The 57,671-nt window shown below is 31.8% G+C and carries 58 protein-coding genes and 1 tRNA gene (1 of these 59 running past the window's edge); 30 read left to right on the forward strand and 29 right to left on the reverse strand.

Features of this window, described 5'->3' with window-relative positions; all coding sequences use genetic code 11:
- A partial coding sequence (locus tag ACEW8E_RS08920) for a transposase (protein WP_373479990.1) occupies positions 1 to 331 on the forward strand: 331 nt, incomplete at its 5' end.
- 77 nt (positions 332 to 408) lie between these two features.
- Here the strand turns inward: ACEW8E_RS08920 and feoB are convergent.
- The 4 genes from feoB to ACEW8E_RS08940 all read right to left on the reverse strand — a co-directional run bounded on the left by feoB (position 409) and on the right by ACEW8E_RS08940 (position 5,381).
- Complete coding sequence (gene feoB / locus ACEW8E_RS08925; RefSeq protein ID WP_373479991.1) at positions 409 to 2,244, reverse strand: ferrous iron transport protein B; 1,836 nt, start codon at positions 2,242 to 2,244, stop codon at positions 409 to 411.
- Between the two features lie 35 nt (positions 2,245 to 2,279).
- The gene (locus ACEW8E_RS08930; RefSeq protein WP_373479992.1) at positions 2,280 to 2,519 is read right to left on the reverse strand and encodes a ferrous iron transport protein A; all 240 of its coding nucleotides are present in this window, start codon (positions 2,517 to 2,519) and stop codon (positions 2,280 to 2,282) included.
- A gap of 267 nt (positions 2,520 to 2,786) precedes the next feature.
- Positions 2,787 to 3,500, reverse strand: coding sequence for a heterocyst differentiation pentapeptide repeat protein HetL (gene hetL, locus ACEW8E_RS08935; protein WP_373479993.1), 714 nt, complete (start codon positions 3,498 to 3,500; stop codon positions 2,787 to 2,789).
- A gap of 177 nt (positions 3,501 to 3,677) precedes the next feature.
- Complete coding sequence (locus ACEW8E_RS08940) at positions 3,678 to 5,381, reverse strand: NFACT family protein (RefSeq protein WP_373479994.1); 1,704 nt, start codon at positions 5,379 to 5,381, stop codon at positions 3,678 to 3,680.
- 102 nt (positions 5,382 to 5,483) lie between these two features.
- Between ACEW8E_RS08940 and ACEW8E_RS08945 the strand changes: the two genes are divergently transcribed.
- Complete coding sequence (locus ACEW8E_RS08945; RefSeq protein WP_373480094.1) at positions 5,484 to 6,452, forward strand: bifunctional riboflavin kinase/FAD synthetase; 969 nt, start codon at positions 5,484 to 5,486, stop codon at positions 6,450 to 6,452.
- A gap of 177 nt (positions 6,453 to 6,629) precedes the next feature.
- On the opposite strand, the gene ACEW8E_RS08950 is transcribed toward ACEW8E_RS08945, so the two are convergent.
- The 3 genes from ACEW8E_RS08950 to ACEW8E_RS08960 all read right to left on the reverse strand — a co-directional run bounded on the left by ACEW8E_RS08950 (position 6,630) and on the right by ACEW8E_RS08960 (position 9,898).
- Positions 6,630 to 8,375, reverse strand: coding sequence for an ABC transporter ATP-binding protein (locus ACEW8E_RS08950; protein WP_373479995.1), 1,746 nt, complete (start codon positions 8,373 to 8,375; stop codon positions 6,630 to 6,632).
- 26 nt (positions 8,376 to 8,401) lie between these two features.
- Entirely contained in the window at positions 8,402 to 9,124 is a 723-nt protein-coding gene (locus tag ACEW8E_RS08955; RefSeq protein ID WP_373479996.1) for a sugar transferase, read from the reverse strand.
- 411 nt (positions 9,125 to 9,535) lie between these two features.
- Positions 9,536 to 9,898, reverse strand: coding sequence for a single-stranded DNA-binding protein (locus ACEW8E_RS08960; RefSeq protein ID WP_373479997.1), 363 nt, complete (start codon positions 9,896 to 9,898; stop codon positions 9,536 to 9,538).
- A gap of 175 nt (positions 9,899 to 10,073) precedes the next feature.
- Between ACEW8E_RS08960 and ACEW8E_RS08965 the strand changes: the two genes are divergently transcribed.
- Entirely contained in the window at positions 10,074 to 10,610 is a 537-nt protein-coding gene (locus tag ACEW8E_RS08965) for a DUF2808 domain-containing protein (RefSeq protein WP_373480095.1), read from the forward strand.
- 42 nt (positions 10,611 to 10,652) lie between these two features.
- On the opposite strand, the gene aroQ is transcribed toward ACEW8E_RS08965, so the two are convergent.
- Positions 10,653 to 11,108, reverse strand: a complete 456-nt coding sequence (gene aroQ / locus ACEW8E_RS08970; protein WP_373479998.1) for a type II 3-dehydroquinate dehydratase — start codon at positions 11,106 to 11,108, stop codon at positions 10,653 to 10,655.
- 39 nt (positions 11,109 to 11,147) lie between these two features.
- Positions 11,148 to 11,282: a hypothetical protein gene (locus ACEW8E_RS08975; protein ID WP_308256670.1), complete on the reverse strand. Its 135-nt coding sequence runs from the start codon at positions 11,280 to 11,282 to the stop codon at positions 11,148 to 11,150.
- A gap of 193 nt (positions 11,283 to 11,475) precedes the next feature.
- On the opposite strand from ACEW8E_RS08975, the gene pipX reads away from it, so the two are divergent.
- The 4 genes from pipX (at position 11,476) to ACEW8E_RS08995 (ending at position 14,628) form a co-directional block, all read left to right on the forward strand.
- Entirely contained in the window at positions 11,476 to 11,745 is a 270-nt protein-coding gene (pipX, locus tag ACEW8E_RS08980) for a transcriptional coactivator PipX (RefSeq protein ID WP_373479999.1), read from the forward strand.
- Positions 11,746 to 11,802: 57 nt separating this feature from the next.
- Positions 11,803 to 12,492, forward strand: coding sequence for a YggS family pyridoxal phosphate-dependent enzyme (locus ACEW8E_RS08985; protein ID WP_373480000.1), 690 nt, complete (start codon positions 11,803 to 11,805; stop codon positions 12,490 to 12,492).
- A 263-nt stretch (positions 12,493 to 12,755) separates the two neighbouring features.
- Positions 12,756 to 13,352, forward strand: coding sequence for a DDE-type integrase/transposase/recombinase (locus tag ACEW8E_RS08990; protein ID WP_373480001.1), 597 nt, complete (start codon positions 12,756 to 12,758; stop codon positions 13,350 to 13,352).
- A gap of 19 nt (positions 13,353 to 13,371) precedes the next feature.
- Entirely contained in the window at positions 13,372 to 14,628 is a 1,257-nt protein-coding gene (locus ACEW8E_RS08995; protein WP_373480002.1) for an O-antigen ligase family protein, read from the forward strand.
- A gap of 71 nt (positions 14,629 to 14,699) precedes the next feature.
- On the opposite strand, the gene prfB is transcribed toward ACEW8E_RS08995, so the two are convergent.
- Positions 14,700 to 15,798 (reverse strand): peptide chain release factor 2 gene (gene prfB / locus ACEW8E_RS09000; RefSeq protein ID WP_373480003.1). Its coding sequence is split into 2 segments (ribosomal slippage): positions 14,700 to 15,725 and positions 15,727 to 15,798, totalling 1,098 coding nucleotides; the frame shifts between segments, so codons are not numbered across the junction.
- Positions 15,799 to 15,890: 92 nt separating this feature from the next.
- Here prfB and ACEW8E_RS09005 point away from each other — a divergent pair.
- Together ACEW8E_RS09005 and ACEW8E_RS09010 are read left to right on the forward strand one after the other, a co-directional pair.
- Positions 15,891 to 17,351, forward strand: a complete 1,461-nt coding sequence (locus ACEW8E_RS09005; RefSeq protein ID WP_373480004.1) for a DNA phosphorothioation system restriction enzyme — start codon at positions 15,891 to 15,893, stop codon at positions 17,349 to 17,351.
- A gap of 79 nt (positions 17,352 to 17,430) precedes the next feature.
- Positions 17,431 to 18,234, forward strand: coding sequence for an A24 family peptidase (locus ACEW8E_RS09010; protein WP_373480005.1), 804 nt, complete (start codon positions 17,431 to 17,433; stop codon positions 18,232 to 18,234).
- 231 nt (positions 18,235 to 18,465) lie between these two features.
- On the opposite strand, the gene lhgO is transcribed toward ACEW8E_RS09010, so the two are convergent.
- The 7 genes from lhgO to remA all read right to left on the reverse strand — a co-directional run bounded on the left by lhgO (position 18,466) and on the right by remA (position 24,114).
- Positions 18,466 to 19,653 carry an L-2-hydroxyglutarate oxidase gene (lhgO, locus tag ACEW8E_RS09015; RefSeq protein WP_373480096.1) on the reverse strand — a complete coding sequence of 396 codons (1,188 nt, stop codon included), beginning with the start codon at positions 19,651 to 19,653 and terminating at the stop codon, positions 18,466 to 18,468.
- A 113-nt stretch (positions 19,654 to 19,766) separates the two neighbouring features.
- On the reverse strand, positions 19,767 to 20,810 hold the full coding sequence (ldpA, locus tag ACEW8E_RS09020) for a circadian clock protein LdpA (protein ID WP_373480097.1): 1,044 nt from the start codon (positions 20,808 to 20,810) through the stop codon (positions 19,767 to 19,769).
- Positions 20,811 to 20,928: 118 nt separating this feature from the next.
- Positions 20,929 to 21,504: a glyoxalase-like domain protein gene (locus ACEW8E_RS09025; protein WP_373480006.1), complete on the reverse strand. Its 576-nt coding sequence runs from the start codon at positions 21,502 to 21,504 to the stop codon at positions 20,929 to 20,931.
- Between the two features lie 219 nt (positions 21,505 to 21,723).
- Positions 21,724 to 22,215 (reverse strand): photosystem II cytochrome c-550, encoded by a 492-nt coding sequence (psbV, locus tag ACEW8E_RS09030; protein ID WP_373480007.1) that lies wholly within the window; start codon positions 22,213 to 22,215, stop codon positions 21,724 to 21,726.
- A gap of 119 nt (positions 22,216 to 22,334) precedes the next feature.
- Entirely contained in the window at positions 22,335 to 23,168 is an 834-nt protein-coding gene (locus ACEW8E_RS09035) for a copper resistance protein NlpE N-terminal domain-containing protein (RefSeq protein WP_373480008.1), read from the reverse strand.
- Positions 23,169 to 23,245: 77 nt separating this feature from the next.
- Positions 23,246 to 23,806 carry a guanylate kinase gene (gene gmk / locus ACEW8E_RS09040; protein ID WP_373480009.1) on the reverse strand — a complete coding sequence of 187 codons (561 nt, stop codon included), beginning with the start codon at positions 23,804 to 23,806 and terminating at the stop codon, positions 23,246 to 23,248.
- Positions 23,807 to 23,853: 47 nt separating this feature from the next.
- On the reverse strand, positions 23,854 to 24,114 hold the full coding sequence (remA, locus tag ACEW8E_RS09045) for an extracellular matrix/biofilm regulator RemA (protein ID WP_373480010.1): 261 nt from the start codon (positions 24,112 to 24,114) through the stop codon (positions 23,854 to 23,856).
- Positions 24,115 to 24,391: 277 nt separating this feature from the next.
- Between remA and ACEW8E_RS09050 the strand changes: the two genes are divergently transcribed.
- Both ACEW8E_RS09050 and ACEW8E_RS09055 read left to right on the forward strand, forming a co-directional pair.
- Positions 24,392 to 24,598: a type II toxin-antitoxin system HicB family antitoxin gene (locus ACEW8E_RS09050; protein WP_373480011.1), complete on the forward strand. Its 207-nt coding sequence runs from the start codon at positions 24,392 to 24,394 to the stop codon at positions 24,596 to 24,598.
- Positions 24,595 to 24,807, forward strand: a complete 213-nt coding sequence (locus ACEW8E_RS09055) for a type II toxin-antitoxin system HicA family toxin (protein WP_373480012.1) — start codon at positions 24,595 to 24,597, stop codon at positions 24,805 to 24,807. Before ACEW8E_RS09050 ends, ACEW8E_RS09055 begins: the two co-directional genes overlap by 4 nt.
- Positions 24,808 to 24,903: 96 nt before the next feature.
- Here ACEW8E_RS09055 and ACEW8E_RS09060 read toward each other — a convergent pair whose 3' ends face one another.
- Positions 24,904 to 25,212, reverse strand: coding sequence for a DUF3067 family protein (locus tag ACEW8E_RS09060; RefSeq protein ID WP_373480013.1), 309 nt, complete (start codon positions 25,210 to 25,212; stop codon positions 24,904 to 24,906).
- Positions 25,213 to 25,432: 220 nt separating this feature from the next.
- Here ACEW8E_RS09060 and petC point away from each other — a divergent pair, with 220 nt between their 5' ends.
- The 7 genes from petC to ACEW8E_RS09095 all read left to right on the forward strand — a co-directional run bounded on the left by petC (position 25,433) and on the right by ACEW8E_RS09095 (position 31,766).
- Entirely contained in the window at positions 25,433 to 25,972 is a 540-nt protein-coding gene (gene petC / locus ACEW8E_RS09065) for a cytochrome b6-f complex iron-sulfur subunit (RefSeq protein WP_373480014.1), read from the forward strand.
- A 104-nt stretch (positions 25,973 to 26,076) separates the two neighbouring features.
- Entirely contained in the window at positions 26,077 to 27,057 is a 981-nt protein-coding gene (petA, locus tag ACEW8E_RS09070; protein WP_373480015.1) for a cytochrome f, read from the forward strand.
- A gap of 122 nt (positions 27,058 to 27,179) precedes the next feature.
- Positions 27,180 to 27,266: transfer RNA gene (locus ACEW8E_RS09075), tRNA-Ser, on the forward strand.
- Positions 27,267 to 27,660: 394 nt separating this feature from the next.
- Complete coding sequence (locus tag ACEW8E_RS09080) at positions 27,661 to 30,144, forward strand: beta strand repeat-containing protein (protein WP_373480016.1); 2,484 nt, start codon at positions 27,661 to 27,663, stop codon at positions 30,142 to 30,144.
- Between the two features lie 379 nt (positions 30,145 to 30,523).
- Positions 30,524 to 30,799, forward strand: coding sequence for a hypothetical protein (locus ACEW8E_RS09085; RefSeq protein ID WP_373480017.1), 276 nt, complete (start codon positions 30,524 to 30,526; stop codon positions 30,797 to 30,799).
- A 41-nt stretch (positions 30,800 to 30,840) separates the two neighbouring features.
- Entirely contained in the window at positions 30,841 to 31,023 is a 183-nt protein-coding gene (locus ACEW8E_RS09090; protein ID WP_373480018.1) for a type II toxin-antitoxin system HicB family antitoxin, read from the forward strand.
- An 83-nt stretch (positions 31,024 to 31,106) separates the two neighbouring features.
- Positions 31,107 to 31,766 carry a hypothetical protein gene (locus ACEW8E_RS09095; protein ID WP_373480019.1) on the forward strand — a complete coding sequence of 220 codons (660 nt, stop codon included), beginning with the start codon at positions 31,107 to 31,109 and terminating at the stop codon, positions 31,764 to 31,766.
- Between the two features lie 14 nt (positions 31,767 to 31,780).
- On the opposite strand, the gene ACEW8E_RS09100 is transcribed toward ACEW8E_RS09095, so the two are convergent.
- Genes ACEW8E_RS09100 through ACEW8E_RS09120 form a run of 5 tightly spaced genes read right to left on the reverse strand, consistent with a single transcriptional unit; the run spans position 31,781 to position 34,728 of the window.
- Positions 31,781 to 32,260 carry a nucleoside deaminase gene (locus ACEW8E_RS09100; protein WP_373480020.1) on the reverse strand — a complete coding sequence of 160 codons (480 nt, stop codon included), beginning with the start codon at positions 32,258 to 32,260 and terminating at the stop codon, positions 31,781 to 31,783.
- Positions 32,261 to 32,279: 19 nt separating this feature from the next.
- Positions 32,280 to 33,479, reverse strand: a complete 1,200-nt coding sequence (locus tag ACEW8E_RS09105; RefSeq protein WP_373480021.1) for a site-specific DNA-methyltransferase — start codon at positions 33,477 to 33,479, stop codon at positions 32,280 to 32,282.
- 3 nt (positions 33,480 to 33,482) lie between these two features.
- Positions 33,483 to 34,271, reverse strand: coding sequence for an ApaLI family restriction endonuclease (locus ACEW8E_RS09110; protein ID WP_373480022.1), 789 nt, complete (start codon positions 34,269 to 34,271; stop codon positions 33,483 to 33,485).
- Positions 34,272 to 34,288: 17 nt separating this feature from the next.
- A complete protein-coding gene (locus ACEW8E_RS09115) occupies positions 34,289 to 34,510 on the reverse strand; it encodes a type II toxin-antitoxin system HicB family antitoxin (RefSeq protein ID WP_373480023.1) in 222 nt (73 codons plus the stop codon).
- 2 nt (positions 34,511 to 34,512) lie between these two features.
- Positions 34,513 to 34,728, reverse strand: coding sequence for a type II toxin-antitoxin system HicA family toxin (locus tag ACEW8E_RS09120; RefSeq protein WP_373480024.1), 216 nt, complete (start codon positions 34,726 to 34,728; stop codon positions 34,513 to 34,515).
- 96 nt (positions 34,729 to 34,824) lie between these two features.
- Here ACEW8E_RS09120 and alaS point away from each other — a divergent pair, with 96 nt between their 5' ends.
- Positions 34,825 to 37,509, forward strand: coding sequence for an alanine--tRNA ligase (gene alaS, locus ACEW8E_RS09125; protein ID WP_373480025.1), 2,685 nt, complete (start codon positions 34,825 to 34,827; stop codon positions 37,507 to 37,509).
- Between the two features lie 38 nt (positions 37,510 to 37,547).
- On the opposite strand, the gene ACEW8E_RS09130 is transcribed toward alaS, so the two are convergent.
- Positions 37,548 to 37,844 carry an addiction module antidote protein gene (locus ACEW8E_RS09130; protein ID WP_373480026.1) on the reverse strand — a complete coding sequence of 99 codons (297 nt, stop codon included), beginning with the start codon at positions 37,842 to 37,844 and terminating at the stop codon, positions 37,548 to 37,550.
- A gap of 770 nt (positions 37,845 to 38,614) precedes the next feature.
- Here ACEW8E_RS09130 and ACEW8E_RS09135 point away from each other — a divergent pair.
- From ACEW8E_RS09135 to ACEW8E_RS09155, 5 genes are all read left to right on the forward strand, one after another.
- Entirely contained in the window at positions 38,615 to 40,861 is a 2,247-nt protein-coding gene (locus ACEW8E_RS09135) for an Hsp70 family protein (protein WP_373480027.1), read from the forward strand.
- Positions 40,862 to 40,968: 107 nt separating this feature from the next.
- Positions 40,969 to 41,511 (forward strand): LysM peptidoglycan-binding domain-containing protein, encoded by a 543-nt coding sequence (locus tag ACEW8E_RS09140; protein ID WP_373480028.1) that lies wholly within the window; start codon positions 40,969 to 40,971, stop codon positions 41,509 to 41,511.
- A 27-nt stretch (positions 41,512 to 41,538) separates the two neighbouring features.
- Complete coding sequence (locus tag ACEW8E_RS09145) at positions 41,539 to 43,986, forward strand: peptidase M, neutral zinc metallopeptidase, zinc-binding site (RefSeq protein ID WP_373480029.1); 2,448 nt, start codon at positions 41,539 to 41,541, stop codon at positions 43,984 to 43,986.
- A gap of 15 nt (positions 43,987 to 44,001) precedes the next feature.
- Positions 44,002 to 44,364 (forward strand): molecular chaperone DnaJ, encoded by a 363-nt coding sequence (locus tag ACEW8E_RS09150; protein WP_373480030.1) that lies wholly within the window; start codon positions 44,002 to 44,004, stop codon positions 44,362 to 44,364.
- Between the two features lie 77 nt (positions 44,365 to 44,441).
- Positions 44,442 to 45,011, forward strand: a complete 570-nt coding sequence (locus ACEW8E_RS09155) for a nucleotide exchange factor GrpE (protein ID WP_373480031.1) — start codon at positions 44,442 to 44,444, stop codon at positions 45,009 to 45,011.
- Between the two features lie 102 nt (positions 45,012 to 45,113).
- Here the strand turns inward: ACEW8E_RS09155 and pgk are convergent, their stop codons facing one another.
- Positions 45,114 to 46,313: a phosphoglycerate kinase gene (gene pgk, locus ACEW8E_RS09160; protein WP_373480032.1), complete on the reverse strand. Its 1,200-nt coding sequence runs from the start codon at positions 46,311 to 46,313 to the stop codon at positions 45,114 to 45,116.
- Positions 46,314 to 46,553: 240 nt separating this feature from the next.
- On the opposite strand from pgk, the gene ACEW8E_RS09165 reads away from it, so the two are divergent.
- Complete coding sequence (locus ACEW8E_RS09165) at positions 46,554 to 46,952, forward strand: universal stress protein (RefSeq protein WP_373480033.1); 399 nt, start codon at positions 46,554 to 46,556, stop codon at positions 46,950 to 46,952.
- Between the two features lie 18 nt (positions 46,953 to 46,970).
- On the opposite strand, the gene ACEW8E_RS09170 is transcribed toward ACEW8E_RS09165, so the two are convergent.
- From ACEW8E_RS09170 to ACEW8E_RS09180, 3 genes are all read right to left on the reverse strand, one after another.
- A complete protein-coding gene (locus tag ACEW8E_RS09170) occupies positions 46,971 to 47,669 on the reverse strand; it encodes an MgtC/SapB family protein (RefSeq protein ID WP_373480034.1) in 699 nt (232 codons plus the stop codon).
- A gap of 92 nt (positions 47,670 to 47,761) precedes the next feature.
- Positions 47,762 to 49,642, reverse strand: coding sequence for an ATP-dependent zinc metalloprotease FtsH2 (gene ftsH2, locus ACEW8E_RS09175; RefSeq protein WP_373480035.1), 1,881 nt, complete (start codon positions 49,640 to 49,642; stop codon positions 47,762 to 47,764).
- A gap of 260 nt (positions 49,643 to 49,902) precedes the next feature.
- Positions 49,903 to 51,354 carry a BCD family MFS transporter gene (locus ACEW8E_RS09180; RefSeq protein WP_373480036.1) on the reverse strand — a complete coding sequence of 484 codons (1,452 nt, stop codon included), beginning with the start codon at positions 51,352 to 51,354 and terminating at the stop codon, positions 49,903 to 49,905.
- 99 nt (positions 51,355 to 51,453) lie between these two features.
- Between ACEW8E_RS09180 and ACEW8E_RS09185 the strand changes: the two genes are divergently transcribed.
- The 3 genes from ACEW8E_RS09185 to ACEW8E_RS09195 all read left to right on the forward strand — a co-directional run bounded on the left by ACEW8E_RS09185 (position 51,454) and on the right by ACEW8E_RS09195 (position 55,127).
- Positions 51,454 to 53,127 (forward strand): ABC1 kinase family protein, encoded by a 1,674-nt coding sequence (locus ACEW8E_RS09185; protein ID WP_373480037.1) that lies wholly within the window; start codon positions 51,454 to 51,456, stop codon positions 53,125 to 53,127.
- Positions 53,128 to 53,199: 72 nt separating this feature from the next.
- Positions 53,200 to 53,883 carry a GDSL-type esterase/lipase family protein gene (locus ACEW8E_RS09190; protein ID WP_373480038.1) on the forward strand — a complete coding sequence of 228 codons (684 nt, stop codon included), beginning with the start codon at positions 53,200 to 53,202 and terminating at the stop codon, positions 53,881 to 53,883.
- A gap of 167 nt (positions 53,884 to 54,050) precedes the next feature.
- Positions 54,051 to 55,127, forward strand: coding sequence for a Gfo/Idh/MocA family oxidoreductase (locus ACEW8E_RS09195; protein WP_373480039.1), 1,077 nt, complete (start codon positions 54,051 to 54,053; stop codon positions 55,125 to 55,127).
- Positions 55,128 to 55,233: 106 nt separating this feature from the next.
- Here ACEW8E_RS09195 and ACEW8E_RS09200 read toward each other — a convergent pair whose 3' ends face one another.
- Positions 55,234 to 56,100: an SHOCT domain-containing protein gene (locus tag ACEW8E_RS09200; RefSeq protein WP_373480040.1), complete on the reverse strand. Its 867-nt coding sequence runs from the start codon at positions 56,098 to 56,100 to the stop codon at positions 55,234 to 55,236.
- Positions 56,101 to 56,859: 759 nt separating this feature from the next.
- On the opposite strand from ACEW8E_RS09200, the gene ACEW8E_RS09205 reads away from it, so the two are divergent.
- Positions 56,860 to 57,195 (forward strand): NINE protein, encoded by a 336-nt coding sequence (locus ACEW8E_RS09205; RefSeq protein WP_373480041.1) that lies wholly within the window; start codon positions 56,860 to 56,862, stop codon positions 57,193 to 57,195.
- Between the two features lie 15 nt (positions 57,196 to 57,210).
- On the forward strand, positions 57,211 to 57,671 hold the 5' portion of the coding sequence (locus tag ACEW8E_RS09210) for a helix-hairpin-helix domain-containing protein (protein WP_373480042.1). 241 nt of this gene lie beyond the right edge of the window; the window shows 461 of its 702 coding nt (coding positions 1-461); its start codon is at positions 57,211 to 57,213; its stop codon lies beyond the right edge, outside the window.

Genomic DNA, 57,671 nt, shown 5'->3' on the forward strand with positions numbered 1-57,671 from the left:
TAAAGGAAATAAAGAAGAAAATTTTGAAAAAATAGGAGCAAAAATAATAATAATTTTAGATAATGCAAGTTTTCATAAAAAGAAAGAAATAATAGAAAAAATAGAGAAGGAACTACCAAATATTATATTGGAATATTTACCACCCTATAGTCCAGATTATAATTTAATAGAATTAGTATGGCATTCGGCAAAAGAATATATAGCTAATCGAGAATTTAAAAATGTAGAAGAGTTAGAAACAACAATCGGAATGCTATTAAATGAAAATCAATTAGAGATAAATTGGAGTAAAAAATTTAAGAATAAGGGAAATTTGATTAATGCAACTTAAATGCGTCTTAGCTTAGTAAATAGTCTTCCCAGTTATTTAGCCGAAAGTAAGTATTTTTTTCTACATCGTGAATAACGTTAACTAAATCCGAAAAATGATGCAGTTTGAAAGAAAATAAAACTAACTAACCATGCAAAAACAAAAGAGAAAATCACTGAAAATGATGTATATTTCCAAGATTTAGACTCATTAAACATTGTCGCTAAGGTTGTTAAACAAGGAGTATAAAGCAAACAAAATAAGCAAAAACTATAAGCCTGTACCCAAGTTACCGTTGAACCAATATAATTACTAAGATTAGTTGCATCCATACCATAAATTACTGGTAATGCTCCTACCACAACTTCTTTGGCAATAAAACCAAAAAGTAATGATAATGTTAGATAAGGATCAATACCGATGGGTTGCATTAATGGACTTAAAAAGTTTCCTAATTGTCCTCCAAATGTATCTAATCCTGTTGTGCCTAATGGTAAATTAGTTAAAAACCATACCGCTATACATCCTAAGATAATAAATCCTGATGCTCTTTGAAGGAAGTGCAAAACTTCTCCCCAACCTCGATTAATCACTTGTTTTAAGGTAGGAAAACGATAGGGTGGTAATTCTAGTACAAATGGTTCTTTATTTTTAAACTGTCCTTTTAATAAAAAAGCGGCTACTAAAGCAGCTACAAAACTTAAAATATATAAGGAAAATAAAACTGTTGCACCTTTTTGATTCGGAAATGTGGCTGCAATCAGAAAAATAAATACTTGTAATCTTGCTGAACAAAGAGAAAAAGTTATTACTAACATGGTTAATAACCTTAACCCTTGCGATCGCATAATTCTTGTACCCATTAAAGCAGGAACATTACAACCAAAACCCATCATTTGTAAAACAAAACTGCGTCCATCTAAACCTAATTTACTCATTAAAGCGTCCATTAAATAGGCAGATCTTGAAAGATAACCGCTATCTTCTAAAATAGCCATAACAATAAAAAATAAGACAATTAGGGGTATAAAAGAAGCCACCGTTGCCAATCCATTCCATATACCATTAATAATAAAATCTTGAATTAATAAAGGGAAAGGTTTTAAGAGGGGCTCAAGTAAATAAGTTTGCAAAAAATTGGTAAAATTTTCCATTAAATCCATACTAGGAAGTCCGATATTCCATACTATTTGAAAAACTAGAAACATTCCTAAAAAAAATAAAGGTAATCCAAAAATAGGATGTAGTAAAATACTATCTACTTTAAAGGTAAAAGTTTTAAGAAAATTAGAAGGCATAATAACTGTACCCGCTAATATATGATCTATTTTTTCAGGTAAAACTGCTCCTATTTTTAATAATTGATCCGTTAAATTATTAATTTGAAAACTATAATTATTTTCCTTTATTTTTTTGACTATTTGTTCATAAACTCTTTGATAGTTTTGACCATATTTTGCACTCATTAAAAAAGTAGGTATTTCTAAACGTTGAGATAATTCATCAACCTCAATTTTGACACCATAATGTTTAGCTTCATCAGCCATATTTAAAACTAAAATTGCAGGAAAACCTAACGCTTTTATTTGTAAAACTAAGCGAATTTGTCTATCAATTTGAGTAGCATTAACAACAATAATAACTAAATCTACTGCAAACTTTTCAAGGAAATTTTGGACAACTTTTTCATCTTCTGAAAAGCCATTAAGATCATAAATACCGGGTAAATCGACAAATTCCGTCATTTCATCTTCAATTTTGACTCTAGCTTGTAGTAAATCAACAGTAATTCCAGCCCAATTACCTACAAAAGCATTACCCCCTGTCAATCGATTAAAAAAGGTTGATTTACCAGTATTCGGCATTCCTAATAAAGCAACTCTTTTATGAGGATTAATATTTTTACCAACAGTTTTAGGTTGATGACAATTCATTTTTGATACTTTCGTGTAATTATTAATAATTCTTGTTATTCAATACTTTGAAGAAGAATAATTTTTGCCTCTTGATGACGAATAGCAATTTCTGTAGTTGATCCCACTCTAACGTGTAATGGGCCACCAAACCATGCTTGTCTTAAAACCATAATGGGCTTATTAGGAATAATTCCTATTGCTTCTAAACGGTTAATGAGATGATGATTATGACTTAATTTTTCAATTTCTTTGACAAAGGCTAATTTTCTGGGTTTTAGTTTAGATAAATTCATAGGAAGGTTATTAAATATTTTTCTCAATTATATTTTATTGCATATTATTCTCAAAAGCATCTTTAATTGTAACATTTTTTAATATTTTTTTCCTATGGAAAAAGTGACGTAATTGTCTGAGAATAGACAAGCAAACTCTGATACTCATGCAAATAGACGATTTTTCTATTAAAATTGATTTAATTTTTTTAGAGATGCTTTAATAAGTAATTAGATTAATTATTTTTTTTCTGGTTAAGATAATCCAGCTCTTTTTTTGTATTGTCATTACTGATTTTTACTACCATCTGGCATAATTGCACCTTGTAAATTAACATTTTTAAGAATTGTACCTGTAATATCTGCACCTTCTAAGTTAGCATTAACTAATATTGCCCCTGTTAAATCAGCATAGCTTAAATCAGTACCACATAAACTAGCGTTTGTCAAGTCTGTAGGTAAGTTTTTATATTTAATTCCCATACTTAAATTCGCGCGACAAAGCTTTGCACCATTGAGATTTGCCTGATAAAGTAAAGCATGAGAAAGATTTGCATAACTTAAATTAGCATTACTAAAATTTGCTTGTGTTAAATTGGTTTGTTGCTCTGAATTAGGGCGAAAATCTCCATCAATGATGATACTATTAGATAAATTGGCATTGGTTAAATTAGCACCACAGAAAATAGTTTTAATTAAATTGGCTTTTTCTAGGTTAGTTTTGATGAGTTTTGCACTACTTAAATCTGCATCTCGTAATAATACTTGAAACAACATCGCTTCACTTAAATCTGTACCCCATAATATAGCTTCACTCAAGTCTGCTTCAGTAAAATTACTATGGCGAAAATTTGTACGCCCTAATCTAGCTTGTCGTAAATCACTACGAGAAAAATCAGAGGAGGATAAATTCTCCTTGAGGATTTCCGCTTCTAGGAGTTTAACTTGTGCAAAATTTCTTTCTCCTTCCTGATATGCTTTTAATATTTCTGAGATTTCCATATTGATTTAAGTTTAAAATTGCGATGTACTTTTACAAATTATATAATTTTTCGTGATATTTTTTACCTAGAGAATAAGTTTACTTTACGTCAATTTTATTCATCAATTTTGCCATAAAAAAGATTAGATTTTTAGCTATTTTTTAGAGGAGAATTTAATAACATAGAAAATCTTAAATTACCTCAAAGAAGGTTTCCCCCAAATTACTGTTTCTCTCGTATAAATTACCATACCTGGTTTAGCACCTTTTGGTTTATACACATAGCTAGGTTTTGTGAAAATTACAGGTACTTGATCACTTTCTCTTCCTTGACTATAATAAGCAGTTAAATTAGCAGTAAATTGTAAATCTTGATCATCAGGAATATCACCAGCATTCAAGCGTAATAAAACATGAGCTCCTGAAATTTCTTGGGCATGAAACCATAAGTCATAATCAGTAGCTGTACGAGAAGTTAGTATGTCATTTTGACGATTATTACGCCCAATTAAAACTTCATAACCTGATGGAGTTTGATATTTTCTAGGGTGAGATTCTTCTACATTATTATTTCCTCGATATTGACTATCTTCGATATATTTTTGACTAATTAATTCGGCTTTTATTTCTTGCAAAGTTATTAAATCTTCTGTTTCTTGATAATCTAATTGACTTAAAATTGTACTTATTTGCTGTAAATAATTAACTTCAGATTTTACTTCTTCTAATAAAGGTTTTACAACTAATTTTGCTCGTTTTAATTTCTGATTTTGTTTATATAAATTTTGAGCATTTTGAATCATATTTTTATCTGGTGCAAGAGTAATTTTTATGGGTTTATTAGTGATAAAATCATTTAATATTATTTCTTTCATTCCCGCTTTCCATTTATGTAAATAAGCCATTAATAAATCAGCTTTATTACTATAAATTTCGCATTTATCCGAATCATTTAACTTATCTTGATATTTATCTCTTTTTATAATTAACTTAGTTAAAATATTTTTTATTTTTTGCTGTAATTGTTGCTTTAATTGATTAAAGTTTTCTTGATAAATTTGTTGATTATAATAATCATTTAAAATTTTATGTAAATCTTGATTATTATTCGTTTCAGCTAAAACCGTATAACCTTGAGTTGTTTTACTAAAATTAAAAGTTTTATTTTCAATAACTTGTAACCAAGATTGCCAATTTTTGTATAATTTTTCCCATTCTTCTTGAGTTAATTCTTGATTAGATTTTGTTGCTAAAATTGCTGATTGATTTAATAAATATTGAGCAATAATTGGGCTAACCCCTTGATAAGTTTTAATTAATTGTTTATCAATTCTTCCCGGAATTAAACTTACTTTTTCCCTCCATTTTTCCATAGATTCTAATAATTTGGGAATTTCCCCTGTTAAAGCCGGAGGTAATTGATAAAATTGGCTAGTTTCTACAGTGCGCAAACTAGATTTATTAGAGGTAATTTGTTTAGCAACGGTAATAATTTGATTGTCAGCAGAAGTAAGAATAACATTACTATATTTACCCATTATTTCTACATATAAATGATGTAAAGGTGCTTCATTTGGGCGTTTTGCCCATTGAAAATCAACCACCCTCTCCCAATCCGTGACAATTTTTACCCCTATTAAAGCATAACCGTTAATGAGATGTCGTAACTGCTCACTAAAAGTAAATGTATCCTTCCCACGAGGAGGAGGATTGCCGATGCAAATTCTAGCGGCTTGGGGATGCCATGAGATACTTAACCATGCTTTTTGATGAAGACTGCGTAAACAAAGACTGATAGTATAGCGATCAATTTGATATATTTGCTCTAACCTAGAAGGAATATAATTATTGTTTAATGAATCACAAATAGCGACAAGGGTTGTATAGTCAACAGGTTGCATAATAATTTAAAAGTTAGGGTTGAAAAAAATATCTAAGACACAGATGTATAAGTGTAAGGTATAATTTATTATTTATTATCCCGACATCATTTTAAATCATTAATTGTGCTGAAGATTATCACTACATCCTTAGAAAATATTTCACAAAACACAGAAAAGATACATAATAATTCTAGCATTGCATTAGGTAATTTTGATGGAATTCATAAAGGGCATCAACAAGTAATTAAACCAATTTTTAATTATAGTGAAACAGAAAAAATAATACCCTCTTTAGTAACCTTTATTCCTCATCCTCAAGAATTTTTTAGAGGAAAAAAAAAACAACTTCTTACACCTATTCCTGAAAAATGTCATATTTTAGAGAAGTTAGGAGTTAAACAACTAATATTATTACCTTTTAATCAAGAATTGGCTTCTCTAAGTGCAGAAAAATTTGTAGAAGATATTTTAATCAAAAAAATTAAAGCTAGTTTTATTAGTATAGGAGAAGATTTTTGTTTCGGTTACCAAAGACAAGGAAATGCCAAATATTTGCAAACTTTAGGGAGTAAATATAATATTAAAGTTAGTATAACAAAAGAACAAAATTTGACTATTGAAGGAGAATCTATTAAGATTAGTAGTTCATATATTAGGCAAAATTTAAGAGATGGAAAGCCTGAATTAGCGAATCAAATGTTAGGAAGAGAATATCAGATTATTGGGGAAGTAATTGAAGGGCAAAAATTAGGTAGAAAGATAGGTTTTCCTACAGCTAATTTAATGATTCCCGATGAAAAATTTTTACCTAAAAATGGCGTTTATGCTGTTAAAGTTGATGTAGAAAATGATTCTTTATTATCTAATTTACAAGGTGTAATGAATATTGGTACACGCCCAACTATTGACGGAAATCATCTTTCTATTGAAGTTCATTTATTAGATTACCATGAAAATTTATACCATAAAAATCTTATCGTAAAATTAGTTAAATTTTTGCGCCCTGAAAACAAATTTTCTTCTTTAGATGAGCTAAAATATCAAATAGAATTAGACTGTAAACAAACTCGACTTATTCTGAAAAATTAGTTAACTATTAGACTTTAATTAGGGTTTGCCCATAAGAATCAAAAGACTATTAAAATCAAAAATTTTTACTTTCTATAATATCTTGATAAAGGTGATTTTTATTCAATATTTTTTGTATTTATATTTTATACATAAAACCTAACACTTGATACTTAATAATTTTTCAGCAAAACGCAATTAATTTAAAATTTCTTGCAATTGATGTTGTTGCCATAAAGATTTATATAAACCTTCTTGATAAAACAACTCTTGATGAGTACCTGATTGAACTATTTTACCAGCTTCCATGACTAAAATACGATCCGCATTTTGCACCGCCGATAGTTGATGAGTAATGAAAATAACTGTTTTTCCTTTTTCTTGTTTCAGGTTTTCCAGAATTTGAGTAGCTGTTTTATTATCGACACTCGAAAGTGCATCATCTAAAATGAGAATAGGTGCATCTGCAAATAACGCTCTAGCTAAAGAACTACGTTGTCTTTGTCCACCAGAAAGAGATATACCTCGTTCTCCCACTAATGTATCATATTTTTGCGGAAAAGTCATAATTTCTGGATGAATTTGAGCTTGTTTCGCTGCATATTCAACTTCTATCATTTCTCCTACTCCATCGCTATAGGCAATATTCTTTTTAATGGTGGTGGAAAACAAAAAACTTTCCTGTGGCACATAAGCGATCGCCTTGCGCAAATCTGTTAAATTAATAGTAGTAATATCAATACCATCTAAAAATAATTGCCCTGATGAAATTTCTAATAAACGAGGAATAGCGTTAGCTAAAGTAGATTTTCCTGCACCAATTAAACCGACAATAGCTACGGTTTCACCACCATTAATAGTAAAATTGAGATTATTTAAAGCAATATCTTGGGTATTGGGATAACTATAATTAAGGTTAACGGCGGTAATTTCTCCTTTAATTTTTTCTACGGGAAAAGAAACAGAAGAGGAATTATTTTGAATTTTAGGCTCAACTTGCGTAATAGCTTCAATACGATCTATACTAACTTCACCTCGTTGATAAGTAGTAATGGTAAAACCAAGTAAAGCAGTAGGAAAAACTAACCTTTCAACATAGATAATTAAGGCAATAAAATCCCCTACAGTAATCACATTTTTTTCAATTTCCTTAGTGCCAAACCACAGTAAAACTAATAAACTAATATTAGCAATACCGCCGATTATAGGAAACAATAAATTTCTGGTTTGTGCTAGACTTAAATTAGCTTTTAATAACCCTTTATTTTTATTAGCAAAAGCTCTTTTTTCATTCTCTTCTTGAGCGTAAATTTTAATTAAAGAAATACCACTCATATCTTCTTGAATTAACTCACTAATATCAGATAGCTTTTCTTGTACTTCTAGTTGATCTTCCCTTAATTTATCGCTAAATAACTGTACTGTAAACAACATTAAAGGATAAATCGCTAAAGCCATTAAACTTAATTTAACATTAATAAATAGCATCGCAGGTAAAGTTAAACCATAGGCAAAAATAATATTAATTAAACTAAGAATAGCAAAGCCAACTAAACGACGAATATTATCAACATCACTGGTGGCACGGTTAATTAAATCTCCTGAATTGTTAACACTAAAATAAGAAGGCTCTAACTTTAATAATTGATCAAAAATTCTTTGTTTTAAATCTACTTCTACCTGTCGCCCAATGCCAAAAATTATGACACGAGAAAACATCCGAATAGCCCACATTATACAAGCTAAAATAAATAAAAGAATAACATATCCCATCAGAGTTTTATAAGCAAAATTTTCCTGTAAATCATCAAAAATATTGCGAATTAGCCAAGGAATATAAACCCCAATAATATTGACAACAAATAAAGCAGATGTTCCCCAATATAACTTATCAAGATGAGGTTTTAAGTAAGAAATTAATTTTTTAAATCGAGAATTTATCATACTTTATTTTAATTGACAATTACGAATTAATATGCTCCATTATTTTCAGGAAAAATTACAACTCCAATGGTTTTAAGAATAATCCAAATATCTAAAAACCAATTATGATGATTAACATAATAAACATCGATAAGTACTCTTTGAGGATAAGGAATATCATTTCTTCCCGAAACTTGCCATAAGCCAGTAATACCAGGCTTAATTGTCAAAACTCGATCCATTTTATTGCCATACTTATGTAATTCGTCAGGCACAAGAGGACGAGGGCCAATAACGCTCATATCACCCTTTAAAACATTTAAAAATTGGGGAAATTCATCTAAGCTGGTAATGCGTAAAAATTTACCAATCCAAGTAATACGAGGATCATTTTTGAGTTTAAAATTATCTTCAAATTCTTGACGTTTTTCGGGACATTTCGCCAACATATCTTCTAAAACTTGGTCTGCATTAACAATCATTGTCCTAAATTTCAAACACTTAAAATGTTTAAAGTTTTTCCCTACACGTTCTTGTTGATAAAAAATAGGGCCTGGAGAACTAATTGCTATTAATAGGGATAATATAACATACAATGGCGAAAAAAGTACTAACACAGAGGCAGAAAAAACAATATCAAAAGTACGTTTATAAAATTGTCTGGTGATTCTAATTTTTTGTTTGTTAGGCTGACGAGAAAAGCTAATTAAGCCTCGTCTTGCCAAACTTTCCATTACCTTTACAGATACAAGTTGGCTATTTGCAGTCATTTTTACTCCTTCACATCACACCATTTATAATTAACAGTCACTTTCTTGCTTTTTGCAAAATCATGATCTATTTAGTTAATCAACTTATTGTCTAGTATTATGACTAGAAATTTACACTTTTGAACTTTTATTTCTAAAAATTTTGATGATGACAAAAAGTGAAATAAGTTTTAAATAGTATTTATCTACTTAAATTTATCTAATACAGGATAATTTTTCTGCTTAAATTTCTTTTTGATTTAAGATCATGAATGTTGTTATTCACCTTAGACTATTTATCAAAACAGAAAACACTCTTATTATCTCATAATCGGTTAAGTTTAATTACTTAATAATAAGAGGGCGAAACATTTTTTTTGCAACTTGTGATTTTTGACTACAAATGCTTTAAAAACAATTTTGTCTTAACTTTTAAAAGTTTTCATCACTATTATTATTGTTATAATTTTCACCGTCCCGTTTTGAGCCTAATAAATCCAGTTTATCTACGTTTATCACTGGTTTTGAGCGTTTCTCACCACTATTGCGATCGCTCCAAGTATCAATTTTTAAAGAACCTTGAATGCCGATTAAAGTACCTTTTTTGGCATAATTAGCTGCAACTTCGGCGGTTTTACCCCAAATCTCTAATTCAAACCAGTCTGGCTTATCCTCTTTTTTATTAATTCGGTTAACAGCAAGAGTAAGACGACATTTTACCTTTCCTGAATCAAAATAACGAATTTCGGGATCTGTACCAGTTCGTCCTACTAAATGTACTATATTTAAAGTCATGATTTTATGTATGAATGTACTAATTTAAAATTATTCTATCACATCAGTTATAGATCTATCCCCATTATTGACAAGAAATAAGGGAACAAAACTAGCACTTTTTTCAGTCATAGGGTACAGTTTGCTACAGTAAAGAAAAACGAATTGCACACCATATTTAATCTTATAGTCAAATATCATGAATTTATTAAAAGTCATCCATAAACCTTTTTTGACAACTTTGTTATTAACAACATCTTTAATTACTGGTTTACCTCATTTAGTTTTTGCCCAAAGTAACCCCGGTTTAACTATTTTTAGTGGCGTGGATAATAAAGATATATTAAATTATCGTCTTGATTTTGGCGGTAAAGCTGGAGGATGGGATCGTTATCGTCTCAGAATACCGGGTAAAAAAATTAATCAAGGAGTAGCCAAGTTTTTCATCAGTTACCCCGAATATTTTAGCGGTAAATTTGATACAGAATCCATGGAAGTCCGAGTTAAAGATAAAAAATTACCCATTAGAGAAATCGTTTGGGATAAAGAAAGTCGTATTATTGAAATTGATTTACAAGATCCTTTACTCGAAAGTAACAAAGTTGAATTAGTTTTTTCTAACGTCAAAAATCCAGACCCAGGCGGTACTTTTTATTTTCAAGCACAAATTTTAACCCCCGGACAAATACCCTTAAGATTAAATGTCGGTACATGGATTTTAAGTATTAACTAATCACCATTAATGAAGGGTGAAAAACATTCACCCAAGCAAAAACTATTTTCTGAAAGTTGATTGTAAATGATTAACTAACCCATGTAATCCTAAACGATAACTTTCCGCTCCAAAACCGCTAATTTGACCAACGGCAATGTCAGCTATATAAGAATGATGTCGGAAATCTTCTCGGCGATAAATATTACTTAAATGAACTTCTACCACAGGAATAGCCACCCCAGATAAAGCATCTCGGATGGCCACACTTGTGTGAGTATAAGCACCAGCATTAATGAGAATTCCTTGATAATTATTGAATGATTGATGGATATAATCAACCAAGACACCCTCATGATTAGATTGGAAGCAAGATAACTTAACATTTAATTTGACAGCTTCTTGCTCTAACATTGTGTTAATATCATCAAGAGTTCGATGTCCATAAATAGTCGGTTCTCTTTGACCTAAAAGATTGAGATTAGGCCCGTTTAATACTAATATACTAAAATTTGACAAAGGAAAAACTCTGTATTAAAATCAACAATAAATTTAGATTTAATATCGACCACGATCCCTTACAGGAATAGGAATTAACTCAGGTTCAGGTTCAGATTGTGGTCCTAGTAAAGCCTCAATTAATTTTTGAGTCCACTCTTTTAGTTTTTCAATCACTTTCTCTATTTGATCCATTAATAAAGAAGACTCCCATAAAACTTTTTATTATTTCTAAAACCATCATAACCTTTAGTTTTTCTAAATGCAACCGTTAATTTACTGATTAGTTAGATAATTTCAGCTTAAAACATAGAATTATTGCAAAAGAAAGGATACAATCAAAGATTATCTTTGCTAAAACCAATATTAGCATCATTCCATAAGTTTAATGAGTACAGAAACATATATAAATCATCCGAATTTTGGCCTTCTTTATCGTTTGTGTATTATAGAAAAAAATGAGGAATTATTTACAACATTATACGCTCAACGTCTTTTCTTTAAAGTCGTAATTAAACCACAACAAGTTGTTTTTGAGCCTTTAAGTCGCACAGAAGCAAGGCTATTAATAGAAAGCAAATTGCGCTATCTTAGGGGAAATGGTGAATGGGATATTTATAGACAAGTTAATGAACTTTATCAAAGTACGTTTCATTAACACTCTTCTATTTATCAAATCATTCTGAAGTACGAGGTTTCAAATCTAAAAATTTTAATGAGCACTGATATTATCCATAAAATACAACAAATTAAAGAGACACTTCCTGCGTCTGTCAGTTTGATAGCGGTAACAAAAACTGTTTCTGTAGATGGGATGAGAGTTGCTTATGCTTGTGGTATTAGAGATTTTGCGGAGAATAAACTTCAAGAGGCTTTAAAGAAACAAGAAGAGTTACAAGATTTAGCAGATATTTGTTGGCATTTTATTGGACATTTACAAACCAATAAAGCTAAAAAAGCAGTAGAATCTTTTTCTTGGATTCATTCAGTGGATAGTCTTAAACTAGCTCAAAAGTTAGATTTTTTTGCTCAACAGGCTTTAGAGAATAATATTATTACTGTTTCCCCTCAAGTATGCTTACAAGTAAAAATTCTGCCCGATGACAATAAATATGGATGGAGTGTTAAACAATTATATCAAGATTTAGTAACCTTGCAACAACTTCGTTTTTTACATTTGCGAGGGTTAATGGCTATTTTACCTTTTGGTTTGAGTGATGATAATATTTTGTCTGGATTTCAAAAAGTAAGAGATTTACAAGTCTGTCTATCTGATAATAATTATTTTGGTAAAAATTTTAATCAATTATCTATGGGAATGTCGGGAGATTATTTGTTAGCTATTAAAGCTGGTGCAACAATGATTCGTTTAGGTACAATTATTTTTGGCAGTCGTAATCGTTAATTAATGTTTGCTATGTTTTTTCTTTATATTCAATGTCTTGATAATTTTCTTTTTTAAGCAGAGAATAAAGATATAATTAATAATTAAATTTGAACTTTTTTAGGTATTTTATATTCTTCAATATAATTGACTAATTATCATAATTAATGGTAAATAAATTTATCGATAACGGTTATGATAATAAAATTTGTAAATCTAAAATTATGGTATGATTAGAGGTTATATAATGAGCAAAAAAACCGCATCAATGAGGTAAATTGAACATGAGGAATGCTAGTCATGATCATTGGGAGCAAATTAAAGATGAGATCATTTTACTATGTATTCAATGGTATGTGACAGAGCGACTAAGTTATTCTCAATTAAAAATAATTATGCAACAAAGAGGTTTCAAGATTGATCCTCGCACAATCAATTTTTTAGTACAAGAATATTCAGCTAAAGCCCTCAAAAGATTTCGAGAAACAGAAAGAAAGAGTAGAAAAGGCTGGAGAATAGTGCAAATACCATTTAAGTTGCAAGGAAGAAAAAAATATTTATATCGGGCATTAGATGTTCAAGGAAACACTTTAGATTTTATCATTACTGGAGGAAGAAATAAGGAAAAAGCCAAAATTTTTTTTGAAACAACTATTTCTAAAAATCCTGAAATAACCCCTAGTAAAATCTTATCAAGAAGACAAAAAATAAGAGTTCAAAATAATAAAGTTTTTACAGGTTTAGTTAGTATTATTTTATTATCTATCATCGGAATGTTTGCATTTAATCAGTTAGCAAAACAGGCAGAAAAAAATAATCAAACGCCTAAATTTAATAATAATACTTCGTATATTCACATTAATTATTATTCTTTTACATGATAATATTATCATCAAATAAATGTTTTTAAAAAAGTATAACACCTCTGAGAATTTTGAGTTAAAACTATTATTTATTAGTCTTTTAATATTACCATTTCAAACATTTTTCGGTATTCTTATCTTATTATTTTTAACCTATAAAACATGGCGGAATAACTATCAAATAATTATTAATAACTATCTTAGTTATAGTCTAATTGCCGTCACTATTTTGATGATGATTTCCTCTATTTTTGCTCATAATTCTGGTGAAGCATGGTTAGGAATGATTCATTTTCTTCCTTTTTTTATCATGTTTTTAGGTATTAGAACTATTATTACTAATTATAATCAATTATTTTTTATAATTTTACCGATTATTTTTAACTCAGTTATTATTGTATTTTTAGGAATTGGAGAAGTTAAATTAGGTTGGCAAACTCCTGATTTATTTTTTAAACTTTCAGGATGGAGATTGATTGCTTATGGTATTCCAGAAGGTAGGATGTCATCAGTTTTTCCCCATGCTAATCCCTTGACTTTATATTTAACTACTGCCTTAATTTTTACCGTAGCTTTGTTAATTCATAGACATCATAAAACTAAATTTAATAAAATAGATTTAGGGTTAATTTTTACTGTTATTATAAACTTAATTGGCTTAATTTTAACAAGTTCTCGTAATGGTTGGATTATTACTTTTATTAGTTTTATTGGCTTTGCTATTTATCTAAGATGGTATCTAATTTTACAATTTTTAACTTTAGGAGGAGTAATAATTAATTGGGCTTCTTTTGGCAACTTACCCGCACAAAATTTATTTAGAAAAATTGTACCTTCTTTTATTTGGCTAAGATTATCAGATCAAATGTACACTGATCGTCCATTGCCAACCTTAAGAACAACTCAGTGGCATTTTTGTTTAGATTTGATTACACAACGCCCTTTTTTTGGTTGGGGATTAAGAAATTTTAGCATTTTATACGAAGAAAAAACAGTAACTTATTTAGGGCATCCTCACAACTTATTTTTAATGATTAGTGCCGAAACTGGTTTAATTAATTTATTGTTGATGATGTTTATTATTGGTAAAATTTCATGGCAAGGAATTATGACATTAATTAGTTTTAAATCTAGTCAAGATCAAGGTATTATTTTATTTAGTTATCTCATGGTTTTTCTAAGTTTTATTGTCTTTAATTTATTTGACGTTAGCATTTTTGATTTAAGATTAAATCTTTTAGGATGGATTATTTTAGCAGCTATTTCAGGAGTTAGAGAAAAAGATGTTATTTAACTAGACATTTTACTTTCTCTATCCTTTAATTTATGGAGTTATAACTTATCATAGAAAAGCCTAAATTTTTTTTAACTATGACGTAAATATGCCTCAATAAAGTTATTTAATTCACCATCTAAAACATCATTAACTGCCGTTGTTTCTACATTTGTGCGTAAATCTTTCACCAGTTGATAAGGATGAAAAACATAGTTTCTAATTTGATTTCCCCACGCTGCTTCGACAATATCTCCTCGAATTTCAGCGATTTCTTTGGCTTTTTGTTCTTCTAAGACGATTAATAGTTTACCTTTTAGTATAGCTAAGGCTTTCTCTTTATTTTGTAATTGCGATCTCTCTTGAGTACATCTTACAGCAATGCCCGTCGGAAGATGAACAATTCTCACGGCGGTTTCTACTTTATTGACATTTTGCCCTCCTTTTCCTCCAGCGCGAGTAGTGGAAATATCCAAATCTTTGTCAGGAATCTCTAACTTAATCGCTTCTTCCCCTAAACTTGGCATTATATCAACCCCTGCAAAGCTAGTTTGTCTTTTACCATTGGCATTGAAAGGAGAAATTCTGACTAATCGATGAGTGCCTTTTTCGCCTTTCAAGTAACCATAAGCGTATTTACCTTCAACCTCTAAAGTTACTGATTTAATTCCAGCCTCATCTCCGGGAGAAATTTCTGCTATGGTGACATGATAATTCTGTTTTTCTGCCCAACGAGTGTACATTCTCAATAGCATTTGTGTCCAATCTTGAGCATCTGTACCACCAGCACCAGCATTAATAGTTAGAATAGCACCTTTTTGATCATAAGTGGCACTAAGTAACTTTTGTAATTCCCATTTATCTAAATCACGAGTTAAATCAAGAATATTTTTTTGCGCTTCTTTAAATAATTCTTCGTCTGCTTCTAATTCTAACAATTCAATAATTGCTTTGGTATCCTCTTTGTTACTTTCCCAGTGATAAAATTGCTCTAAATTAGACTTAACATCGTTTAAATGTTGTAAAGTTTGTTGCGCTTTATCTCCCATATCCCAAAATTCTGGTTGCGAAGCCACTTGTTCTAAATCGGCGATTTGTGCCTTAAGATTAGGTAAGTCAAAGATATTCCTGAGTTTTACTCAGGCGATAAGTGATTATGCTAATATCTCTCTTTAAATCTGATAATTCCATTCTTACTATACTAATTTTGTCTCTACTTTTATAATTATATCTAATGAGTAATGAATAATCAGTAATTATTAACTATCAACTATTAACGATTAATGAATATTGAGATTAATAAAAGAATTAATTGGGATATTATCGCTCAAAATTATCAAGAAAAAAATAGTTATAAATTAGCTGAAAAAAAAGCAAATTACTACTATAAAAAATCTTCGGATAATGTACCTATTTTACCAGAAAATCTAATTTTAAGAGATTATCAAAAACAAGCCATAATTAACTGGTTTAAAAATAAAGGTAGAGGCATTTTAAAAATGGCCACAGGAAGCGGAAAAACCATCACCGCTTTGGGAATTACCACAGAATTATATCAACAAATAAATTTGGAAGTTTTATTAGTAATTTGTCCATTTCGTCATCTGGTTTTACAGTGGGCAGAAGAAATGATAAAATTTAATTTACAACCTATTTTAGCCTTTGAAAATATCAATAATTGGCAAAGTGAGCTTTCTTTACAACTATATAATATTCATAATCATCAACAAAAATTTATCTCTATTATTACTACTAATTCCACCTTTATTAGTGATGGTTTTCAATCTCAAATACCATTTTTCCCTGAAAAAACTTTAATCATTGGTGACGAAGCACATAATTTAGGTGCGCCCCGTTTATTATCCTCTTTACCTGTTACCATTGGTTTAAGGTTAGCCTTATCCGCAACTCCAGAAAGACATTTTGATGAAGAAGGCACAGATTTTTTAATTAATTATTTTGGCAAAGTTTTACAACCAGAATTTACCTTAGCTAATGCCATAAAAAAACAAGCCTTAGTTAAATATAATTATCATCCTATTTTAGTACAATTAACAGATATTGAAGCCTTATATTATGCTAAATTAACCAAAAAAATTGGTTGGAGTTTATCACAAAATAATAACCTTGAAGATAATCATAATCTTAGATCATTATTGATTCGTAGATCTCGTTTAATTGCCACGGCTAATAATAAATTAATCGCCTTAAAAGAATTAATGTCAGAGAGATTAGACATGAAGGCTACTTTATTTTACTGCGGCGATGGCTATACCAACAAAAATGAGCGACAGTTACAAGCAGTAACCAGAATTTTAGGCAAAGAATTAAATTATCGAGTTAATACATATACCGCAGAAACTCCTTTAGAAGAAAGAGAAAAAATAAAACAGCAATTAGTATCAGGAGAATTACAAGGTATTGTCGCTATTCGTTGCTTAGATGAAGGGATTGATATTCCTATGATTGAAAATGCGGTAATTTTAGCTAGTAGTAGTAATCCTCGACAATTTATTCAACGGCGAGGAAGAATTTTGCGCCCCCATGAAGGTAAAAAAGAAGCTACTTTATTTGATATGATTGTGATACCTCCAGTTTTAGAACGAGAAGTATGGGAAATTGAACGTAATTTAATTAAAAAAGAATTAAAAAGATTTATTGAATTTGCCAGTTTAGCCAATAACGCCGAAGAAGCCAAAAAAACTCTTAACACTCTACAACAATTAACAGTTAATTTTTTATAAAAACACAAACAAAATAACTATTCATTATTAACTATTTATTATTAACTATTTATTATTAACTATTCATTCTTTATTATCTATGGCTAACTTTTTAATCTATTTAATTATCTTTATTTGGGGTGCGGCTATCGGTAGTTTTCTCAACGTGGTAATATATAGGATACCAGAGAAAATATCTTTAATAAATCCCCCTTCTCGATGTCCAAAATGTTTACATCCCCTTGGTAAAACAGAAAATATCCCCGTTTTTGGTTGGTTATGGTTACAAGGTAAATGTCGTTGGTGTCATACTCCTATTTCTCCTCGTTATCCTCTGATTGAAGCAGCAACAGGATTATTATTTGTATCCGTATTTCATCAATTTGGTTTTACATGGTTAAGCGTTGGTTATGTTATCTTTCTCAGTTGGTTAGTTGCTTTAGGGATGATTGATTTTGATACCATGACTTTACCAAATTCTCTTACACAGTCAGGGTTAGTTGTGGGTTTACTGTGGCAATTTTGGTTAGGTTTTACCGTTATTGGTATTCAAGGTGCATTGCAATATCTTTTTATCAGTATTTTAAGTGCGGTTATTGGTATTTGGTTGTTTGACATTATTCGTATTATCGGTAGCGTAGTTTTTGGAAAAGTTGCCATGGGAGGAGGAGATCCTAAATTAGCTGCTATGATAGGATCATGGTTAGGGTGGCAAGGTATTTTAATGACAGGTTTTTTGGCTTGTCTTTATGGTAGTATTATCGGTATTAGTGCCATAACTTTTAAACTACTCAAAAAAGGGCAAGAAATTCCATTTGGGCCTTTTTTAGTGTTAGGGGCAGTTTCAACAATGTTTTTTGGTGATGTCTTACTATCTAACTATCTTGAATATATGGGACTTTGAAATAAATTGTACCCAAAAAAAAGAAGTTTGTTTTATGGGAATCTCTGCCAAATAAATATAATCTGCGGAAAAAGTATCCAGTTTTAAGTTTTAAATAATGAATTTATAGACTATTTAATATTCTTCCTAATTCTCTTAATATTCTTCCTAATTCTCCATTTCCTTTCTATCTACTGTTAACAGGGTGAAATCAATTAACTTCTAAAGTATTCCTAACTCCTCTTTCCTCTGTTATTCAATTAGCAACTGTTGACATATTGCTTTACCAATTTCCAGAGAAGCCGTAGCAGCAGGAGATGGTGCATTACATACATGAAGGGCGTTTTCTGTGGGTATAATTAAAAAATCCTCTACCATCTTACCATCACTTTTAAGCGCTTGCGCTCTAACTCCTGCAGGAGAAGTTATAATGTCATCGGCTTTTATTTCTGGTATCAATGTTTGCAAACTACTCACAAAAGCATTTTTACTAAAAGAGCGGATAATTTCTTCTATACCTTCAGCATAATACTTGCTGATTAATTTCCATAATCCTTCATAAGTGACAATTTCAGTAAATTCTTTCCAGTCAAAATCTGTTTTTTTATAACCTTCTCGTTTTAAACTTAATACAGCATTTGGCCCTGCGTGAATATTTCCATCAATTAAACGAGTAAAATGTACACCTAAAAAAGGAAAATCTGGATTGGGTACAGGATAGATTAAATGTTTGACTAAATGACATTTTTCGGGCTTTAATTCATAATATTCTCCTCGAAAAGGGATAATTTTCATTTTGGGATTAACTCCCCCCATTTGAGCTATTTTATCGCTATATAAACCACCACAATTAATCAAAAATTTGGTTTTTATTTCCCCATCATTACTGATTAAAATTTGTTGTTTTTTATCTGATTTAATGTCAATTATTTTAGTATTAAATTGAATCTCTCCACCATTTTTAGTAAAAATTTCTGCATATTTTTGAGCCACTTGTTTATAGTCAACAATTCCTGCTGTTGGCACTTTTATTGCTGCCAAACAACTTAAATAAGGCTCAATTTCTTGGGCTTCTTCTTTAGATATTTTACTAACTTTTATGCCGTTTTCTAATCCTCTTTGATAAAGGTTTTCTAGTAAAGGTAATTCTTTTTCTTTACAAGCCACAATTAACTTTCCACAAACATCATGATTGATATTATATTCTTGACAAAATTTGACTAATTCTTCATTGCCTTTTGTCGTTAATTTTGCTTTATAACTATCGGGTTTATAATAAATTCCTGAGTGAATAACTCCACTATTATGTCCTGTTTGATGCGCTGCACATTTACTTTCTTTTTCGATTAAAATTATTTTTCTATGGGGATACTTTTTTTGTAAGGCGATCGCAGTTGATAAACCTACAATACCACCGCCAATAATGGCAAAATCATAAATCATATAGTAATTTTTAAATCAATGATAAATAATAAAAGTTGAAAAAATTAATTTGTCAATCTTAACTATACCTAGAAGCTAAAAACTGACGGCTGAAAACTGAAAACTAAAACCTAATGATTAGTTATTTTTAAAGGAGAGATTAATTGAGAGGCTTTACTAACTCCTTGCCATAATAATTCTGGATAATCTTCTAGCTGATTATTAGTAGAAATTTCTTCTAATTGAGTTAGAATATCAGCAATTATTTTTCTGCCTTTACTACCATAAGCAACTCCAGAAATGGGAAAAGAAATTAAATTTAAAGATTTTAATTTTGCTATAGTATATTCATTTGTGCCTCCTGCTAATTGGATAAATCCTTTAATATTTGTAGTAATCATTTTTTGAGCATATTTTATGGTTAAATGAGTTGTACCAGTGCCAATATCACCGCTCATAGGGCGGCCATCGGTTTGCCAAATTAAAGGAATATTAACGGGTTTTATATAATTATATATTTGAGTTAAATATTCCGTTACATTTTCAGTAAAAGGACAACTAATAGATATTAATTTAAGTTTGAATAAATTTGGTTTTATAGTTTTCCAAACTTTGATAAATTCTTGAAAATGTCCTTCTTGAGTGTGAATTTCTATAGCATTTATTGGCAAAATATCTAACCATTGTAAAACTTCTTTTATACTGATAAATGTTGATTTAGTATCAATAATATTAATAGGGCAAATGGGCAAACATCTTCCACAACCATAACATAATTCGTCTATTATTCCTTGATGATGATTATTAAATTTTATCGCTTCTGCGGGGCAAATTTTTTCACAAGGGCGATGGCAATCAGACGGACATAAATTAGAATTAAAATAGGCTTTGCGAAAATGTGGATCTTCCCCGTCATTTATACTTATCATCAGTAATGGATGATGGTGGAAATTATAACCAAAAGCAATAGCTTGTTGACGATAATTTTGGGCGATATTAATACCTTCACAGGCGCTATGAATAACTGCTTTATCGGCTGCTACATCAAGACAATCTGCACCAGCTAGGGTATAAACTAAGGCAAGATTACGAATAGAGGGTAAATGTTGGTAACTTGCGCCGCAAATCAACTTAAACCAACTACCCTGTTGTAAAGATTCTAAAGGAGACAAAATAAGTAATTGATTGTTGATAATTGATTGTTGATAACTCCTAACTCCTAACTCCTAACTCCTAACTCCTAACTCCTAACTCCTAACTCCTAACTCCTAACTCCTATCTTCTATCTTCTAATTAATTGTTTACTTCCGCCATTTCAATAACACGATTATCATAATCTTTAACAAGGAAGTTGAGGGGATTTTCAGTGCGAATTTTATATCTTAAACGACGAGATTGTACTCTTAATAGTAAAGTATCTAAACATTGACGATCAAAACAAACATGACGCTGACAATCTTTATAACCTAAATTTGCACCGCCAATAATATGTAACTGGGTATTTTTCTTTAATTGATACCAAAGTCCATCATTGGGCTTAATCATTGTATCATTAAAACCTGAACCCATATAAATCGGATCAAAAGAAGTTGCTCCAAGACTTTGTTCATAGTTATAGTAATAATGTAGGGGAATATCTGCTATGGGTAAATCTAATAAACCCTCATAAAAATCTTTAGCAATATTCATATCCGATACCATCACAGTATAAACTTTTGGTGCACTGGTTAAAAACATCCACATCGCACCACCATAAGCCACTAATAACATTACCATGATTCCCTGAGTGGAAAACAAACTATCTGTTATTTCGGGAAGAAATGCACCAAAATAAAAATTAACTATAGTTAAACTGCCATTTATAATCATATCAGTCTAAGATATTAAACCTTTTTATCTATTATGAAATATTAATCGCCTTTTAGTCGGGTAAGTAGAGGGGATTACTCCCCTTTTCTCCCTTCAGAACTTTCGGGCTGTAACCCAGAAGATGACTCTCTGGCTTGAAAATTCAAGACTCTCAAATACAACTTATCAAGTCGCAACTTCCCCTTTGCTTTGCTATTATAATTGTTAATTAGTAATTGATTACGGTTCGATAAGTGAACGTTTACCCCATTTAGGATCAGCATTGGTTTGAATTAAGATATAACCAGCAACAGCTTTAATATCTTCATCAGTATAATTTCTGATTTCAGACCAAAGATCAGGACGTTCTGTGCTTAGATGATAAAGAGAAAGATCTTCTTCCCCATCATAAGAAGTAGGATGTTTAATATAATCTATCATGCCGAGTAAATTATCTCTGGCGGGGATAGCATTAGCCAAGGCTTCTTTACTTAAACCAACGTTAGGATTAGTTTTCGTTTTACCTTGAATATGACATTGAGCGCAATTGTCAACAAAAAGTCTTGAACCAACTTGGGCTTCTTGATTCGATAATGTAATTTTAGCACCATCTTCATTTAAAGGCACTGTGCGAATATCTTCATTTAAACTAAGGGCATTTGCGACACCAGCAAAAGACTGCCATGCAAAAATAATCCCTGCTAGTAACATTAAAAAAACTTTTTTGAACATAATTCTCAAATAAATATTTTTTATCGGTATTTTCCTTGAATTTCAGATTATACCGTAATTATTTTCTCTTAAAATTGCTTCATGTTAGAGGAATTATTGTAAAGTTTTATTAATAACTTTTAATTTACTCCTGAAACTTCTTTATCTACCGCCGTAAATTTTAGTAAAGGAGACATCTTTGCGCGATTAAGACTTAAAACATTGTCTTTCATAGCGTAATTATCAACTTGTTGTAAAGTTTGTAGAAAAGTCATTTCCATTTCCATATTTTCACAAGCCATCATGGTTGAAGCCATTTGCGTTAAAGTAATTCTATTTCCTTCTTTTGTCTCAAAACCCCCCATAAAATTATTACAGCCACTAAAACCATTAACTCTATTTTTTTCTGTGTCAAAAGTAATAAAAATTGCCTGTTTTTGAGTTTCACTTTTCGTTACGGGTTTACCCATTATTTCTACTAATTCCCAACGGATATTACCTATACTTACCTCTGGATTGTTAACTTTATTCAACATATATTTTTCCGCTAAATCTCCACTAATTCTATTACCTGACACATCCAATTGAATTAAAGTATTTTCCCCCACAAAAAATTGATTTGGTGCATCTTTTACACCATCTAAAGTAATAGTATTTCCTTCTTTATTCCATTTAAAAGTACCTTTAACTTCAAATACTTCCTCACTTTTACCTAAATATTGAGTAGATAATACATAAGAAAGATCTTCATTAAGAGTTAGAGTTGTCTTGATTCCTTCACAACTAGCACAAGGAATTATACCTTGATAAACACCATTCCAATCTAAAGAATTAGCGCTGGTATCTCCCATATTTTCTATCATTGTTGGTTTATCAGATTCCATTTTCATGTCAGCTTGAGACGGTTTAATATAGCTATAGAAAGAAAATGTAGTTAATAAGGCTAAAGAAATAATTAAGGATTTATTTTTCATGATTTTTATGTAATTTTACTAATACTATCCCTATGACGTTTTTCCTTGCCTAAAGTTTCATTATCTAAAACTTATCTTCAAATGACATTATTGATTTTTTCTTCAATTTCTGTGATAGCTAAATCCAAGTTATCGTTAATAATCTGATAATCAAACTCATCACTAACCGCTAATTCTTCCTTAGCTTTATTCAAACGCTTAATAATAACTTCTTCTGTATCTGTATTTCTTTCTCTTAAACGTTTTTCTAATTCTTCGATGGAAGGAGGTAGAATAAAAATTCTGGTAGCACTAGAAAAATTATTTTTAATTTGATTCGCCCCTAAAACCTCAATTTCTAAAATAATAATCTTACCCTGCTCAATTTTTTCTAATACTGGTTTAATGGGAGTACCATAATAGTTTCCCGCATATTGCGCCCACTCCAATAATTCACCCTTGTTAATCATTTCTTCAAATTGAAGACGAGACAAAAAATAATAGTCTTTACCCTCCATTTCTCCCGTGCGAGGAAGGCGAGTTGTAGCGGAAATGGATAGAAAAATTTGCGGATTTTTTGCGAGTAAAGATTTAACTATCGTACCTTTACCTACACCGCTAGGGCCAGTAATTATAACTAACTTACCTTTTTGATTCATAAAATTATTTAATCTGTGATTGATCAATAATTCTAATTAATGACTGATTATTTTTCTATACTACTAATATTACTAATAAAGCGATTACCCACAGTTTCAGGTTGAATAGCTGACAATAAAACATGACTAGAATCAGTTATAATTACAGATCGAGTTCTTCTACCGTAGGTTGCATCAATTAACAGTCCTTTTTCTCTAGCATCACTGATAATTCGTTTAATGGGTGCTGATTCTGGACTTACAATAGCAATAACTCGATTAGCCGTAACAATATTACCAAAACCGATGTTAATTAATTTAATATCCATAAATTTTGATGGTAATTGAGAGTTTTCTTCTTATTAATCATCATATCGCTAAATATCGAGATTTACAATCATTTTACCTCTTATTTCTACCAAAGCTAATTTATGTATCACTATCTTTAATCCTTGGGTTTGATGTTCTTTAAACTAACCTACATTCTACAGGAATCACAAATTTTAAATTATCCATTGGGATATGCGATCGCCTACAACTGAAAATATTTTCCAAAAAGTTTAAATTTCGTTATCCTAGAAACGTAATCAATTACTAATAATTATAATGAATTACACAATTGAAATAGAAGAAGAAGAAGACGGACGCTATATTGCAGAAATTATAGAACTTCATGGAGTCTTAGTTTATGGTAATACTCAAGACGAAGCAGTAGCTAAAGTTCAGGCCTTAGCCTTGCGTGTTTTAGCGGATCAACTTGAACAAAGAGAGATACCAGAATATCAACTCAATTTATCCTTTGTAGCTTCATGAGTAAATGGTCTGGAACTAAAGCTAAACAAGTTTTAAAAGCATTACAAAATAAAGGTTGGACAATCAAACGTCAGAGTGGATCTCATAAAATTCTGGAAAAATCAGGCTGGAATAATGTAGTTTTTGCCTTTCATGATGGTGAAGAAATTGGTCCAAAGATGTTAACTAGAATTGCCAAATTAACTGGATTAAGTCCAGACGAGCTATAACATATTACTCAAGACAAAAAAACCACACAAGATTGAGATCTCAAACTTGATGAACTATGATTACTTGAAAGTAATAATTGACTAGAAATTATATCATTAAATTATCCATTCGGATGTGCGATCGCCTAAATCTAAAGAAATACTAACAGCTTTACCCAAACGAGGACGGTTTTTGGCTTCTAAAATACCTGTTTCCACTTGCTCAATAACTCCCCAAGTCGTGAGATAATTTGCCACTTCTTCTAAATGATCAAAGTATTCAGTTTCGGTAAAATGAAAGGAGGCTTGTTCTAAATACTTCCACATTACTTGAAAATAAATTTTATCCTTAATGCGTAAGACTTGAGCATCATAAGAACATCCCCACTTATTGAAAATTAGTTCTTTTAACTCTTTTCCTGTCATAATTATTTTTATAAAAAAATGTGTGATAATAATGTAATCAATCTTCCCGTTTTGTTTAAATCTGTCTTTCTTCTCTTAAAGTGATGGAATGATTCTAAAAAAGGTTCATTTTTTGTAATAATTAGATAATGACTTTTATTAACCTTGTTTAGCATAAAGGTTTTTGAGTTTATTGTAAAACCATAACCATAATATTCAATCAAATAATTAACGTTTTGTTATGACACAATTTTCTGGAAACCCTGATGTTCCTGATATGGGACGTCGTCAGTTCATGAACTTACTGACTTTTGGAACTATCACTGGAGTAGCCGCAGGTGCTTTATATCCCGTAGTTAGCTACTTTATTCCTAAATCTAGCGGCAGTGCTGGTGGCGGTTTAACCGCTAAAGACAAACTCGGTAACGATATTGTTGCTAGTGCATTTTTAGCTACTCATCAACCTGGCGATCGCACTTTAGCTCAAGGATTAAAAGGAGATCCTACCTACTTAGTAGTAACAGAAGATAAAGCAATAGCATCTTATGGTATCAACGCCGTTTGTACTCATTTAGGTTGTGTTGTGCCTTGGAATGCAGCAGAAGATAAATTTATTTGTCCTTGTCATGGTTCACAATATAACAATGAAGGAAAAGTAGTTCGTGGTCCAGCACCATTATCTTTAGCCTTAGCTCATGCAGATGTTACTGATGATAAAGTTATCTTAACCAACTGGGAAGAAACAGATTTCCGTGACGGCTCAAATCCTTGGTGGGCTTAAATAATTAATAATGAACTTCAACAGTAAATCCTGTTCAAATTATACATTATTTTTTATGTTCTATTTCCGTTGTAATTAAAAATTCAATAACTGTACACCTATCCATGAGAGATCATTCTTTTTTAACAAATATGGCGCAAAAAATAAATAAAATTATCTTAATTGCCATCGCTAGTGTTTGTTTATTCTTAGCTAGTGACATTTTATTACCTCAAAGTGCTAACGCTTATCCCTTTTGGGCGCAAGAAACTGCCCCTGCAACACCTCGTGAAGCAACTGGTCGTATTGTCTGTGCCAACTGCCATTTAGCCGCAAAACCAGCAGAAGTGGAAATTCCTCAATCTGTGTTGCCTAATACCGTATTTGAAGCAGTGGTCAAAATTCCTTATGATCATAATGCGCAACAAGTTTTAGGAGACGGAAGTAAAGGCGGTTTAAACGTAGGTGCAGTTTTAATGTTACCTGATGGCTTCAAAATCGCTCCTGATGATCGCATTTCCGAAGAATTGAAAGAAAAAGTTAACGGTGCTTACTTTCAAACTTACAATGCAGAACATGACAATTGGGTGATTGTAGGTCCTTTACCTGGAGATGGTTATGAAGAAATAGTATTTCCTGTATTATCTCCAGATCCAGCCACTGACTCTAACATTCATTATGGTAAATACTCCGTACACTTAGGAGCAAACCGAGGACGTGGACAATTATATCCTACAGGACTACCTAGTAATAATAACGTCTTTAAAGCTCCTGTAGCTGGTACTGTTTCTGCTATTACTGAAGTTGAAGGAGGAGGTTATACCGTAGCTATCACTGCTGATGATGCTAGTGAAAGTACTATTGATATTCCTGCCGGTCCTCAATTAATTGTAGCTCAAGGGCAACAAGTAGCTAATGGTGAGGCTTTAACCAATGATCCTAATGTGGGTGGTTTCGGACAAAAAGATACAGAAGTTGTGTTACAAAGTCCTGCTCGTATTCAATGGTTATTAGTGTTTATAGCTGGTATTATGTTATCTCAGATTTTGTTAGTACTTAAGAAAAAACAAATCGAGAAAGTACAAGAAGCTGGAATGTATTTCTAATATTTTTCCTTCTTATTGGTAATCTATGGGGGCAAATTTGCCTCCTTTTTTATGATTTTTTTCTTTAAAAGAGTCTATTTTGACAGAAAAACCATAACTGAGTATAATAGAAGACTTGACAAGGAGGGGTGGCAGAGTGGTTGAATGCGGCAGTCTCGAAAATTGTTAAGGTGTCAAAACCTTCGAGGGTTCAAATCCCTCCCCCTCCGTTTTTATAATTGAAAATATTCTTTTTATAAGCTGTTTTCATTGTGATGAAAGTTATTTAATTACTCAAACTCACTGAAACTCGGCTATTTAAAAAATTTTTTTTAACTTATATTATTTATCTATCTTTTTTACTTTCATAAGTTTATCAAAATTTAAAAATAAGTTAAACAATAAACATTAATTTGTTTTTAAATAAAAAGCTATATACTCATATTTTTATATATCTATATTTAAAACTAACTTAAATTTGTAAAAGTGAAGAAAAAAATTTAATAAGCATAAATAATATATCAAAAAAAATTGATATAAATAAATATTAAAAAATGTTTTTTTTCAAAATAACTATGTTAATATCATTCTGAAAATCAGTAATTAAAAAATCAAAAAATTAACATGGCGATAATAACAGGAACAGCAGGTCCAGATAATCTGAATGGAACTATTGATGCGGATCTAATTGACGGTTTAGGGGGGAATGATACCATTGCAGGAAGTAGTGGTAATGACACTATCAATGGTGGTGATGATAATGACAGTGTCAATGGTAACACAGGTGCTGATGTAATAAATGGAGATGCGGGGAGTGATACTCTCAAAGGTGGTAATGATAATGATACCCTATTTGGTGGTGACGGTGATGATAGTTTATTGGGAGACAACGGTAATGACAGTGTCGATGGCGGTGCAGGAAATGACACACTGGTAGGTCGTAATGATGGAAATAGTCTAAGTGATACCCTCAACGGTGGTGCTGATTTCGACATTGCGGATTACTCTGCTAGTGGCGGATTTATTACCCTCGGACCTACAGGAACAATCATTAAATCTGCTGGTGGTACAGATCAATTAATTGCCGTCGAAAGCATTATTGCACCAACAAGTTCTAATAGTATTATTGATGTATCAACCTCTGGTGTTGGGGTATCAGTAAACGTAGATTTAACCGCAGAAACATTAACCGTTGTGGGTGCTGGATTAGTTAATCCTAATTTTACCGTCAAAAACTTCGTCAATGTCATTGGTACAGATGGTGATGATACTATTAAAGGTGATACCGCTGATAATACCCTAGATGGTGGTGCTGGTAATGATTCTCTCATTGGTAGTTCAGGAAATGATAGTTTAATCGGTGGTACTGGTACTGACACAGCAGATTATAGTGCATTAGGACAAGCAATTACCCTTAAACCCACTGGAGTAGTAACAAAAGATGGTGGTTTAGGAGAAGATACCCTTAATGGTGTGGAAACTATTATTGGTGCAACAGGATTATTGAATGTCATCGATAACTCAACTGCTGGTATGGGGGTATCCGTAAACGTAGATTTAACGGCAGAAACATTAACCATTGTAGGTGTACCTGCTATTGTCTCTCCTTTCACTGTTCAAAACTTCGTCAATGTTATTGGTACAGATGGTGATGATACTATTAAAGGTGATACCGCTGACAATACCCTAGATGGTGGTGCTGGTAACGATAGTGTTAACGGTGCAGATGGAAATGATTCTCTCATTGGTAGTTCAGGAAATGATAGTTTAATTGGTGGTACTGGTACTGACATCGCAGATTATAGTGCATTAGGACAAGCAATTACCCTTAAACCCACTGGAGTAGTAACAAAAGATGGTGGTTTAGGAGAAGATACCCTTAATGGTGTGGAAACTATTATTGGTGCAACAGGATTATTGAATGTCATTGATAACTCAACTGCTGGTATGGGGGTATCCGTAAACGTAGATTTAACCGCAGAAACATTAACCATTGTAGGTGTACCTGCTATTGTTTCTCCTTTCACTGTTCAAAATTTTGTCAATGTTATTGGTACAGATGGTGATGATACTATTAAAGGTGATACCGCTGATAATACCCTAGATGGTGGTGCTGGTAATGATTCTCTCATCGGTAGTTCAGGAAATGATAGTTTAATCGGTGGTACTGGTACTGACACAGCAGATTATAGTGCATTAGGACAAGCAATTACCCTGAAACCTTTAGGAATAGTAACCAAAGGTGGTGGTTTAGGAGAAGATACCCTTAATGGTGTAGAAACTATTATTGGTGCAGTGGGTCAAAGCAATACTATTGATGGTTCTCTATCCTTAGATCCCGCAGTTGGTATCACTGTAAATTTAAGTACTAATAGCTTAACTGTTAATGGTGCAGGATTAAGTAATCCTAATTTCACTATAATCAATTTCACTAATGTCACTGGTACTGCTGGAAATGACAGTATTACTGGAGATGCTAATGATAATATTCTTAACGGTGGTTTAGGTATCGATACTCTTATTGGTGGACTAGGTAACGATATTTACTTACTTTCTGGTTTACCTAAAGTTGTTATTGAGAACCTTAACGAGGGTATTGATCAAGTAAGAATTCGTAATAGTAATTATACTCTTGGCAATAACATCGAAAATTTCTTAATATCAGGAACTAACAATATCAATGGTACAGGAAATAGTCTCAACAATGATATGAGAGGAAATAATAGTGATAATCTTCTCAGTGGTCTTGCCGGAAATGATAACCTAATTGCTAATGGAGGAAACGATACTCTTATAGGTGGTTTAGGAAATGATACTTTAGCGGTTGGGCTTAATGATGGAGTGACTGATTTAATCATTTACACTTTAGGAGACGGCAGTGATACTGTCGGTCAATTTGAAATCGCTAATGATAAGTTCTTTTTCCTCGGTGTTAATAATATTGATGTCAGAGTCAATGGTAGTAACACTCAATTACGATTAAGTGATGGTGTTGATGGAAATGCTGGATTTGGTACGGGTAGTTTATTAGCTACATTAAATAATGCGACTGGATTTACCGCCGCTAATTTAGCACCAGGTAGTAGTGGTACTTTATTCTTTAGTTAATTTATCTATATCGGGAAGATAGAAAAAGATTTAATAAGTCCAAAATTTGATTTTTCTGTCTTTTCTTTCACCATAAAAAAATCTAAATATCGCTCTTTTTTTCGGAGGGCGATTTTTTTTACAATCCTTTTTTCATTTCCAAAATTTTGTCAGTATCTATAGGTATAATAGCTATCATAATAGTTTACCTCTTGTTTTCTCGATTTTGTAAGATATATAATTCTAATTTAATCATTTGAGTTAGCCTATCTTTAAATGTACTATTATTTTTAGGTTAAAATCTTTGTTAGAATTGCTCATATAATTTTTGTTCATAAATTGTTACTTAAATAGTTAACAATCTAAAATTAGATGATTTACTTTCTAATATATTCAAGTTATGATTACAACAGTTTTAGCCATTAAAGTATTGACTCGTATTGCAGAAGATCCTCAATGTATTGGTAGATTGGTTGAACAACTTGGAGGAATGCCAAATATTCCTACTCCAACAATGGGAGGTCATATTTTTTGGACAAATATAGCTAATGTGAAAGGATGGCGTTTACAACAAAATATTATATTTGGTAATTGTCGAATTATTGATCCCAATAATGTAAGAAGGGCATGGGGTGGAGAAACAGCAATGATAAAGGCTTTTAAATCTTTAGAATAATAATTAAGCAAAATTTTTAAACGTTTGTAATAAAATAACATATGAATAATAAATATTATCAAATAAGTGCAATAATTGAGAAAGATGAATATGGCTATTATGCTTATTGCCCTCAATTAGAAGGTTGTCAAAGTCAAGGGGATTCTTTAGAAGAAATAAAAGCTAATATTCAAGAGGCAATAGAACTATACTTATCCACTCTTACAGAAAAAGAAAAACTCTGATAAACTATGCTTAAGTTGTAATCTAAAACTTTTTAGTTATAGACTCAAATTATAAGTTTTCTTTTGCCATTCAATCTTTTATCATGAGTTCTTTCTCCTCATTACCTCAACCATCTGATCAATTTTTTGAATATCGTTTTATACATAGAATTAATCCCTTAGCTTATAATAATTTCTTACAATTTCAAGAAAAATTAAGGACACGGGCTAAAAATTATCAAGGTTATATTAGTGAAGATTTGCCTATATTAGTGGAGGAGGGAGAAACCCTTGTTTTTGAAACTATATTACGATTCGATACCCCAGAAAATTGTATTAATTGGATTGATAGTAAAGAAAGACGAGAATTACTTTATGGGGAAGAAAATAATGGTTATCAATTTAAAGGGGAAGCAAATTTCGAGAGTTATACCCGTTGGATAAAAAAAAGTGTTAACAACTCCTCTCCTGTGTGGAAAATTAACCTTTTAGTTTTATTGGTACTTTATCCCACCGTGATGCTATTTAATTTACTTCTGAAAAAGCCATCTTTAATTGATTTTCCGACATGGATGCTTTTTGGTAATTTCTGTAGTGTTGGCATAACTGGTTGGTTTGCAGTTCCTTGGATTAGTCGTATTTATCAAAATTGGTTAGAAAGTAAAGGCACAAAAAAAGAGCAATTATTAGCATTAACAAGCATTTTCCTTGCCCTTTTTATACTGTTACAGATTTTCCGACACATTCCGATTAGTTTTTGGTAGTGAAAATATTTATTTTAATATCTTGCACCATCAGGAAGCTCTCTGAATTCTTCCCAAACAGCCTGTGCTTCTTCTTGAAGAATTTGCTCTGGTGCGAGTAAGCGATTTTTATATTCTTTAACTAAATCTTCTTGAATATTAGCATCATCAAAAAGATCTGCAAAATCACTCCAACCAGCGGCGTAGTAAATTTTGGAAATTCTAGCCCAATAAGCTGTTGCATAACACATAGGGCAACATTCACAACTGCTATATAAAACAGCACCTGATAGATCAACAGTTCCTAGTTTCTTACAAGCCTGACGAATAGCGTTTACTTCTGCATGGGCTGTAGGATCATTATCCCGTAAAACACTATTTCCAGAAGCCCCAATTACCTCTCCATCTTTAACTATAACTGTACCAAATGCCCCACCTGTTTTCTTGACAACTCCGGCCTCTCGCATCAAGGCGATCGCTTGACGCATATATTCAATATCTTTGTTGTTGATCATTTTAAGTAAATTTCTTTTTTTATTTATTATACGGTATCATATTTATATTATTTAATTCTTCATGAATCAATAATTCAGATGATTTGATAATGAGAATTTTATTATCTTCTAAAGGGAATAACTGGCGATAATTATTCGTTTGAATAACTATTTTTAACGCACTTTTTTTTGCTTGTTCTGAATTATTAATAGCTTCGATCGCATCTTCTAAAGTTTCATCTTTTTTTTGTATTCTAACAGGTATAGGTTTATCATTAAATTGTCTTTTCAAAAAACCATCAATGCCATTATTTCTTTGCACAGGAATAGCATTAATACTTTTTAATAAAAATAATTCATCTTCTGATTTTTCTATATAGCTTGTTTTTCCTTTTTCCAAAAGTTCAGAATTAGTTATAATCATCTCATTTAATCTTTTTTTAGTGAGTTCGATCGCGTCTTCCGATATATCAATACCAATAAATCTACGACTTAAAGACTTTGATGCGACGCAAGTTGTACCACTACCACAAAAAGCATCTAAAACTAAATCACCTTCATCGCTAGAAATACTAATAATTTGTTGTAAAAGTAAAACAGGTTTTTGCGTAGGATAACCAACTCTTTCCTTTGCTTTTGGATTTAAAAAAGGTATTTCCCAAACATCTGATAAAGGAACGCCTTTTTTCTCTTGAGCTAAAATTATGTTACCATTTTTATCCTTTTTATATACAGATTTACCATAAGTATTTTTTTCTCTTAATTGCCATATTTGATCAACATTTGTTGTGGGAGAATAATCAGTATAAATAATGTTAAATTTAAAATTATCTGTTTTGGAATAAAAATAAATAATTTGATGGGAGTTAAGTAAACCTTTTTTAGAATTTGACCATCTTTTATAAGACCAAATGATTTCACTCCTAAAATTATCAGAGCCAAATATTTTATCTAATAAAACTCTTAAATGATGAGAGGCAGATTTATCACAATGCAAAAAAATATTACCAGTTTTTTTTAATATTCTTTTACATTCAATCAAACATTTTTCCATCATTAATAGATAATCATTTAGACTGTGCCAAACATCATCAAATTCATAATTAATAGAATTATCACGGGTTGTTAAAGAATATTTTTTTTGAGTAAAAAATGGTGGATCTAAGTAGATTAAATCTACTATTTCTGAATCAAATTTTTTCAATTCTTCAAGACAATTTCCTTTAATTATTTTTTCCATAATTTAACTTTTGTCTGGTGTTTTTTTATCTGCAATATCTATTAAAATCTGTTTTAAATCAAATCCTGTACGATTTTTGATAAAATTCCATGCTTCTTCTCCAGCATAATATTCTCCATTGACTCCCTTGTAAACCGTTTCTAAAGTTTGTTGAATATTGATAGCTTGTTCTCTTTGAGGATAATAAAACATTACTCTAATCGGTTTATATCCACTATTTTGTATCGCTTTTACACGAGTATGATCTTTCGTGATATGATCTCCGTCTGTATTGGCATCTCTCCATTTAATCTCAATAGCGTCATTGCCATCTAAAAAATCAATTTCAAAAGTTTTCGGTTTTGTACCAAAAGAATTTTTAACAGTAGTTTTTCTTCCTTGAGGATTGTTAAATAATAAACATAAAGAAGCAACCTCTTCTAAAAAAGAACCAGCATAATTATATAAAAACCTGCCAATATTTTGATATTCGTCTATTTTTTGACCTTCTTGACTGGTTATTCCCAAAACTCTATAAATTAGATAATGGGAAGTATTATCATTTTTCATTTCTTCTTTTCTTAAATCAATTTGTATTTTTAATTGGGAAGCATATTCTTCCGAAAGTAAATGAATTTGCGATATTAACAACTCTAGTTGTTTTCCTTGTTTAATAGCATCAGTAATTTTGTTAAATTTATCCTCATTAATTAATTCTATTAATTGTTGTTTTGTATTTTTTCCTTGTATTGTAATTCCATATTTTTGACAATAATTTTCAAGCTCTTTTTTATTTAAAGATTCTATTTTCATTTATGTAAGACTAAAATTTAAGCAAAAACAAAGGTTTTAGGTTGAGGTAAAGTTTTACCATCTTCTTGATATTCTTCAATGATTAATTCTAAAACTTCTTGCCCATTTTTTAAGGCTTCTTCATAGGTTTCACCGTGAGTAATAGGTTGCATTTCATTTTTAAAATCAGGAAAAAAAACTACAAAACAGCTATCCTCATCACTCCATTGAATAGTAATCGTATAATTAAATTTATTCATAGTTATTTATTCTCTTTTATTCTTTTTAATTTAGCTAATTTTTGGTTAATTTGTTTTTCTAAATATTTTTCAGCATCATCACCATCATTTCCTGATATTGTAATCGGATCTTCTGGTAATAATTCATGATACCAACGAGTATGACTACCTTTAGCAGTACGATAAACAAACCCTGTTTTCTTCAATAAACTCTTTAATTCTCGAATTTTTTTAGGCATTAATCATGAGATTTTCTTGATTTACAAACTTTTAGCTTTTATGATAGCAACAAAAATCAGCAATAATAGGAGATAGACCATTATTGATAATATTTTATGACTAATATCCCTCCTTCTTTAACAGGAAACGAAATCAGAGAGAAATTTTTAAACTTTTTCGCCCAAAAACAACACAAAATCCTGCCTAGTGCCTCATTAGTGCCTGAAGATCCTACTGTTTTACTGACGATCGCAGGAATGCTTCCATTTAAGCCTATTTTCTTAGGACAAAAAACCTCTGAATTTCCCCGTGCTACCACTTCGCAAAAGTGCATTCGTACTAACGATATTGAAAACGTAGGGCGCACTGCTAGACATCATACCTTTTTCGAGATGTTGGGTAATTTTAGCTTCGGTGATTACTTTAAGTCACAAGCGATCGCATGGGGCTGGGAATTATCTACGCAGGTGTTTAAATTACCCCCCGAAAAAATCGTTGTCAGTGTGTTTAGGGAAGATGATGAGGCTTTTGCTATCTGGAGAGATGAAATAGGAATCCCCGAAAAACGCATTATCCGCATGGGAGAAGAAGATAACTTCTGGAAATCGGGGGCAACCGGTCCTTGTGGTCCTTGTTCGGAGTTATACTATGATTTTAAGCCAGAATTGGGGGATGATAATATCGACTTGGAAGACGATACCCGTTTCATCGAGTTTTATAACTTGGTGTTTATGCAGTATAACCGAGACGCTGACGGCAATTTAACATCCCTGCAAAACAAAAATATTGATACGGGGATGGGGTTAGAAAGAATGGCACAAATTCTGCAACAAGTGCCTAATAACTATGAAACTGACTTGATTTTCCCTATCATTGCTACGGCGGCAAAGTTGGCAAATATTGACTATAAAACTGCTTCGGAAAATACTAAGGTATCTTTGAAAGTTATCGGTGATCATGTACGATCGATCGTACAGATGATAGCTGATGGTATTTCTGCATCTAACATCGGGCGTGGTTATGTTTTAAGACGTTTAATTCGTCGTGTGGTGCGTCACGGGCGTTTAATCGGTATCGATGGCAATTTTATCACTGAGGTAGCGGAAACGGCAATACAGCTATTAGAAGGAGTTTACAGCAACACTAGAGAAAGAGAAAAGGTAATTAAAACCGAGTTGCAACGGGAAGAATCGGCTTTCTTGGCAACCCTTGAAAGAGGAGAAAAACTCTTAAATGAGCTGATAATTAAGCTCAAAAATCAAGAAAAATACAGCCAAGATGGCTGTGGTACTATTTCGGGAGAGGATGCTTTTACCCTTTATGATACATTCGGTTTCCCTCTCGAATTGACTCAGGAAATCGCTGAGGAGGAGGGTTTAACCGTTGATGTGTATGGTTTTAAAGCAGAAATGGAAGCTCAACGCACCCGCTCTCAATCTGCCCATGAAACCATTGATTTAACTGTACAGGGTAGCATAGATAAATTAGCAGAGCATATCCATCCCACAGAATTTTTAGGCTATAGTGAATATCAGTTAATCAGTCACATCGAGGCGTTATTAATTGAAGGTAAATCGGTACAAAAAGCCGAATCAGGTAGTAAAGTGCAGTTAATTTTGAATAAAACCCCATTTTATGCAGAATCTGGCGGACAAATTGGCGATAAGGGCTATTTAGCCGGAGAAGATGTGTTAGTATCCATCGAAGATGTGCAGAAAGAGTCGGGCTTTTTTGTCCATTATGGTACAGTGGAAAGAGGTACAATTCAAATTGGGCAAAAGTTACGCGCAACTATCGATAAAGCTTGTCGTAACCGTGTCAGGGCGAATCATACCGCAACCCACTTGTTACAGTCGGCTTTGAAAAAAGTTGTCGATGAAAGCATCTCTCAAGCAGGTTCTTTGGTATCCTTTGATAAGTTACGTTTTGACTTTAATTCTCCCCAACCTATTACTAAGCAACAATTACAACAAGTTGAAGATTTAATTAACACTTGGATAGCTGAATCTCATCCGACAGATATTAGTATTATGGGCATTGAAGATGCTAAAGCTAAAGGTGCGATCGCCATGTTTGGAGAGAAATATGGTAGCGAAGTCAGAGTAATTAATATTCCTAGCGTTTCGATGGAGTTATGCGGAGGCACTCATGTTAATAATACTGCAGAAATTGGCTTATTTAAGATTATCTCGGAGACGGGGGTTGCTTCTGGTATCCGCCGTATCGAAGCGGTAGCAGGTGCGTCTGTTTTAGAATATCTCAAAGTGAGAGATGAAGTCGTTAAGCAATTATCCGACAAATTAAAAGTTAAACCAGAGGAGATTTTTGATCGATTTTCCAATCTTCAAAGTGAATTAAAAACCACTCAAAAAGAGTTAGAAAATATTAAACAAGAGTTAGCTTTATTAAAGTCGGAAAACTTAATTAATGATGCGGAATCTGTCGGTGAATTTAAAATTTTAGTCGCAAATATGGGAGCATTAGATGCTAAATCTTTGCAATCGGCAGGAGAAAAATTACAACAAAAATTAGGTAATTCTGCAGTAATTTTAGCCTCCATTCCTGAAGAAAGTGAAGGGGCGAACGGCCGTTCGTCCGTACATTTAGTAGCAGCTTTTGGTGAAAAAGTTTATAAAGAAAAACAACTTCAAGCAGGTAAATTTATCGGTGAAATTGCTAAAATTTGTGGTGGTGGTGGCGGTGGTAAACCAAATCTTGCCCAAGCTGGAGGTAAAGATGCAAGTAAAGTTGAGGAGGCTTTAACTATTGCTAAAAATAAATTAATTGAGATTTTATCTTAATTTTGATGGTGGGCGGTGCATCGCCCTACTATAAATAACTATGGATTATTATGAGAAATTGTAATAGCTAATTTTAATCCTAAACTGTGAAGAATTTTATCGATAGTTGCAAACTGAGGATTTCCCGATTCAGAAAGTGTTTTATATAAACTTTCTCTACCTAAATCTGTTTTGTGAGAAATCAAACTCATACCTCCATTTGCTTGAATTACTTCTCTTAAAGCCATTAAAAAAGTAGGTAATCCTTTATTTAAAGATAATTCTAAATAACCGATAATAAAGTCTGAATCTTGTAAATCATTTTCAAATGTCTCGGAAATATCTCTCAATTTCATTTTTATATTCCTCCCAAAGATTAATCGATTTCTGTATATCCTTATTTTGTGAATTTTTATCTCCTCCTAAAAGAAGATATTTATTCTGCCAATATCTGTACATCATAAATATTAATACGATTTAGTTAACGGTAGTGTGCACATTGCCCACCATAATTGTTATCTTTTTATAACCTTTGAAAATTTAGGCACAATTTATTTATTAATAAATTTTTGAGATGGAAGAATATATATAGATTATTCAGTTGTGCATTACCAATTACCAAAAATTTGAAGTTTTCAGTTAGTTTCAATGGTTTTCTTCTTTATCGTTATTACCCAAAAAAAATTTTTCTCAAAAAGTGCATAAATTGATGATTCGTTACTGATAAGTAAATAGAAAATCAAAAATTAAAAATTCACTTATGAATAATGCGATAACACTTTCAGCTTCAACTCCAGTAATTAATTACTCCCGACAGTGTGAAAAGTGGGGGAGAAATCTACTACTGAGTTTATCATTAGCAACAGGTAGTATCATGATTTTTAACACTAATTCCGTTGAGGCTGGAGAAATACCAGTCTGTATCTCTTATATACCAGAAGAATACGGCACATTATCATTAGAATTACTATTCTCATTATTGATGTTTGTATTCTTTTGTTTGAAATGATTTTCTTTTTCATTTTTATTCCTTTAGCATTTTTTCTTTAAATTTTTCGAGAAAAAGCGCATAAATTGATGATTCGTTACTGATATATAAACAGAGACTAAATATTTAATAAAAATTATGGGTAATATTGTAGGAATCGATTTAGGCACAACTAATTCTGTGGCGGCTTTTAAATTTGCACAAACCCAAGTAGTCAATGATAGTAAAGACGGGGCGTTAGTGAGATCCATTGTGGCATTTTCGGGTACTAATTTGATAGTAGGTAAAGAAGCCTATAACCAGTTAAAACAAGATCCAGAAAACGTTATTATTTCTATCAAGCGTTTAATGGGGCGTGGTTTCGGTGATGAAGTGGTGCAACAACAACTCAAAAACTTTGGTTATAAAATCACTCAATCCACTCAAGGCACAGAAAATAGTCTTTCGGTATGGCTTGGTGGTAAAGAATATCAACCTGAAGATATAAGTGCAGAAATTCTCAAGCAAGTTGTCAAAAATGCCCAAACTTATCAAGAAAAGATGGGACAATCGGGTAAAATTACTAAGGCAGTGATTACTATTCCCGCCTATTTTAACGATAAACAACGCTATGCCACAGAAAACGCTTCTATTAGAGCTGGGTTAGGAAAACCAATTTTATTACCTGAGCCTACTGCTGCCGCTATTTCCTACGGTTTTAAAGCTGATAGTGATGATGTTAAAACTATCTTGGTATATGATTTTGGTGGTGGTACTTTTGACTCATCATTGATTACTGCTTCAGGAAACACTTTTATTGAGTCTGGAAAAGCTGGGGATTTGTGGTTAGGAGGAGATGATATTGATAACAAATTAGGGGAGTTAGTTAAGCAAAAGGTAGCGAAGGAGGAGGGGTTAGATAATATTGATAGCTTAATCGAAAAAATGCCCTATTATCAGCAAGTGCGGTTTAAGGCGGATTTGAAAATTGCCACAGAAAGGGCAAAAATTGACTTGAGTAGTAAAACCGAAGCAAAAATTAATCCTTCTACTCCCCTCCTTGATGAGTTTGGTATGGCAATCCCTATCGATGTGACTATCACAAGGGTGGAATTTGAGGCGATGATTTTACCTTTAGTTAAGCGTAGTATCGAAATTTGTCAAGATGCCATCAAATATTCTGATTATCCTGAAGATATGATCGATATTGTATTGTTGGTGGGTGGTTCAAGTCAAATTCCTTTAGTGCAACAGGAAGTTATTAAAGCCTTTGGTAGTGATAAAGTGGTGATTCATCCACGGCCGATGTATGCAGTGGCAGAAGGTGCTGGTATTGTTTCTTCTGGCATTACGGAAATTGTCGGCACGGTATCTCGTGATTATTGTATCAAATTAGTAGATGATCCTCGTTTTGAATTGATTAAACTGGGTGAAGTTTTACCGATTCAAAAAACCAAAACTTTTAAAACCTCTGGTGATGGGCAAGAATTGATACATTTTAAGTTTTTTAGCCCTGATAAAGTCGAAACCATCGGGGTTAATTTGGATAAAAAAGTTCGTACCGATAATGACTATGATGATCGTATTGGTGATATGTGGTTAGCTTTAGATAAACCTTATCCTAAAGGTACGGAAGTTGATGTGATGATAGAGTTAGATGAGGAAAATTCGGCTTTAACCATGACTGCCAGTCTCAAAAATAATCACGCTATTCGTGTAAGCGGCTCTTTTTCTCGTGGTAATCAAGACGAAAAAATTAATCAAGAGGTAGAAGAATTAATCGCTCAACTTAATGATAATGGTAGCTTAACGGAATATGGTGCTGAGTATGTTAATGAGTTGGCTGGTGAAATTGTCCGAGCTTCAAATCAAATTCGTCAAAATAATACATCGTTACAAGGCGATCGCACAGCGCCATTTCGTGATCGCATTCAAGTAGCAGAAGAAAAACTTAAAGAGTTACAGAAGTTAGCTTGTAAAGATTTTGGCAAAATACAAGAATACTTAGATGATTTTGATTTTGCCCTTGAGTATTGCGTTAGTTATATGCACGAAGATCAAATAAGTCGTTTGAAAAGGTTAGTTACTACAATGACACAAGCCATTAATGCTAACAATTTTTCGGCAATGCAAAAGTTAGCAGAAGATGGGAAACAAGAATATGACAATTTACCTGATTTAGTTCATGTTTTAATTATGCTTCGTTTCGGAGTCAGAAGAGCGAATCGTATTGCACCTGCGCATGGCAAGGTTTTAGAAAATAAATTCGCTAATGTTTTAGATGCCATGCAACGGGGTGATGGCACAACGGCTGACAGAATTTTACGAGAATTAATGGAAGAAATACGAGAGTATTTAGAAAAAGATTTACCTACGGGCGTAGTATCTACTGGTTTAACCCGTTAAGCCCCTAAATCCCCTTTTCTGCAGACTTTTATTTATTCTCCCCCAAACTTGGGGGCAGGGGGCGAAATTACGCATCTAAATACCTAAGTATTAATTATTGGTGGGCAATGCCCACCCTACAAGATCAAAATTATGGAGTTTTTATGAGACAAAAATTGACTTGCCCTGTGTGCGATCGCCAAGACATTGAAACAAATATTTGCCCTAATTGTGAGACAGATTTATCCACAATTCGGATGTTAAAAGAATTACCTTTTTTAGACACAAAAACCGAATCAAAACCTGTTAAAAAATCATTAATTTACATAGTTTTAGTCATAGTATTATTAGCAATAATAGCAGGAATTTATGGAGGATATTTGATCGCAAAAAATAATTATCAAGCTAGTCTAAATACGATTAATCAAGATAAACAAGAGCCTATTATTACCGTCAATAAAGAAGAATCAAAACCAGATTTAAAATGGTGTGGTGGTTTTAATTATCAAATAAAATTAGGAGATTCTTTATATATGTTAGGTTTACGTTTTTATGGTGACGGTAACGCATGGCATTTAATCACTGAAGCAAATCCTAGTATTAATTCACCGCAAAATTTAGAAGTCGGGCAAGTAATTTTAATTCCTAATTTGACAGAATTTTGTCAATAAATAATTTAGTAAAAAAGGTAAAAATATATGGGATTATTTGATTTTATCGGCAAAACTCAAACCATTTTTAAAAATAAAGAAATTAGTCAACAAAAATTTAGTAAGGCAAAGGAATACGCTCAATTAAAAAAACTAAAAGAAGCAATAAAATTAGCAGAAGAAATTAAATCTTTATGGAAAGAAAACCCCTCTTGGCGTGAACAATTAGTACGAGATATGGCTATAACTGACTTATTATACAACGTTAATACTCAGCTTACGACATGGAAAATGCGACTGCAAAGAGGAGAATCTTTCGCTAGTCAAGGAAAAGAATTTATTGCCTTAGATAAAAATGATCCTTTTGACAGTACAATTCTTACTCAAGCCTTAGATTCTTTTACTAAATGTAACGAGCTTTTAGATGAGACAGAATATGTAGTTAATGAACAAATTTTAAAGGATAAAATTAAGCACAGAAATCAATTTCAATCCTTATATAATGAAGGTAAAAATCAAGGTAAAAAAGGATTTTATCGAGAAGGTTTAACTTATCTTTTGAATGCAGAAAAAATTTATAAAGTTGTCACTGTAGCAAAAAAAATTAAAGAGTATGAAAATTTAGCACAATTGCAAACTCAATATGAGAATAATTTAAAGCAAATTCAACATATTGCTAGAGAAGGTAATTTTATTATTGCCAAAAGTCAATTAGATTTAGTTTTAGAAAAATTTAGCCGTCAAGATGGGGAGGAATTAAAACAAAAATTAGAGACAGTTATTAATGCTAAAACTGAATATAGACAAGGATTATTAGCGGAGAAAATAGATAACTTTAATTTAGCAAAAAAACAATATCAATTAGCATTATCTCATTTGCATAGTTTCGATTTAGCTCGTTATCGTTTAGCCTTAATTTATATCAAGGAAAATGACTATAATTCTGCTTTATCTTGCCTAGCAAAAATGACAGGAGAAAGAAGCAATTATTTACGAGGATTTTGTTATTTACAAAAAAATGAGTGGGAAAATACCGCTAAAGAATGGAAACAAATTAATCATGATTTAGTAGATAAACAAAAAGAATCTCTCAAAATTTTAATTCAGAGAAATCGTTTACAAATTATTCAACATATCGAAAATTTAGTAGCGGATAAAAACTATGAAGAAGCGAAAAATTGTTGTCAAAATTTAACAGAAAAATACGGTTATAACGAAAATATTGAACATAATTTATCTAAGCATATTCAACCTGCTTTAGAGTCTCAATTATGGCAATCTAAAAACTTAGTTAATATTATTAATCAACTTAGTGAGGAATTTAAAAATACTCCTAATATCATCATTTTACATAATATGGCCATCGCTCTTTATTATCAAGTGCAAATAGATGCTAGTTATACAGAAAAATGGATAGCAGTATGGGCGACAGGATTAGTAAATATTAAACAAAATCCAATTTTACAAAATATAGTTTGGTTAGGTAGTAATCACATTGACTATGAAAAAACCAAAGAAGAATTAATCAAAATCGTAGAAAATGCCATTGATAAATATAAAGATAGTAACTTGAATAAATATTATGAATTAAGGGATATTTTTCGGAGAGAAATGTTAGCTATGGAGTTAATGGGAAATCCGCCAAATAGTGGAGTAAAAATTAGAGAATTATTCATCACTCCTGCTTTTTATCAACAGCATAAATCCCAATTAAAAAACATCAATTTAACGATAAATCAATTAGGCACATTATTTACTGATTGGGGTTTAACCGTTGCCGCTTGTTTAAAAAATGACGTAGAAAGAGGGATAACAATTAAACCAAATTTAACTCCTTCTTCTGACATAGAAAAACTAGCTTATAGTCTGATTAATTATCATGAAGGTTGTTATCATTTACAACATAACTCATGGAAAAAAGCAACAATTAGTTTAGAAAATGCTAAAAATGAGATCAATAATAATGATGATTGGCAAAAAGAAATTAACCAGTTATGTGAAAAACAAAGACAAAAAATTGAGAACTTTAATGAACATTTAGAATTTGCTCAATTTTGGTATAATCTATTAAAGTCTTCATCTTCTGCTAGTTATTTAGCGGAATTTAAAGCAAGAGAAATTTCTGATAAAGTGGCTAATGAAAAAATCTCTTTTTCTCAAGCAATTAGTCAACTTAAAGAAGTACAAAAAATTGATCAAAATAATCCTTTAATTTTAGACTTATTAAGTAGATTAAAGTATAGTAAAGAAGCGGAAGAATTTGATCAACTTTTACAACAAAATAGATTTGAAGATGCGGTTAAAAAAGCTAAGCATTCATCAAATCAAGAAATAAAATATTTAGTTGCTTCTATCTTTATTGAAATTGCTTTAAATGGTGCAAAAACTAAAGATTTAGAGTGGGAAACCTTACAACAATTAGGAAGATGGGCTTATGAAATTTGTCCTTATGAGCCTGATTTTCGAGAATTATATAAGGCTTTACATATTATTTAATTAAAAAATTTAACTATGTTTAATCAAGAAAATATAACACCAAATCCTTACGATGTTTTAGAAGTTTCCCCTTCAGCATCTACGGCGGAAATAACGAAAGCCTTTGCTATGGCGATGAAGAAAAAAAGGTATAATCCCAAGCAAATCGCAGAAGCTAGAAAAAATTTAATGGATAGTCAACAAAGGTTAATTGCTGATTATTTACGTCCTAATTTACCTTTAATTCAAAGGTTTAAAAAACAGGATTTATCAGCATTAAATGAGCCTATTCCCTTGATTAAATTATTACCTGAATTTGATGGTTTAGATACTGCTTATAAAGAAAGTGAAACTATTTCTGAATCAGATAAAAAATTAGGATTAGAATTATTTTCTTAATCTAACTAATAAATTTTATAGTCAATAGCCATGGTAAAGTAACTTTTTATTACAATCTATTTTTACAGTATAAAATCATGACAACATTAAACTTTTTGAAAAACTTAATTTCTAGTAATAATAAGTCTAAAAAATCAGTAGATATTGATGATAATTTATCGGATAATCAGAATATTTTACTTATTACTAAGGAGAAAAGAGATCAACTTTTACAGGAAAATCAAGAGTTATTAAAGGAAAAAACTAAATTACAACAAACCGTCAAAATTCAACAACAGGAAAATGAAGCAAAAGCCGAGGCATTATATGAAGAAATGTTAGATATTTATGATAGTTTAGAATTTTTAATTAACTATTTAGATAATAATTTACAAGAGGATAATTTTAACCCTAAAGCCTTTAAAAGATTGCCAAAATTTACCTCTAGTATGCAGGAAAAATTACTCACTATTTTATCTCGTAGGGAAGTAGAAAAAATTGATTTTAATGGCGATATTCCTGATTTTAGTATTTGTCAAGTAGTTGAGCGAGAAATAAGAGAAGATATACCAGATCAAACTATCACTAAAATTGTTCGTCAAGGGTTTAAAATAAAAGAAAAAATCCTTCGTTATGTAGAAGTTATTACCGCTAAATCTGAGGTTTAATTATCTTTTTATTTTAAGAATATTTATCTTGATATAAAGTCTAAATCCCCCAATAATGGAGGACTTTTAGATCATTTTATCATCAAAATTTGGCTTGTATCATTAGTCATCTAATGCCGCAATACCGGGTAAAATTTTACCTTCAAGTAACTCTAAACTAGCACCTCCACCAGTAGAAATATGACTCATTTTTTCGGCAACGCCAACTTTTTCTACTGCCGCCACGGAGTCACCACCACCGATAATAGTAGTAGTGCCTTTCTCTGTTAAATCTGCTAAAGTATGAGCGATCGCATCTGTACCATGAGCGAATTTTTCAAACTCAAATACCCCCATAGGGCCATTCCAGATAACCGTTTGACAGTCAGCAAGGGCATTTTGGAAGGTTTTAACAGAATCAGGGCCAATATCTAAACCCATCCAACCATCGGGAATACTATTAATATCAACGGTTTTAGCGTTAGCATCAGGGGCAAAATTATCAGCTAAAACTACATCAGTAGGTAATAAAAATTCAACTCCTCTTTCTTTTGCCTTGGCTTCCAAAGATTTAGCTAATTCTAGTTTATCTTCTTCTACTAAAGACTTACCAACACTTAAACCACGGGCTTTATAGAAAGTAAAAATCATGCCACCGCCGATGATTAATTTATCACATTTTTCTAGTAAGGTTTCAATGACACCGATTTTACTAGATACTTTTGAACCACCAATGATTGCAACTAAAGGACGTTTAGGAGTTTCGATGGCACTTTGTAAAAATTCTAATTCTTTTTCGATCAAGAAACCAGCTACAGAGGGAGATAAATAATGAGTAACCCCTTCTGTGGAAGCATGGGCACGGTGAGCAGTACCAAAAGCATCATTAACGTATAAATCAGCGTTACTTGCTAATTTTTGTGCAAATTCAGGATTATTAGCTTCCTCTTCGTTATAAAAACGGAGATTTTCTAATAAAGCAACATCACCGTTTGCCATCCCATTCACTCCCTCTGTGACATCATCACCGATACAATCATCAAATTTAGTAACTTTTTTATCTAATAATTCTGATAAGCGATTACCCACAGAAGTTAAACGTAAACTTTCTTTAACTTCACCTTTAGGACGACCCATATGACTACATAAAATAACTTTAGCACCATTAGAACTTAAATAATTAATAGTAGGTAAAGCGGCTTTAATACGAGTATCATCGCTGATTTGTCCGTTATCCATGGGTACGTTAAAGTCCACACGCACTAACACTCTTTTTCCTTCTAAATCAGACTTTGTTAAACTTGCAATGCTTTTTTTTGCCATGACAAAATTTTCCTATATATATTAGATTTTTAAAAATAAATCGGTAAAAAATTTTACTTCTTTGGAGATTTTACCCGAAGTGTAACGATATGTAAAATTATTTTTAAAAGCAACAAAAGCAATACAAATAATAAAATATATTAATATACCCCATGAAAATTGAACAAGTAGGCAATAATAAATAGTAATAAAAAATGTAAATAAAGTTTAATTGTTAACTGTTCATTGTTCTGAAGTATTATGTTTAAAAAAGTTCTTTTTCCCATTGATCAAAATAGAGAAACAAGAGATGCTGTTGCCGTTGTCAGTAATGTTGTTAAAACCTATGATAGTAAGCTATTTTTACTCTCTGTAGTGAAAAAATCAGCAAAGGATGATTCTGTGATGAGTAATGAAGAAAATGTCGCTAAATTATTAGATAGTGCCAAAGAATTATTTGCTCAAGAAAATATTATTGCTGAAATTATTGAGCGTGAAGGGATGCCTTCTTTTACTATCTGTGACGTAGCCGATGAAGTAGAAGCAAATTTAATTATTATGGGTTGTCGAGGTTTAGGGTTGACTCACGAAGGCGCAGAGGAAAGCGTTACTAATCGAGTAATTAATCTTGCACCCTGTCCTGTTTTAGTCGTACCTTAAAAAAATAGTACTCAATGTCTAATTCTGAAAAATAGTTTGCCAAGTAGCTTTTATTACTGTTGGTTCAAGACTTAAATTGCTGATAATATGGTCTAATTCTTGATCTTGACAGGTTTTTGCTACTATTTCCGCTTGTATTTTCACTCCCATAACCATTCCTCTTAATTTTTCACTATGTATCGAACGAATTTCAAAATTATTCTTTTCTTTTAAACACCGAAGAAATATTGCTCGAAGTTTCAATTCATCTTGATGATGACAAATAAACGAACAACAATAACATAATTCTAATTCTTCCTCTTCTGAAGATATTTGATTAATTATTTCTCCTAAAGGAGTTAAAAATAAGTGGGCAAATAAAACCACCAGAGAGCCAATAAAAGCCTTAGAAATAAACCCTGCACCTGTTAAAGCACCAACAGCCGCCGTACACCAAATTGTGGCAGCGGTGTTTAAACCTCGAATACTTGCTCCTTCTCGTAAAATTACACCTCCAGCTAAAAAACCAATACCAGAAACTACTTGAGCAATAACACGAGTACGACTACTATCTCCTTCTATCATCATGGAAAGCATAACAAATAAACAAGCACCAATACAAACTAAACTATTAGTTAATAACCTTGCCATCCTTTGTCGCCATTGACGTTCAAGTCCTAAACCTGAGCCTAATAACAAGGCTATTATTAACCTAATTATAAATTCTGTATCTTCCATAAAGTGATCTTATTTCGCCTGATTTATCCTTTACCTATGAAAACATAAATTAGGAGATAGGAGTTGTCAATTGTTAATTGTCATGGCTTCATCTATAGCTGAGGTACGAATTGTTCTTTTTCAGGTACAGTGGTATATTCAGCTACGATTTGACGAAATTCCTCACCGTCAATGGTTTCTTTTTCGATGAGTAAGTCAACTAAACGATCCATAACTTCCCGATTGTCTCGGACAATTTGACGGGCAATTTGATGACCATGTTCAGCTAACATTTTAATCTGAGCGTCAATACGAGAAGCACTTTCTTCTGAATATTCCGCACGATTCATAAAACCACCGCCTAAAAACACTTCTCCTCCTTGACTTTCCAAAGAAAGTGGACCTAAATCACTCATGCCGAAACGTGTTACCATCTGACGAGCCATACCAGTTACTTGTTGTAAGTCACCTCCTGCACCGGTGGTTACTTCATCATCCCCGAACACTTCTTCTTCTGCGGCTCTTCCCCCCATTGCTCCAGCAATTCTTGCCATTAACTGTGCTTTGGTGGTTAATCCTTGTTCTTCATTAGGGGTAAACCATGTTAAACCTTGAGCTTGTCCACGAGGAATTAAGGTTACTTTTTGTACTGGATCATGATCTTTAATTAAAGTACCGACTATGGCATGACCAACTTCATGGTAAGCAATTAAGCGTTTACTTTTGCTATCCACTAAAGGAGTGCCTTCCATACCCGCTACCACACGATCCACCGCCGCATCAATTTCTGATAAGGTGATTTCTGGTTTACGACGACGGGCGGTTAAAATAGCTGCTTCATTGAGTAAGTTTGCTAAATCTGCTCCACTAAAACCGGGGGTACGACGGGCGATGGCCTCAAGAGAAACACTAGAAGCGATTTTTTTGTTACGGGCATGAACATCTAAAATACCGATTCTACCTTTAAAATCAGGGGGATCAACCATAACTTGACGGTCAAAACGACCCGGACGCATTAACGCTGAATCAAGGACGTCTGCACGGTTTGTAGCGGCAATGACGATGATACCAGTATTACCTTCAAAACCATCCATTTCTGTTAATAATTGGTTTAAAGTTTGCTCTCTTTCATCATTTCCTCCGCCGATACCTGCGCCTCTTTGTCTTCCCACTGCGTCAATTTCATCAATAAAGATTAAACAAGGTGCATTTTCCTTAGCTTTTTTGAATAAATCTCTGACACGAGAAGCACCAACACCCACAAACATTTCGACAAATTCAGATCCAGAAATGCTGAAAAAAGGTACACCAGCTTCTCCTGCAATGGCTTTAGCTAGTAGGGTTTTACCAGTTCCGGGAGGACCTACAAGTAAAACACCTTTAGGAATTTTTGCACCAATAGCCGTAAATTTTTCGGGCTGTTTCAAGAAAGTAACTACTTCTTCTAATTCTTCTTTTGCTTCTTCAATACCAGCTACATCATCGAATTGAATACCAGTTTTAGCATCCATTTGAAAACGAGCACGAGATTTACCGAAATTCATAGCTTGTCCAGGTCCACCCGGCATATTACTAGAGCGACGGAAAAGGAAAAATAAAGAACCAATCAATAGTACAGGAAAAACTAAATTACCTAAAATACCCCAAATCGCACCTTCATTCCGTAGAGGATGAGTATCAAAATTAATTCCAGATTCTCTCAATTTAGTGATTAACTCTGGAGAAGTACCGGGTAAATCAACTCTTAATCTTTGTACTTGATGTAATTCGGGATCAATAGCTTCTACAATAGCAGTACGTCCATTTTCATAGAGATCAACACTGCTAACTCTGCCTTTGTCTAAATATTCTAAAAATCTACCGTAAGTCATGCGAGTACTAGCGGTATTGTTATTATCACTAACGTTAGTGGCAAAACTACCCTGCCACACAAAAAAGCCGATTACTAAAAATGGTATTGTCCATAATAGGACTGTACGCCAAGATAATTTCATATTTTCCTAAATTTATTTATCTAACAGTGAATTAAGTAGTTAACTTGTTCTGTCTTTTGTTTTTTTTACTTATGATCAATTGTAACAACATTTCTTAACTAAACTTAACATAGTTCTCATTTTTATGACAATTTTTTCAGCCATAACACCCATTTAACTAAAATTTTACATAATCGAATTAATTATTGATTTCAGGTTTCGTAAAGGGTAAAGGGTAAAGGGTAAAGGGTAAAGGGATTAAAAACCTGATACCTCCTTTTTTAATCAAGTTCGGCTTCCATTACCATGGCAGTGGCTTGACGGGTGGTATTTTGAAATTCTTGAACATTAACTTTATTTAAAAGAGCGATAGCACCTATAATAAAAAGAGCTTCACAGAAAAAGACAAAACTATAGGCAAACCAAGCATTATTAAACATAAATCTAGCCACATCGAGAATCCAACCACCGATAGCGATGGCGATACCTCGTGACATGGATTGTGCTAAACCCCATGCACCAATAAAAGTTCCAGCAGTTTCTGCTATGGTTAAATCTAACATCAAACTAATTGAACCAATAGTTGTTATACCAGCAGCGATACCAAATAATACCATAGAGCCTTGTAATATTTCAGGGGTGGTAGTTAAACCAGAAAGAATAATCAAGCTAAAAGATAAAGCAACTAAGATACAGCCTATTTTAGTGGTTTTGGTTTTCCCTAAACGGGGAATGACAAAAAATCCTGTTGTACCATAACCGATTAAAATACCAATACCCCAAAAAGAGTTAAGCATAGTCGTTTCACCAATACTCATTTTAAAGATTTCTCCGCCATAAGGCTCTAAAACTGCTTCTTGCATAAATAAACTCATGGTAATCATGACTAAAAAAGAGAAAAAGATTCCTGTTTGACGGGAAGAAGTAAGAATTTTTAATGCTCGTTTTAAGCTGATACCATCTTCTCTATCCACAAAAGATGAGCGTAAACGATAACGAGAGTATTTTTTTTCTACTCCCCAAGTGGCAATGAAAGTTAAGAAAATGACAATCAAAGGGACAATTATAAATATAGAATTGATGGGCGGTTGTAAAGTACTTAAGGAAATTGTGTTATCTTCTTCTACGGCTAAATTTTTGAGTAAAACTTGACCTGTAACACCACCAATAACAATTCCAACCATTAACATTGACCAAATTATACCAACTATTTTTGAGCGGTTATCTTCGTCAGATATATCCACCAGTAAAGCAGTAAAAGGGGTTGAACTTGCACCGATAGCAATACCTTGTAAAATAAAAATTAAAGCCAAACTTAGACTCAAGATAATTGTCGAAACATTCCATTGCCAACCGTTATTTATCTCGATATTTTTGCCTAATAGCCAGACTATTTGTACCGCTAAAAATATACATAATCCAGCCATCATAATTCCAAGACGTACATAACCAGTACGATGTAAGCCAAATAATTTTTTACTATCGGATAATTGTCCTAACCAAATACGAGTTGGTGCAACTAACTGAGATAATGCTAAAGTACCTGCGGCGATAGTAGCTGGAATACCTAACTCAGAAATCATTACCCGATTTAATACCGCTAAAGTCAACACAGAAATTAAACCAATACCGAGATTAAATAAGCCTAATCGTAACATCGTAAAAATATTGACTTTGGGAATAGTATTCCCTGTGGTTTCAGAGTTAAGATCTTGGTAATTATTCCTATTCATATTCATTTTCTAACGGTGGGTAATTTTAATATACTATTTAGAGTTATAATTATTTCTGACTATCTAAAAATACTTTTATATAAAACCTGATTAGAAAACGTGAATTATTCTTCATCAGATGTCCAAACACGGGATGCTCAATATAATGCCAATGTCATTGCTCAATATTATCGTTATCGCCCTTGGTTAGCCATATTTCGTAGCTTAAAAATTATTATTTATTTTGGTGTTTTTATTATTCAATTAACCCTAGATAAATGGTTTAAACAAGAAGAAAAAAATAAGTTAAAAAGAGCAGAAAAACTAAGAAAAATTTTGACAAAATTAGGACCTACATTTATTAAAGTTGGACAAGCATTATCCACTCGTCCTGATTTAATTAGAAAAGATTTTTTAGAAGAACTAATTAAATTACAGGATCAATTACCTCCTTTTGATAATGAAATTGCTTTTGAAATTATTGAACGAGAATTAGATTTAAAAATAAAAGAAGCCTATCGAGAAATTTCTAGTAATCCTATCGCTGCCGCTAGTTTAGGACAAGTATATAAGGCTGTTTTACACACTGGAGAAGAAGTAGCAGTCAAAGTTCAGCGTCCAAATTTATTGCCTGTTATTTCTTTAGATTTATATTTAATGCGTTTAGCCTCTAGTTGGGTAGCTCCTTTTTTACCCCTTAATTTAGGTCATGATTTAGGGTTAATTGTTGATGAATTTGGTATAAAATTATTTGAAGAAATTGATTATATTAATGAAGGAAGAAACGCTGAAAAATTTGCTACTAATTTCTTAGGAGATAAGGAAGTAAAAGTTCCTTGTATTTATTGGCATTATACCAGTCATCATGTCTTAACTTTAGAGTGGATTAATGGTTATAAATTAAACGATTTAGATGGTATTCAAGCCGCTGGTTTAGATTTTAGCGAAATTATTAGAATCGGCGTAACTTCAGGGTTAAAACAGTTATTAGAACACGGTTTCTTTCATGCAGATCCACACCCGGGTAATTTATTCGCCATGGCTGATGGTAGAATGGCTTATATTGATTTTGGCATGATGGATCAATTAGCCGAAGATACTAAAGAAACCATCGCATCTTCTGTAGTACAACTCATAAACCGTGATTATACCGCTTTAGCTAAAGATTTTGTCAATTTGGGCTTTTTAACCCCAGAAACTGATATAACACCCATTATACCCGCCTTAGAAAAGGTTTTAGGTAGTGCCATCGGACAAAGTGTCGGTGATTTTAACTTTAAAACTATCACTGATGATTTTTCGGAATTGATGTATGAATATCCTTTTAGAGTACCGGCGAAATTTGCTTTAATCATTCGCTCATTAGTTACTCAAGAAGGTTTAGCCTTAAGTCTTAATCCTGATTTTCGCATTGTTGAAGTGTCTTTCCCTTATGTTTCTCGTCGTTTATTAACGGAAGAATCCCCCGCCATGCGTAAACGTCTTATTGAAGTATTATTTAAAAATGATAAGTTTCAGTGGGAAAGATTAGAAAATATGATTGCGATCGCACAATCAGATCGGCAATTTGATTTATTACCAACAGCAACATTAGGGATACAATTTTTAGTATCAGAAGAAGGGGATTATTTACGCCGTCAACTAATTACTGCTTTAATTGAAGATGACAGACTTCACACGAAAGAAGTACAAAGATTGTGGACATTAATTCAACCAGAGTTAAACCCCCAAAAACTTTTTGATGTGGCATTACAAGCCATCAAGCAATTTTCTCAGGATTTAGTAGCCAGTTAAGTAGGGGATATTTATCCCATTAAATGGCATTCACCCACCGAAGAAGTTAAGATTTTACGAGATTTGATATAAATGCAAATTTTAGATAATCCCCATAATCAGCGACAAAAATCTCAGCCTTTGCGTATTATTGCCATAGGTGATAGTTTAATCTATGGTTATGGTGATACCGAAGGCGGAGGCTGGGTAGAAAGATTACGCCGTTATTTTATGAATAGTGATCAAGATCATGTATTGTATAACTTAGGTATTCGAGGAGACGGCATTAGTCAAGTTAACAGTCGTTTATGCCAAGAATTTAGTCATCGAGGGGAATTAAGAAATAAATATCCAGACTTGATTATTTTATCAGTGGGAGTTAATGATACTCCTCGTTTAGGGCATATTCAAGGGAGAAATTTAACTAATTATCAGAAGTTTACTGAAGATATTAATAGTTTATTAGATCAAGCCCAAAAATTATGTTCAGTCATGTTTGTGGGGATGATACCAGTAGATGAAGAAAAAATGCCTTTTTTAGACTGCCTTTATTATAATCTACGAGATCAATATCACTATAAAGAAGTAACAAAACAAGCCTGTGAAACTCGTAATATTCCCTATCTTGACTTATTCGATATGTGGATGAGTAGGGGAGAATATTGGCGAAAGACACAAATGTCTAAAGATGGATTGCATCCTAATATTAAAGGTTATGAATCTTTATTCCATGAAATTGTCCATTGGCAACCTTTACAATTAATAATTAATAATTAGGGGATAAAAAGGAAACGGGGAGATAAAAGGAAACGGGGAGTTGTCATAATTTATTTATTTATTACCATTCATAATCTATTCCAGATTAGTTTAACTGTGATAGTATCTGAGGTAAATAAAGATACCTAAAAAAGATAAAATTATTTTGTGTCGAGGAGTTAAATAACATGAAAAATCAAAGATTATCGTCAAGTAATTTACCTATTCCCAGAAATTATAACCTGCCATTAAAAATGGGAGTTATCGGAGTGGGAAATATGGGGCAACATCACACTAGGGTGTTAAGTTTACTTAAAGATGTAGAATTAGTAGGTATTGCTGATGTTAATGTCGAAAAAGGTTTAGATGTTGCTAGTAAATATCGAGTCCATTTTTTTGAAAATTACTTAGAAATGCTACCTAATGTCGATGCTGTCTGTATTGCAGCACCCACTAGACTACATCATCAAGTTGGCTTAGACTGTTTAAATGCAGGAGTACACGTTTTAATTGAAAAACCCATTGCAGCTAGTATATCAGAAGCAGAGTCTTTAGTTAATGCTGCCGCCGCTACTAATTGCATATTACAAGTAGGACATATTGAAAGATTTAATCCAGCCTTCCAAGAATTAAGCAAAGTCTTAAAAACAGAGAATTTATTAGCCTTAGAAGCGCATCGCATGAGTCCATATTCAGATCGTGCTAATGATGTATCTGTCGTGTTAGACTTAATGATCCATGACTTAGATTTATTATTAGAATTAGCAGAATCACCAGTAACTAAATTGAGTGCGACTGGTAGTCGTGCGGCTGAATCACAATATTTAGACTATGTCACCGCAACTCTTAATTTTGCTAATGGTATTGTTGCTACCGTTACCGCCAGTAAAGTAACTCATCGTAAAATACGCCGTATTGTTGCCCATTGTAAGCAAAGTTTAACAGAAGCTGATTTTCTCAATAACGAAATTTTAATTCATCGTCAAACTACTGCTAATTATACTACTGATTACGGTCAAATTTTATATCGTCAAGATGGTTTAATCGAAAAAGTTTACACAAGTAATATAGAGCCTTTACACGCAGAATTAGAACATTTTGTCAGTTGTGTTAGAGGTGGTAATAAACCCTCTGTGGGTGGTGAACAAGCCTTAAAAGCGCTAAGATTAGCTAGTTATATTGAACAATTAGCCTTAGATGGTAAAGTTTGGCAGGAATTTCCCCTCGATTTACAACAAATTAATAGCGAATTCATTAGTATTTAATTAAGAATCTTATACCCATATTACTGATGAAGATAAGGAATAGGAAATAGTTATCCAAATTTCTTAATCCTTAATTCTTTTTCCCCATTTCAGACAAAAAAAGCTATTATAAATTGCTAATTTTTCGCTGATATTCTTCTTTAGTAATTACCCCATTATTTAAGGCTTCTTTTAATTTAATAATTTTAGTCTTATTTCGTTGTATCAGCCTTTCTTGTAAAATTGTTTCTCTCATATTGGCTTCAATTTGGTTAACTTTTTCTTCATACTCCTCTTGATTTAAAATTCCTTGAGAAAAGGCAGATTGCAATTTACTAATTTTATCTTCAATGACTAAATTAATTTCATAGTCATCAATTTTTCTTTCTAAAATCGCTTTTTTTCTTGTAAATTCTGCTTCGGTTAAAATTTCATCAGTAAAGGCAATTTCTAACTTATTAATTTCTTCTTCTAATTCATTGATAATTTTTGTATCTTCTGAATTTTTATCTAAGTTAATAGGAGAAGAATTGTTAATATTGTTTTCAGAAATATCTTGATTATTTTTGTTAGAAATATCTGTAGTAATTCTTTGAAAATTAAGCTCATTTTCTAGGTAAGAAATTAACTCGTTTTCTAATAAAAATCCCCATCCTGCCGTAGCAATACCAGTCATAACGGTAAAACCACCCGTAAAAATACCAGCAAAACCTGCACCTGCAATATTTTGAATCCATTTTCCCCTAGTAGTTTCTACCACTAATTCTTGATTCTTAATTATGGTATCATTAGAGAAATAAATTAAAATTTTAAAAGCTAAATTTGAGCCTAATAATGTTCTAATTGTACTTGTTTTTCCCGCTTGAATTAAATAAATTCCTTGTTTTTCTGTGCCTTCTACTTCATATTGTTTGCCTTTAAACCATAAAATTGTTGCACGATAAATTTTGTCTAAATCTTGACTGTTACGACTAATAAAATAACTTTTTGCCATAATTTTGTTCTGAATAATTAAGATAAATTATAATATAATAGTCAATCATAAATTTTCTTAAGAAAATAAAAAATATCAATCTTTTAGTTTAACTATCATTAATAACAAGTGCGTAAAAGAAATCATATTTAAGGAAAAATAAACCAATTAAATTATTAATATTTTATTTTTTTTACCTAAAAATCTTAAACATCAATTTTTTTTAGTTATTATTTTGGTGATTTTATGACAATTAATCTCAGAAGACTTTAAAGATTTTAATTCCTCTAATAAAATTATATAATTCTCTTTTAAATTTGACATGAAATCATATTCGGAAAACAACACTTACAGTAATGGATCATGAATCATTATAACTGATTATAAACTATTACTTTATAAATCTTTACACCCGAACAGAGTTGTTGCTAATATTTTAATTACAATATAATTAGAGAAAATATTAACCTTATCAAATTGATTATGAAAATGATTAAATCATCAAAGTCATTATTCTCTTATTCTCGGCAATGGCAATTAATTTCTTTTCTGATTTTAGGTTTACTTATTTTTTCCTTAAATTCTATTATGGAAGTTAATTATTTTATCAAACATTATCTGCTTATTTTAGAGATTCAAACAGGAATAGTTTGTTTATACTTTCTTTCATTAAAATTAAAAACTTTTAAGCATAAAAATAGTAACTTTATTCGTAAATAAATCAATCAATCATAAAAAATATTTTATCTTGTTAACTTAGATTATAAAAGGAATAAAAACATGGAAGCAAAAAATAAATCAGTCGCAATAATTTTAGCTTTTTTTCTAGGCACTTTCGGTATTCATAAATTTTATTTAGGTAATAATTTTGCAGGAATTTTATACTTAGTTTTCTTCTGGACATTTATTCCTGCTTTACTTGCTATTTTTGATTTTATTGGCTTATTATTAATGTCAGATAATGCTTTTAATGCTCAATATAATGTTAATATTATTCCAGCCGCACAAAGTAATAGTCTCACAACTTTAAGTGAATTAAAAAAATTATATGATCAAGGTATCATTACTGCTGATGAATATGAAGAAAAACGCCGAAAATTTTTAGATAAACTATAAAAAAGAAAATTAATTATGTCTCAAAATAATTGGTTTGACAAAAATCCTCCTTGGTTATGGTGGTCATTTTTACCTATTTTTGGCGGTATTTCCATTGTTTATGCAGGATGGAAAACAAAAACTAATTCCTGGTTATATATAGGTAGTGGATTAACTTTTAGTTCAATTATTTTATCATCTGCAATACCAACTTTAGTAAATTTAATTTGGATTAGTCAAGTTATTATCGCTTTTAAAATTAAGGAAAATTATCTCATCAAAACTGCCCCTAAAGGCGTATTAATTACTTCTACTAGAATTGCCCAATTAATGGCAGAAAGTCGAGGAAAAGTTGATATAAATACTTGCTCAAAAGATGATATTATTTATCAGTTAGGTTTATCTATTATTTATGCTAACGATATTGATTGTTTAAGGCATGAAGGTTATATCTTTACAGATATTGATGAATTATCCGAAGTCGTTGGTATTCCTGA

This window comes from Geminocystis sp. (assembly GCF_041753295.1).
Classification (GTDB): domain Bacteria; phylum Cyanobacteriota; class Cyanobacteriia; order Cyanobacteriales; family Cyanobacteriaceae; genus Geminocystis.

Excerpts from the sequence above, each read along its gene's own strand:
- petC (WP_373480014.1), top strand. The coding sequence starts at position 25,433 with ATGACACAATTTTCTGGAAACCCTGATGTTCCTGATATGGGACGTCGT.
- ACEW8E_RS09090 (WP_373480018.1), top strand. The coding sequence starts at position 30,841 with ATGAATAATAAATATTATCAAATAAGTGCAATAATTGAGAAAGATGAA.
- ACEW8E_RS09205 (WP_373480041.1), top strand. The coding sequence starts at position 56,860 with ATGGAAGCAAAAAATAAATCAGTCGCAATAATTTTAGCTTTTTTTCTA.
- pgk (WP_373480032.1), bottom strand. The coding sequence starts at position 46,313 with ATGGCAAAAAAAAGCATTGCAAGTTTAACAAAGTCTGATTTAGAAGGA.
- ACEW8E_RS09080 (WP_373480016.1), top strand. The coding sequence starts at position 27,661 with ATGGCGATAATAACAGGAACAGCAGGTCCAGATAATCTGAATGGAACT.
- ACEW8E_RS09085 (WP_373480017.1), top strand. The coding sequence starts at position 30,524 with ATGATTACAACAGTTTTAGCCATTAAAGTATTGACTCGTATTGCAGAA.
- ftsH2 (WP_373480035.1), bottom strand. The coding sequence starts at position 49,642 with ATGAAATTATCTTGGCGTACAGTCCTATTATGGACAATACCATTTTTA.
- ACEW8E_RS09150 (WP_373480030.1), top strand. The coding sequence starts at position 44,002 with ATGTTTAATCAAGAAAATATAACACCAAATCCTTACGATGTTTTAGAA.
- alaS (WP_373480025.1), top strand. The coding sequence starts at position 34,825 with ATGACTAATATCCCTCCTTCTTTAACAGGAAACGAAATCAGAGAGAAA.
- ACEW8E_RS08960 (WP_373479997.1), bottom strand. The coding sequence starts at position 9,898 with ATGACTTTAAATATAGTACATTTAGTAGGACGAACTGGTACAGATCCC.
- ACEW8E_RS09200 (WP_373480040.1), bottom strand. The coding sequence starts at position 56,100 with ATGGCAAAAAGTTATTTTATTAGTCGTAACAGTCAAGATTTAGACAAA.
- ACEW8E_RS08995 (WP_373480002.1), top strand. The coding sequence starts at position 13,372 with ATGTTTTTAAAAAAGTATAACACCTCTGAGAATTTTGAGTTAAAACTA.
- ACEW8E_RS09170 (WP_373480034.1), bottom strand. The coding sequence starts at position 47,669 with ATGGAAGATACAGAATTTATAATTAGGTTAATAATAGCCTTGTTATTA.
- ACEW8E_RS09130 (WP_373480026.1), bottom strand. The coding sequence starts at position 37,844 with ATGAAATTGAGAGATATTTCCGAGACATTTGAAAATGATTTACAAGAT.
- ACEW8E_RS08990 (WP_373480001.1), top strand. The coding sequence starts at position 12,756 with ATGAGGAATGCTAGTCATGATCATTGGGAGCAAATTAAAGATGAGATC.
- ACEW8E_RS09120 (WP_373480024.1), bottom strand. The coding sequence starts at position 34,728 with ATGCCTAAAAAAATTCGAGAATTAAAGAGTTTATTGAAGAAAACAGGG.
- ACEW8E_RS09050 (WP_373480011.1), top strand. The coding sequence starts at position 24,392 with ATGAATTACACAATTGAAATAGAAGAAGAAGAAGACGGACGCTATATT.
- ACEW8E_RS08930 (WP_373479992.1), bottom strand. The coding sequence starts at position 2,519 with ATGAATTTATCTAAACTAAAACCCAGAAAATTAGCCTTTGTCAAAGAA.
- ACEW8E_RS09100 (WP_373480020.1), bottom strand. The coding sequence starts at position 32,260 with ATGATCAACAACAAAGATATTGAATATATGCGTCAAGCGATCGCCTTG.
- ACEW8E_RS09110 (WP_373480022.1), bottom strand. The coding sequence starts at position 34,271 with ATGAAAATAGAATCTTTAAATAAAAAAGAGCTTGAAAATTATTGTCAA.
- ACEW8E_RS08955 (WP_373479996.1), bottom strand. The coding sequence starts at position 9,124 with ATGACTGCAAATAGCCAACTTGTATCTGTAAAGGTAATGGAAAGTTTG.
- ACEW8E_RS09005 (WP_373480004.1), top strand. The coding sequence starts at position 15,891 with ATGAATATTGAGATTAATAAAAGAATTAATTGGGATATTATCGCTCAA.
- remA (WP_373480010.1), bottom strand. The coding sequence starts at position 24,114 with ATGGATATTAAATTAATTAACATCGGTTTTGGTAATATTGTTACGGCT.
- ACEW8E_RS09105 (WP_373480021.1), bottom strand. The coding sequence starts at position 33,479 with ATGGAAAAAATAATTAAAGGAAATTGTCTTGAAGAATTGAAAAAATTT.
- ACEW8E_RS09140 (WP_373480028.1), top strand. The coding sequence starts at position 40,969 with ATGCCCACCCTACAAGATCAAAATTATGGAGTTTTTATGAGACAAAAA.
- ACEW8E_RS08940 (WP_373479994.1), bottom strand. The coding sequence starts at position 5,381 with ATGCAACCTGTTGACTATACAACCCTTGTCGCTATTTGTGATTCATTA.
- pipX (WP_373479999.1), top strand. The coding sequence starts at position 11,476 with ATGAGTACAGAAACATATATAAATCATCCGAATTTTGGCCTTCTTTAT.
- ACEW8E_RS08950 (WP_373479995.1), bottom strand. The coding sequence starts at position 8,375 with ATGATAAATTCTCGATTTAAAAAATTAATTTCTTACTTAAAACCTCAT.
- ACEW8E_RS09010 (WP_373480005.1), top strand. The coding sequence starts at position 17,431 with ATGGCTAACTTTTTAATCTATTTAATTATCTTTATTTGGGGTGCGGCT.
- gmk (WP_373480009.1), bottom strand. The coding sequence starts at position 23,806 with ATGAATCAAAAAGGTAAGTTAGTTATAATTACTGGCCCTAGCGGTGTA.
- ACEW8E_RS09115 (WP_373480023.1), bottom strand. The coding sequence starts at position 34,510 with ATGAATAAATTTAATTATACGATTACTATTCAATGGAGTGATGAGGAT.
- ACEW8E_RS09095 (WP_373480019.1), top strand. The coding sequence starts at position 31,107 with ATGAGTTCTTTCTCCTCATTACCTCAACCATCTGATCAATTTTTTGAA.
- petA (WP_373480015.1), top strand. The coding sequence starts at position 26,077 with ATGAGAGATCATTCTTTTTTAACAAATATGGCGCAAAAAATAAATAAA.
- feoB (WP_373479991.1), bottom strand. The coding sequence starts at position 2,244 with ATGAATTGTCATCAACCTAAAACTGTTGGTAAAAATATTAATCCTCAT.
- ACEW8E_RS09195 (WP_373480039.1), top strand. The coding sequence starts at position 54,051 with ATGAAAAATCAAAGATTATCGTCAAGTAATTTACCTATTCCCAGAAAT.
- hetL (WP_373479993.1), bottom strand. The coding sequence starts at position 3,500 with ATGGAAATCTCAGAAATATTAAAAGCATATCAGGAAGGAGAAAGAAAT.
- ACEW8E_RS08975 (WP_308256670.1), bottom strand. The coding sequence starts at position 11,282 with ATGGATCAAATAGAGAAAGTGATTGAAAAACTAAAAGAGTGGACTCAA.
- ACEW8E_RS09055 (WP_373480012.1), top strand. The coding sequence starts at position 24,595 with ATGAGTAAATGGTCTGGAACTAAAGCTAAACAAGTTTTAAAAGCATTA.
- ACEW8E_RS09180 (WP_373480036.1), bottom strand. The coding sequence starts at position 51,354 with ATGAATAGGAATAATTACCAAGATCTTAACTCTGAAACCACAGGGAAT.
- ACEW8E_RS09035 (WP_373480008.1), bottom strand. The coding sequence starts at position 23,168 with ATGAAAAATAAATCCTTAATTATTTCTTTAGCCTTATTAACTACATTT.
- ACEW8E_RS09145 (WP_373480029.1), top strand. The coding sequence starts at position 41,539 with ATGGGATTATTTGATTTTATCGGCAAAACTCAAACCATTTTTAAAAAT.
- ACEW8E_RS09155 (WP_373480031.1), top strand. The coding sequence starts at position 44,442 with ATGACAACATTAAACTTTTTGAAAAACTTAATTTCTAGTAATAATAAG.
- ACEW8E_RS09165 (WP_373480033.1), top strand. The coding sequence starts at position 46,554 with ATGTTTAAAAAAGTTCTTTTTCCCATTGATCAAAATAGAGAAACAAGA.
- ACEW8E_RS09190 (WP_373480038.1), top strand. The coding sequence starts at position 53,200 with ATGCAAATTTTAGATAATCCCCATAATCAGCGACAAAAATCTCAGCCT.
- ACEW8E_RS09060 (WP_373480013.1), bottom strand. The coding sequence starts at position 25,212 with ATGACAGGAAAAGAGTTAAAAGAACTAATTTTCAATAAGTGGGGATGT.
- ACEW8E_RS09025 (WP_373480006.1), bottom strand. The coding sequence starts at position 21,504 with ATGATTATAAATGGCAGTTTAACTATAGTTAATTTTTATTTTGGTGCA.
- ACEW8E_RS09135 (WP_373480027.1), top strand. The coding sequence starts at position 38,615 with ATGGGTAATATTGTAGGAATCGATTTAGGCACAACTAATTCTGTGGCG.
- ACEW8E_RS08985 (WP_373480000.1), top strand. The coding sequence starts at position 11,803 with ATGAGCACTGATATTATCCATAAAATACAACAAATTAAAGAGACACTT.
- psbV (WP_373480007.1), bottom strand. The coding sequence starts at position 22,215 with ATGTTCAAAAAAGTTTTTTTAATGTTACTAGCAGGGATTATTTTTGCA.